56 protein-coding genes (2 of these 56 running past the window's edge) are annotated in these 56,037 nt (G+C 61.0%); 14 read left to right on the plus strand and 42 right to left on the minus strand.

From position 1 onward, the window contains the following. Positions 1–374, plus strand: partial view of a type II secretion system protein gene (locus ACOMDU_RS07425; RefSeq protein ID WP_421129760.1) — the 3' portion only. The gene continues 118 nt to the left of window position 1, outside the view; only the last 374 of its 492 coding nucleotides appear in the window; its start codon lies off the left edge, out of view; the stop codon is at positions 372–374. Between the two features lie 30 nt (positions 375–404). On the opposite strand, the gene ACOMDU_RS07430 is transcribed toward ACOMDU_RS07425, so the two are convergent. The 9 genes from ACOMDU_RS07430 to ACOMDU_RS07470 all read right to left on the minus strand — a co-directional run bounded on the left by ACOMDU_RS07430 (position 405) and on the right by ACOMDU_RS07470 (position 11,830). Beyond that, positions 405–2,135, minus strand: a complete 1,731-nt coding sequence (locus ACOMDU_RS07430) for a glutamine--tRNA ligase/YqeY domain fusion protein (protein WP_421129872.1) — start codon at positions 2,133–2,135, stop codon at positions 405–407. 109 nt (positions 2,136–2,244) lie between these two features. Beyond that, positions 2,245–2,820: a ribonuclease M5 gene (locus tag ACOMDU_RS07435; RefSeq protein WP_421129761.1), complete on the minus strand. Its 576-nt coding sequence runs from the start codon at positions 2,818–2,820 to the stop codon at positions 2,245–2,247. Next, on the minus strand, positions 2,817–3,863 hold the full coding sequence (holA, locus tag ACOMDU_RS07440) for a DNA polymerase III subunit delta (protein ID WP_421129762.1): 1,047 nt from the start codon (positions 3,861–3,863) through the stop codon (positions 2,817–2,819). Before holA ends, ACOMDU_RS07435 begins: the two co-directional genes overlap by 4 nt. A gap of 1 nt (position 3,864) precedes the next feature. After that, a complete protein-coding gene (locus ACOMDU_RS07445; RefSeq protein ID WP_421129763.1) occupies positions 3,865–6,138 on the minus strand; it encodes a DNA internalization-related competence protein ComEC/Rec2 in 2,274 nt (757 codons plus the stop codon). 99 nt (positions 6,139–6,237) lie between these two features. Next, positions 6,238–6,636 (minus strand): thioesterase family protein, encoded by a 399-nt coding sequence (locus ACOMDU_RS07450; protein WP_421129764.1) that lies wholly within the window; start codon positions 6,634–6,636, stop codon positions 6,238–6,240. 76 nt (positions 6,637–6,712) lie between these two features. Further along, positions 6,713–8,701, minus strand: coding sequence for an extracellular solute-binding protein (locus ACOMDU_RS07455; protein WP_421129765.1), 1,989 nt, complete (start codon positions 8,699–8,701; stop codon positions 6,713–6,715). Then, positions 8,698–9,552, minus strand: coding sequence for an ABC transporter permease (locus ACOMDU_RS07460; protein ID WP_022136352.1), 855 nt, complete (start codon positions 9,550–9,552; stop codon positions 8,698–8,700). Before ACOMDU_RS07460 ends, ACOMDU_RS07455 begins: the two co-directional genes overlap by 4 nt. After that, complete coding sequence (gene potA / locus ACOMDU_RS07465; protein ID WP_022136351.1) at positions 9,542–10,684, minus strand: spermidine/putrescine ABC transporter ATP-binding protein; 1,143 nt, start codon at positions 10,682–10,684, stop codon at positions 9,542–9,544. Before potA ends, ACOMDU_RS07460 begins: the two co-directional genes overlap by 11 nt. Positions 10,685–10,873: 189 nt before the next feature. After that, on the minus strand, positions 10,874–11,830 hold the full coding sequence (locus tag ACOMDU_RS07470) for an RluA family pseudouridine synthase (RefSeq protein WP_421129766.1): 957 nt from the start codon (positions 11,828–11,830) through the stop codon (positions 10,874–10,876). A gap of 133 nt (positions 11,831–11,963) precedes the next feature. Between ACOMDU_RS07470 and ACOMDU_RS07475 the strand changes: the two genes are divergently transcribed. From ACOMDU_RS07475 to ACOMDU_RS07500, 6 genes are all read left to right on the plus strand, one after another. After that, positions 11,964–12,464: a YceD family protein gene (locus tag ACOMDU_RS07475; protein ID WP_421129767.1), complete on the plus strand. Its 501-nt coding sequence runs from the start codon at positions 11,964–11,966 to the stop codon at positions 12,462–12,464. A gap of 53 nt (positions 12,465–12,517) precedes the next feature. Next, a complete protein-coding gene (gene rpmF, locus ACOMDU_RS07480; RefSeq protein WP_022136348.1) occupies positions 12,518–12,712 on the plus strand; it encodes a 50S ribosomal protein L32 in 195 nt (64 codons plus the stop codon). A 232-nt stretch (positions 12,713–12,944) separates the two neighbouring features. Further along, positions 12,945–14,249 carry a DUF512 domain-containing protein gene (locus tag ACOMDU_RS07485; RefSeq protein WP_421129768.1) on the plus strand — a complete coding sequence of 435 codons (1,305 nt, stop codon included), beginning with the start codon at positions 12,945–12,947 and terminating at the stop codon, positions 14,247–14,249. A gap of 3 nt (positions 14,250–14,252) precedes the next feature. After that, positions 14,253–15,581 (plus strand): ribosome biogenesis GTPase Der, encoded by a 1,329-nt coding sequence (gene der, locus ACOMDU_RS07490; RefSeq protein WP_421129769.1) that lies wholly within the window; start codon positions 14,253–14,255, stop codon positions 15,579–15,581. Then, entirely contained in the window at positions 15,578–16,234 is a 657-nt protein-coding gene (locus ACOMDU_RS07495) for a glycerol-3-phosphate acyltransferase (protein ID WP_421129770.1), read from the plus strand. Before der ends, ACOMDU_RS07495 begins: the two co-directional genes overlap by 4 nt. 22 nt (positions 16,235–16,256) lie before the next feature. Next, entirely contained in the window at positions 16,257–17,171 is a 915-nt protein-coding gene (locus ACOMDU_RS07500; RefSeq protein WP_421129771.1) for a DMT family transporter, read from the plus strand. A gap of 54 nt (positions 17,172–17,225) precedes the next feature. Here ACOMDU_RS07500 and ACOMDU_RS07505 read toward each other — a convergent pair whose 3' ends face one another. The 8 genes from ACOMDU_RS07505 to pyrH are packed head-to-tail and all read right to left on the minus strand — an operon-like array spanning position 17,226 to position 27,338. Next, on the minus strand, positions 17,226–21,164 hold the full coding sequence (locus tag ACOMDU_RS07505) for a PolC-type DNA polymerase III (protein WP_421129772.1): 3,939 nt from the start codon (positions 21,162–21,164) through the stop codon (positions 17,226–17,228). A 24-nt stretch (positions 21,165–21,188) separates the two neighbouring features. Further along, positions 21,189–22,226: a flavodoxin-dependent (E)-4-hydroxy-3-methylbut-2-enyl-diphosphate synthase gene (gene ispG, locus ACOMDU_RS07510; protein WP_421129773.1), complete on the minus strand. Its 1,038-nt coding sequence runs from the start codon at positions 22,224–22,226 to the stop codon at positions 21,189–21,191. A gap of 13 nt (positions 22,227–22,239) precedes the next feature. Next, complete coding sequence (locus tag ACOMDU_RS07515) at positions 22,240–23,304, minus strand: M50 family metallopeptidase (RefSeq protein ID WP_421129774.1); 1,065 nt, start codon at positions 23,302–23,304, stop codon at positions 22,240–22,242. A gap of 24 nt (positions 23,305–23,328) precedes the next feature. After that, complete coding sequence (locus ACOMDU_RS07520) at positions 23,329–24,465, minus strand: 1-deoxy-D-xylulose-5-phosphate reductoisomerase (RefSeq protein ID WP_421129775.1); 1,137 nt, start codon at positions 24,463–24,465, stop codon at positions 23,329–23,331. A 10-nt stretch (positions 24,466–24,475) separates the two neighbouring features. Next, the gene (locus ACOMDU_RS07525) at positions 24,476–25,315 is read right to left on the minus strand and encodes a phosphatidate cytidylyltransferase (RefSeq protein ID WP_421129776.1); all 840 of its coding nucleotides are present in this window, start codon (positions 25,313–25,315) and stop codon (positions 24,476–24,478) included. 10 nt (positions 25,316–25,325) lie between these two features. Continuing rightward, a complete protein-coding gene (uppS, locus tag ACOMDU_RS07530) occupies positions 25,326–26,057 on the minus strand; it encodes a polyprenyl diphosphate synthase (protein ID WP_421129777.1) in 732 nt (243 codons plus the stop codon). Then, positions 26,057–26,614 carry a ribosome recycling factor gene (gene frr / locus ACOMDU_RS07535; RefSeq protein ID WP_022136337.1) on the minus strand — a complete coding sequence of 186 codons (558 nt, stop codon included), beginning with the start codon at positions 26,612–26,614 and terminating at the stop codon, positions 26,057–26,059. The genes uppS and frr overlap by 1 nt, the downstream gene beginning before the upstream one ends. A 4-nt stretch (positions 26,615–26,618) precedes the next feature. Beyond that, a complete protein-coding gene (gene pyrH, locus ACOMDU_RS07540) occupies positions 26,619–27,338 on the minus strand; it encodes a UMP kinase (protein WP_421129778.1) in 720 nt (239 codons plus the stop codon). Positions 27,339–27,542: 204 nt separating this feature from the next. Here pyrH and ACOMDU_RS07545 point away from each other — a divergent pair, with 204 nt between their 5' ends. Beyond that, positions 27,543–28,445 carry an MBL fold metallo-hydrolase gene (locus tag ACOMDU_RS07545; protein WP_421129779.1) on the plus strand — a complete coding sequence of 301 codons (903 nt, stop codon included), beginning with the start codon at positions 27,543–27,545 and terminating at the stop codon, positions 28,443–28,445. 54 nt (positions 28,446–28,499) lie between these two features. On the opposite strand, the gene ACOMDU_RS07550 is transcribed toward ACOMDU_RS07545, so the two are convergent. Both ACOMDU_RS07550 and ACOMDU_RS07555 read right to left on the minus strand, forming a co-directional pair. After that, the gene (locus ACOMDU_RS07550) at positions 28,500–31,103 is read right to left on the minus strand and encodes a M56 family metallopeptidase (RefSeq protein ID WP_421129780.1); all 2,604 of its coding nucleotides are present in this window, start codon (positions 31,101–31,103) and stop codon (positions 28,500–28,502) included. A gap of 50 nt (positions 31,104–31,153) precedes the next feature. Beyond that, on the minus strand, positions 31,154–31,531 hold the full coding sequence (locus ACOMDU_RS07555) for a BlaI/MecI/CopY family transcriptional regulator (RefSeq protein WP_421129781.1): 378 nt from the start codon (positions 31,529–31,531) through the stop codon (positions 31,154–31,156). Between the two features lie 206 nt (positions 31,532–31,737). Here ACOMDU_RS07555 and ACOMDU_RS07560 point away from each other — a divergent pair, with 206 nt between their 5' ends. Next, complete coding sequence (locus tag ACOMDU_RS07560; RefSeq protein ID WP_421129782.1) at positions 31,738–32,373, plus strand: RluA family pseudouridine synthase; 636 nt, start codon at positions 31,738–31,740, stop codon at positions 32,371–32,373. 39 nt (positions 32,374–32,412) lie between these two features. Here the strand turns inward: ACOMDU_RS07560 and ACOMDU_RS07565 are convergent, their stop codons facing one another. Further along, positions 32,413–33,702, minus strand: a complete 1,290-nt coding sequence (locus ACOMDU_RS07565) for a hypothetical protein (RefSeq protein WP_421129783.1) — start codon at positions 33,700–33,702, stop codon at positions 32,413–32,415. A gap of 247 nt (positions 33,703–33,949) precedes the next feature. Here ACOMDU_RS07565 and spoIIP point away from each other — a divergent pair, with 247 nt between their 5' ends. After that, on the plus strand, positions 33,950–35,053 hold the full coding sequence (gene spoIIP / locus ACOMDU_RS07570) for a stage II sporulation protein P (protein WP_421129784.1): 1,104 nt from the start codon (positions 33,950–33,952) through the stop codon (positions 35,051–35,053). Between the two features lie 74 nt (positions 35,054–35,127). Beyond that, positions 35,128–35,508 carry a prepilin-type N-terminal cleavage/methylation domain-containing protein gene (locus tag ACOMDU_RS07575; protein ID WP_421129785.1) on the plus strand — a complete coding sequence of 127 codons (381 nt, stop codon included), beginning with the start codon at positions 35,128–35,130 and terminating at the stop codon, positions 35,506–35,508. A 42-nt stretch (positions 35,509–35,550) separates the two neighbouring features. On the opposite strand, the gene ACOMDU_RS07580 is transcribed toward ACOMDU_RS07575, so the two are convergent. The 3 genes from ACOMDU_RS07580 to ACOMDU_RS07590 are packed head-to-tail and all read right to left on the minus strand — an operon-like array spanning position 35,551 to position 37,565. After that, positions 35,551–35,841 (minus strand): cysteine-rich small domain-containing protein, encoded by a 291-nt coding sequence (locus tag ACOMDU_RS07580; protein WP_421129786.1) that lies wholly within the window; start codon positions 35,839–35,841, stop codon positions 35,551–35,553. A gap of 1 nt (position 35,842) precedes the next feature. Further along, the gene (locus ACOMDU_RS07585; RefSeq protein ID WP_421129787.1) at positions 35,843–36,286 is read right to left on the minus strand and encodes an aconitase X swivel domain-containing protein; all 444 of its coding nucleotides are present in this window, start codon (positions 36,284–36,286) and stop codon (positions 35,843–35,845) included. Between the two features lies 1 nt (position 36,287). After that, positions 36,288–37,565, minus strand: a complete 1,278-nt coding sequence (locus ACOMDU_RS07590) for an aconitase X (RefSeq protein ID WP_421129788.1) — start codon at positions 37,563–37,565, stop codon at positions 36,288–36,290. Positions 37,566–37,689: 124 nt separating this feature from the next. Here ACOMDU_RS07590 and ACOMDU_RS07595 point away from each other — a divergent pair, with 124 nt between their 5' ends. Then, positions 37,690–38,535: a magnesium transporter CorA family protein gene (locus ACOMDU_RS07595; protein ID WP_421129789.1), complete on the plus strand. Its 846-nt coding sequence runs from the start codon at positions 37,690–37,692 to the stop codon at positions 38,533–38,535. A 138-nt stretch (positions 38,536–38,673) separates the two neighbouring features. Here ACOMDU_RS07595 and ACOMDU_RS07600 read toward each other — a convergent pair whose 3' ends face one another. The 8 genes from ACOMDU_RS07600 to ACOMDU_RS07635 all read right to left on the minus strand — a co-directional run bounded on the left by ACOMDU_RS07600 (position 38,674) and on the right by ACOMDU_RS07635 (position 43,671). Next, entirely contained in the window at positions 38,674–39,099 is a 426-nt protein-coding gene (locus tag ACOMDU_RS07600) for a flavodoxin (protein WP_421129790.1), read from the minus strand. Between the two features lie 21 nt (positions 39,100–39,120). Next, positions 39,121–39,672 carry a DUF3793 family protein gene (locus ACOMDU_RS07605; protein WP_421129791.1) on the minus strand — a complete coding sequence of 184 codons (552 nt, stop codon included), beginning with the start codon at positions 39,670–39,672 and terminating at the stop codon, positions 39,121–39,123. Between the two features lie 12 nt (positions 39,673–39,684). Further along, the gene (locus ACOMDU_RS07610) at positions 39,685–39,966 is read right to left on the minus strand and encodes a DUF2325 domain-containing protein (protein ID WP_022135079.1); all 282 of its coding nucleotides are present in this window, start codon (positions 39,964–39,966) and stop codon (positions 39,685–39,687) included. A gap of 159 nt (positions 39,967–40,125) precedes the next feature. Beyond that, the gene (locus ACOMDU_RS07615) at positions 40,126–40,383 is read right to left on the minus strand and encodes a heavy-metal-associated domain-containing protein (RefSeq protein ID WP_421129792.1); all 258 of its coding nucleotides are present in this window, start codon (positions 40,381–40,383) and stop codon (positions 40,126–40,128) included. Positions 40,384–40,442: 59 nt separating this feature from the next. Continuing rightward, positions 40,443–40,625, minus strand: coding sequence for a FeoB-associated Cys-rich membrane protein (locus ACOMDU_RS07620; RefSeq protein WP_022135081.1), 183 nt, complete (start codon positions 40,623–40,625; stop codon positions 40,443–40,445). Positions 40,626–40,673: 48 nt separating this feature from the next. Beyond that, positions 40,674–43,076: a ferrous iron transport protein B gene (feoB, locus tag ACOMDU_RS07625; RefSeq protein ID WP_421129793.1), complete on the minus strand. Its 2,403-nt coding sequence runs from the start codon at positions 43,074–43,076 to the stop codon at positions 40,674–40,676. Positions 43,077–43,172: 96 nt separating this feature from the next. Then, positions 43,173–43,394: a FeoA family protein gene (locus ACOMDU_RS07630; RefSeq protein ID WP_022136399.1), complete on the minus strand. Its 222-nt coding sequence runs from the start codon at positions 43,392–43,394 to the stop codon at positions 43,173–43,175. A gap of 64 nt (positions 43,395–43,458) precedes the next feature. After that, the gene (locus ACOMDU_RS07635; protein WP_022136398.1) at positions 43,459–43,671 is read right to left on the minus strand and encodes a FeoA family protein; all 213 of its coding nucleotides are present in this window, start codon (positions 43,669–43,671) and stop codon (positions 43,459–43,461) included. Between the two features lie 243 nt (positions 43,672–43,914). Here ACOMDU_RS07635 and ACOMDU_RS07640 point away from each other — a divergent pair, with 243 nt between their 5' ends. Beyond that, positions 43,915–44,283: a metal-dependent transcriptional regulator gene (locus tag ACOMDU_RS07640; RefSeq protein WP_421129794.1), complete on the plus strand. Its 369-nt coding sequence runs from the start codon at positions 43,915–43,917 to the stop codon at positions 44,281–44,283. Between the two features lie 66 nt (positions 44,284–44,349). On the opposite strand, the gene ACOMDU_RS07645 is transcribed toward ACOMDU_RS07640, so the two are convergent. From ACOMDU_RS07645 to ACOMDU_RS07675, 7 genes are all read right to left on the minus strand, one after another. After that, the gene (locus tag ACOMDU_RS07645; protein WP_421129795.1) at positions 44,350–46,011 is read right to left on the minus strand and encodes a sensor histidine kinase; all 1,662 of its coding nucleotides are present in this window, start codon (positions 46,009–46,011) and stop codon (positions 44,350–44,352) included. Next, entirely contained in the window at positions 46,008–46,682 is a 675-nt protein-coding gene (locus ACOMDU_RS07650; protein ID WP_421129796.1) for a response regulator transcription factor, read from the minus strand. The genes ACOMDU_RS07645 and ACOMDU_RS07650 overlap by 4 nt, the downstream gene beginning before the upstream one ends. 20 nt (positions 46,683–46,702) lie before the next feature. Further along, entirely contained in the window at positions 46,703–47,353 is a 651-nt protein-coding gene (gene phoU / locus ACOMDU_RS07655) for a phosphate signaling complex protein PhoU (protein WP_421129797.1), read from the minus strand. Then, a complete protein-coding gene (gene pstB / locus ACOMDU_RS07660) occupies positions 47,353–48,108 on the minus strand; it encodes a phosphate ABC transporter ATP-binding protein PstB (RefSeq protein ID WP_022136393.1) in 756 nt (251 codons plus the stop codon). Before pstB ends, phoU begins: the two co-directional genes overlap by 1 nt. Beyond that, a complete protein-coding gene (gene pstA / locus ACOMDU_RS07665) occupies positions 48,105–48,971 on the minus strand; it encodes a phosphate ABC transporter permease PstA (protein WP_421129798.1) in 867 nt (288 codons plus the stop codon). The genes pstB and pstA overlap by 4 nt, the downstream gene beginning before the upstream one ends. Positions 48,972–48,973: 2 nt before the next feature. Continuing rightward, entirely contained in the window at positions 48,974–49,843 is an 870-nt protein-coding gene (gene pstC / locus ACOMDU_RS07670; RefSeq protein ID WP_421129799.1) for a phosphate ABC transporter permease subunit PstC, read from the minus strand. Between the two features lie 73 nt (positions 49,844–49,916). Next, complete coding sequence (locus ACOMDU_RS07675) at positions 49,917–50,771, minus strand: phosphate ABC transporter substrate-binding protein (protein WP_421129800.1); 855 nt, start codon at positions 50,769–50,771, stop codon at positions 49,917–49,919. A 212-nt stretch (positions 50,772–50,983) separates the two neighbouring features. On the opposite strand from ACOMDU_RS07675, the gene ACOMDU_RS07680 reads away from it, so the two are divergent. Beyond that, positions 50,984–52,612, plus strand: coding sequence for a bifunctional metallophosphatase/5'-nucleotidase (locus tag ACOMDU_RS07680; RefSeq protein WP_421129801.1), 1,629 nt, complete (start codon positions 50,984–50,986; stop codon positions 52,610–52,612). Between the two features lie 98 nt (positions 52,613–52,710). Here the strand turns inward: ACOMDU_RS07680 and tsf are convergent, their stop codons facing one another. The 4 genes from tsf to rplT all read right to left on the minus strand — a co-directional run. Further along, positions 52,711–53,637 carry a translation elongation factor Ts gene (gene tsf, locus ACOMDU_RS07685; RefSeq protein ID WP_421129802.1) on the minus strand — a complete coding sequence of 309 codons (927 nt, stop codon included), beginning with the start codon at positions 53,635–53,637 and terminating at the stop codon, positions 52,711–52,713. Between the two features lie 85 nt (positions 53,638–53,722). Beyond that, positions 53,723–54,454 (minus strand): 30S ribosomal protein S2, encoded by a 732-nt coding sequence (rpsB, locus tag ACOMDU_RS07690; protein WP_421129803.1) that lies wholly within the window; start codon positions 54,452–54,454, stop codon positions 53,723–53,725. Between the two features lie 167 nt (positions 54,455–54,621). Continuing rightward, positions 54,622–55,833 (minus strand): FprA family A-type flavoprotein, encoded by a 1,212-nt coding sequence (locus ACOMDU_RS07695; protein WP_421129804.1) that lies wholly within the window; start codon positions 55,831–55,833, stop codon positions 54,622–54,624. A 122-nt stretch (positions 55,834–55,955) separates the two neighbouring features. After that, positions 55,956–56,037: the 3' portion of a 50S ribosomal protein L20 gene (rplT, locus tag ACOMDU_RS07700; RefSeq protein ID WP_421129805.1), read on the minus strand. It continues 269 nt past the right edge of the window; the window shows 82 of its 351 coding nt (coding positions 270–351); the start codon falls outside the window, past its right edge — the gene reads right to left on this strand; it ends in the stop codon at positions 55,956–55,958.

The following is a 56,037-nucleotide window of genomic DNA, read 5'->3' on the forward strand; positions in this document are numbered from 1 at the left end:
ACAACAGCTCCATGCAGCTGTCCGAGGCCCAGGAGCTGTGCTCCACCCTTACCAGCGTTATCAGCGACAAGCTGCGCTTCTGCGGCACCGTGACCCCCGGCGCGGACGGCAGTCTGGACCACATCTTCATTCAGGACCTGGGCAGCGTGGAGGGCGAGGGCGCCGCCTTTCAGGTGGATGCCGACGGCCAGCTCACCCTGGGCAGCACCAGACTGCTCAGCAGCGCCGCCTATCCCCGGGGGCTCCGGGTCCGCGATGTCAGTCTGCGCTACGACAGTGCTTCGGGCATCTTTACCGTGACCCTTCAGGTGGGCACTGTCGACAGCACCCTGGCCGAGACAGACTTCGAGGTCCGGCGCTTAAATCACACATGAAAAAAAGCACCCCCTGCGGGGTGCTTTTTCTCACTTCTTAAAGCTGTCCTTCAGCGACACACTGCGGTTGAACACCATGTGCGCCGCGGAGCTGTCACGGTTGTCCAGGCAGAAATAGCCCACACGCATGAACTGGAACGTAGGCGCGTTGACGCCGGTGCGGTCGGCCTGCTTGTCGAACGCCTCCGCCACCTTCCGCATCTCCGGCTCCACCTTGCAGCCGGTGAGCACCGTAAGGCTCTCCGGGTTCAGGCAGTCCAGGAAGTCCTTGTCCGGGCCGTCGGGCTGCTCGTCGGAAAACAGGTTGTCGTACAGCCGGACCTCCGCGTCCATGCAGTTCTCCGCGTCCACCCAGTGGAGCGTGGCACCCTTGACCTTGCGGCCGTCGGCGGGATCACCGCCGCTGGACTCCGGATCATAGGTGCACAGCACCTCGGTGACGTTGCCGTCCGCGTCCTTCACACAGCCGGTACACTGCACCAGATACGCGCCCTTCAGGCGGCACTCCGGACCGTTGGGGGTCAGTCGCTTGTACTTGGGCACCGGGACCTCCATAAAGTCCTCCGCCTCGACCCACAGATGGCGCGAGAAGGTGATCTCATGGGTGCCCTGCGCCGGGTCGGTGGGGTTGTTCTCCACCGTGAATACCTCGCTCTTGCCCTCGGGGTAGTTGGTCACCGTCAGCTTCACCGGGTGCAGCACCGCCATGGTGCGCTCCGCGTGGGCGTTCAGGTCCTCCCGCAGGCAGTGCTCCAGGAAGCCGTACTCAATGGTGTTGGGGGACTTGGCCACGCCGATGCGCTCGCAGAAGCTGCGGATGGCGGCGGCGGTATAGCCCCGGCGGCGCAGGCCACACAGGGTGGGCATACGGGGGTCGTCCCAGCCGGAGACATAGTTCTCCTCCACCAGCTTGCGCAGCTTCCGCTTGGACATCACCGTATGGTCGATGCCCAGCCGGGCAAACTCGATCTGCCGGGGATGGGCGGGCAGCTCACAGTGCTCGATGACCCAGTTGTACAGGGGCCGGTGCGCCTCGAACTCCAGCGAGCACAGGCTGTGGGTGATGCCCTCCAGCGCGTCCTGAATGGGGTGCGCGAAGTCATACATGGGATAAATGCACCACTTGTTTCCCTGCCGGTGGTGGCTCATGTGGTTGATACGGTAGATGACCGGATCGCGCATATTGAAGTTGCCGCTGGCCAGGTCGATCTTGGCCCGCAGCGTCATGGCGCCGTTGGGGAACTCCCCGGCCCGCATACGGGCGAACAGGTCCAGGCTCTCCTCGATGGGCCGATCCCGGTAGGGCGATACGGCGGGGATGCCGATGTCGCCGCGGTTGGCCTTGAACTCCTCCGGTGTCAGCTGGCACACATAGGCCAGCCCCTTTTTGATCAGCAGCACCGCCTGGCGGTAATCCTCCTCAAAGTAGTCGCTGCCGTAGAAGAACCGATCGCCCCAGTCGAAGCCCAGCCAGTGGATGTCCTGCTTGATGGCCTCCACGAATTCCTCGTCCTCCTTGGTGGGGTTCGTGTCGTCCATACGCAGGTTGCACAGGCCATTATACCGCTCGGCGGTGCCGAAGTCGATGGTCAGCGCCTTGCAGTGTCCAATATGCAGATAGCCGTTGGGCTCCGGCGGGAAACGGGTGTGGACGGTCATTCCCTGGAACTGACCACCCTCTGCGATGTCCTCGTCGATGAAATTGATAATGAAGTTTTTGCCGGACTCCTCCGTTTCGGGGGTCTTGATTTCCTCGGCCATGATCTTTCTCACACTCCTTGTATGTCGTAATATTGTGCAAAAGCAATTTTTAATTATAACCGCCCATGAGGGGAATTGCAAGAGGTTTGCCCTCCCTCCTGCAAAAAACTCACAGGGCGTCAAATTCCTCCCGGGTCAGCAGGATATCCAACGCCTCCAGAAGCCCGTTGGCGGTCAGCCGTGCGGGCAGACCCAGCTCCCTTTGCAGCGTTGCCCGCCTTTCGGCGGAGCCGGGGCCGATCAGTCCCTTGTCCAGAAGATCCGCCTTCGTAATACCGGCGGAGCGGCGGGGTGCGTCCTCCCCCTCGAAGGTGGCACCGGCGCGGCGAAGAGCGTCCGTCAGCACCTGCGGCGTCATACCTTCCACGCCCAGCTTGCCCTCCTTCCCCGGCTTTCTCTTGCGCTTCTCCTTGCCGTACACGTCGGGGACATACGCCTGCTTTACTCTGTCCGGGGGCAGCAGCCCCTTCAGGTGGCTGCGGAGCACGAAGCCCGCGCCGTCCGGGTCGGTCAGCAGGATCACGCCCCGCGCCTCCGCCAGACGGCGGAGATACGCCGCCTTCTCCCGGTCGTTGAACAGGGCGAAGCCGCCCACCTCCACCACGGCGGCGTCCACCGCCTGCAGGAGCGTATTTCTGTCGTACCGCCCCTCTACTACGATGACTTCCCTGACCCTCGGCTTCACTTCACACCTGCCAGTTCCATGAGAAATAGCTTCAGTTCGCCCTCATTGTCCATGTTTCGTTCGCTTTTCATGCGATGATCCAGCGTCTGGCAGCGCTTCACCGCCTCACGGCACCAACTGCGCCGCACGCCTCTGGCTGACTGCATCAGCTTTTTGGCCGGGTAATCGGACTTCATGCGCCACAAATCCTTCAGCCACAGCACGTCCTTGTCACCGTCGATCGCCAGCCGGGCTGTGTACAGCTGCCGCAGCGTCTTTCCCAATGCCGCCAGAATGCGGATAGGTTCCTCCTGCATCCGCAGCAGCTCTGCAAGGCATTCCGCCGCCTTGTCATAGTCACGAGCCGCCACTGCGTCCGTCATGTCGAACACCCGCGCGTCCAGCACAGGGTCCGCCACAGCGGCGATATCCGCCGCTGTGATTTTCGCTCCCCTGGCATAGGCGGCGATTTTGGCGATTTCCGGCACCAGACCGGTCATCAGGCTGCCGCAGGTGAACAGCAGATGGTCTACCGTGACCGCATCGATTTCCTTCCCGGCAGCGGCAAAACGGCGGCGCACCCACTTTTGCAGCTTCTGCTGGCCCTGCTGGGCAAACTCGATCACCTGGGCGCGCTCCGCCAGGGCGGCGGTGAGCTTCTTCAGCTTGGCGTCGGTCTTATAGGGTATCTGCCGGTACAAAAACACCAGCGTGCAGTACACCGGGAAGTCCCCCAGCAACGCCACCAGCGCACCCCGCTGGGCCTCGTCCAGCCTGAACAGGTCCATATCCTCCACCGTGACCAGGGTGCGCTCCGCCATCATAGGCATGGCCTCCGCCGCCTCGACGACCTCCTGCATAGTCAGGCCCTTGCCTGCAAGCCTGTGATAGTTGAACTCCTCAAAGCCCGCCGGCACAAGCCGTGCTTGCAGCTCCGCCACCGCCTGCTGCATCAGGTACGTCTCCTCGCCGTGGAATATATAGACATTCCTCACGGCGCCGCTTTGCAGCGCGTCGTGGAATTCCTCATAACCGGGGGTCTTTTCTTTTTTCTCCTTTGCCATGCTATCCTCCGTTCACGGTGATGCGGATGGTTCCCTGCTGGTCTGTGCGCCAGATATCCGCCCCAACTGCCAGCAGCCGCTGGAGCGTCTCCTCCGACGGGTGGCCATAGTTGTTGTCGCCCACACTGATGACCGCCGCCTCCGGCGTCACCGACTTCAAAAAGCGTATATTTGAGCTATATCGGGAGCCATGGTGACTGACCACCAGCACCTCTATATCCGGCAAGGCATAGGTTTCCACCAGCTTTTTCTCGGTGCTGCCGGACATATCGCCGGTAATGAGCAGATCAAAGTCTCCGGCACTGGCCAGCGCTGTCAGGCCCAGCTCGTTCAGATCGCCGCCGGACTGCACCGGCGGATAGATGGTCAAAACGGTATCGCCCAGCGTATCGGCCGTCTCCTTCGTCACATAGGTCACCTGCGCGCCCTTCTCCTCCGCCAGCGACACCAGACGCTCCCGAACGCCATACTCATCCTCGATGTCCGGCAGGTAGACCGTCTGCACCGGGATGCGGCGCAGCACCTCGTACAAACCGTTGGTGTGATCGGCGTGGTAGTGGGTCACCACCACAGCGCTCAGTTCCCGGACGCCCATGCTGTGCAGCGTGTCGGCAGCTAGACCGCCGGGGTCTTTATAGCTGTTGCTGCTGCCGCAGTCCACCAGTGCCGTCTCACCGCCGGAGGTCAGAATGACGCTCTCGCCCTGTCCCACATCCAGCGTCAGGGCGGTCAGTACGCCGTACTGATAGTCCTGACGGTTGACCCAGATGGCCGCCGTCAGCGTCAGCACCGACAATGCCGATGCCAGCAGGTATTTCCGCTTGCCGTCCGGCGTGGCGGCACAGCCGATAAAGGCCGCGTACAAAAACAGCAGCCAGTAGATGAGATAGGGATTGGTGAAATACACCGCGTGATAGCGCCAGGACATCATGCCGTTGGCGATCCACAGGATGTACCGCACCAGCGCCCAGGATATCCAACCCAGCAGGCTGGCCAGCGGCAGCCACACAAAGCCCAGCAGCACCGTCACAAAGGCAGCCATGAAGCTCCATCCCGCCGCAGGCACCGCCAATAAGCTGGACAGCGGTGCTACCAGCACGAAAATGCGGAAATACCAGGCTGTCAGCGGGGCAGTGAACACCACGGCGCTGAGGGTGGCGGACAGGTTCGCCGCGACGAAGCACAACGCGGTCCGCAGCGGCCGACATTTTCCCTTATACCACCCGGTCAGCAGCTTGTACAGCCGGGGTGACAGCAGCACCATACCCAGCGTAGCGGAAAAGCTCAGCTGCAAGCTGACGCTGGCCGCGGCAAAGGGATTGCACAGCAGGATCACCAGCAGTGCGGCAGCCAAGCTGGTCAGAGGGTCACTGCCCCGCCGGAACAGCGGCGCGATCAGCAGGAATATCTGCATGATGCAGGCACGGACCACCGAGGGGCTCATGCCCACCATCACCATGTAAAACAGCAGCAGCGGAATGGTCACGGCGCACAGCAGTCTCTGCCGCCGGGAGATCAGCAACGCCATCAGCGTCACCAGAAAAGCGCAGTGCAGGCCGGACACCGCGAACAGATGCGCCAGGCCCGTCTCCTGCATGGCCAGATAGTCTCCGTCGTCCATAGCGGACTTGTCCCCGGTAAGCTCCGCTGTCAGAAATCCGCTGACACGCGGGTCATCCCAGATAGCGGCCACCTTCTCGCGGAAAGCTTTGCCCGCCCGCTGGGGCAGCCAGCGCAGGGCATCCCTATCACCCGCCGACAGACGCACATCCTCACGGCCATACAGCAGCGCATACACGCCCCGGGCGTTAAAATGGGTCACATCATCGCTGTCGAAATGGGCGGCAGACTGCCACTGGGCCGTGCCCGTGACCGTGTCACCCGGTCGGGCCGCCAGCAGCTCCGCTTCGCCATACAGCACGGCCCTGGCCCGATGATAGCCCTCCAGCTCCACCGTGACCCTGGCGCCGCGCTCCGTGGCCTGCGGCCAATCGCAAACGGTTGCGGTAAAGTCCGACGCCGCACCACAGCGGTCCTCTATCGGCTGGCGCACCAGGTGGTCATACCCGGCAAAATAGGCCAGCGATACCGCCAGCGGCAGCAGGATCAGCAGCCCCCGGCGAAAATATTTTTGTTTGCGTGCAGCAAACAGCCACGCAAGCGCCAGCAGCAAAACGCCCCCGGCGGCATACAGCTGCCAGCCGTTCCAGGGCAACAGTGCCGCCAGGAAGACACCGGCAGAGAAGGAAAACCCGATCGTGGCCAAAACGCGCATCGTTCTCTCCCCTCCCCCGGTCATAGTATCGTTTTATTATACCAAATATAGCTGCCCGTGACAAGAAAAAAGCCGCCCCTACGGGCGGCTTTTTGTGGTTTATACGCGTGCCAGCTTGTCATTGCACTTCTGCAAAAACCGTGCGTTGTCGATGACAGCGCGGGTATGGGTGCCCTCGCCGATCAGGCCATCGGCGTCGTGGGCCGTGACCTTGAAGGTGATCATCTTGCCGTTGGCGGAGATACCCGTCACCTCGGCAGTGGCGGTGACCTTCATGCCCACAGGAGTAGGCGCCAGGTGACTGGAACTGATCTCCACGCCCACGGTGCCCTTGCCCTCCGGCAGCTCCGGCTGCACGCACTGCATAGCGGCGTACTCCATCAGTCCCATCATAAAGGGGGTGCCGAACACCTCCAGCCCGCCGGAACCGATAGCCTTGGCGGTCATATCCGGGGTGACGGTCTTTTCAGCGGTATAGGTCATACCTACTTCGATCATAGCAATTCCTCCAATTAAGCGCTTTTCTTTAAATACATTTCTTGCCTATACGCGGGGCGGAAAAAAACCGCGAATGTCAGACGCCCAACTGTGTCCACAACTTATCGTAGAACTTCAGCGTCTCCTGTGGCAGGTTGACATAGATCTCACAGCGCTCGCGCTCCTCATCGGGAATGGCCATGATGTTGTAGATCTCCTCGTCCAGCGGCTCACCATACGTCTCCTCGTAGTAAGCGGGATACTCCGCCAGCGCTTCGGCATTGGGAGAGGCATACCAGATGTAGTCCATATTGGCCAGGTTACTGTCGGTAGAGGCGATAAAGTTGATCCACTCATAGGCCTCGGCCTTGTGCTGGCTGGACTTGAGCACACACATGGCGTCCACGAACCAGTTGCTGCCCTCCTCGGGAATGACGAAGGCCAGGTCCTCGTTATTCTCCAGCATGGTCAGATAGTCGCCGGCGTAGTACATGGTGATGGCCGCATTGCCGCCCTCCATCTTGCCGAAGACCTCGTCCATGACGAAGGCCTGATACACACCCTTGTCTTTGGCATTCTTCACCAGCTCAAAGGCCTCGGTCAGCTGTCCCTCATCGGTGGTGTTGATGTCGTAGCCCAGATAGCACAGGGCGGCCATCAGCGCGTCGCGGGAGTTGTTGATCATCAGCACCTGTCCGGCGTACTTCTCGTCGAACATAGCGCCCCAGCTGGTGATGGGCTCGTCCACCATAGTCGTGTTGTAGATGATACCCACGCTGCCCCAGGTGTAGGGTACGGTGTACTTATTCTCCGGGTCGAAGCTCAGATGGGTAAACTGGGGGTCCATCAGTTGGAAATTGGGGATGGCGGCGTAGTCCAGCTCCGCCAGCATATCCTCCTGGATCAGCCGGGCGATCATATAGTCGGAGGGTACAATCACATCGAAGTCCGCGCCGCCCATCTTGATAAGGGAGTACAACGCCTCATTGCTCTCGGCGGTCTGGTAGTTCACACGGATGCCGGTCTTCTCCTCGAATTCGGTGATCAGGGACTCATCGATATACTCGCCCCAGGAGCACACATTGACCACGCGCTCGCTGCGGGCCGCGGCACCGGTGACGATCAGTACCGCCAACAGCACACAGGCCATAGCGCCCGCGGCCAGCTTCTTGCCCAGGCCGGGATGCTTTTTCGGCGCCGGCGCAGGAGCGGCGGCCTCCGCATGGCGGCGGCTGTGGCTCTGCTGGTGGTTTTCCCGCAGGTTGATGATGGCCAGCAGGATGATGACCGTGACGAACAGCAGCGTGGATACGGCGTTGATCTCCGGGCTGACGCGCTTTTTGGTCATGCCGTAGATGGTCATGGCTAACGTGGAGGAGGACGTACCCGCCGTGAAGTAGCTGATGATGAAATCATCGATGGACATAGTGAAAGCCGTCAGCGCACCGGAGACGATACCGGGCTTGATCTCCGGAATGATGACCTTCCAGAAGGCCTGCATCCAGGTGCAGCCCAAGTCCTGGGCCGCATCGACCAAATTGCGGTCCATCTGCCGCAGCTTGGGCCCTACGGACAAAATGACGTAGGGGATGTTGAAGCAGATGTGGGCGATCAACAGTGTGCCAAAGCCCAGGGTCAGTCGCTCAGGCAGCACCACCAGTGACTGCCAGCCGTTGACCCACACGGCAAAGCTATGCCATCCGTTGAAGAATACCACGAACAGCAGACACAGGCTGACGCCGGTGACGATGTCCGCGTTCATCATGGGAATGTTGTTCACGGCCATCAGCCCGGTGCGCGCCCGGCGTCGCATACCGTAAAAGCCGATAGCGGCAAAGGTGCCCGCCACGGTGGCGATGACGGTAGCCAGCAAGGATACCAGCAGCGTGGTATACACGCTGTGCATAATGAGCCGGTCGTTCAGCAGCTCGGCGTACCAGTGGAGGGAAAAGCCCTTCCACACACTGGAGCTGTTGCCGGCGTTGAAGGAAAAGACGATCAGGATGATGATGGGTGCGTACAGGAACAGGCCCACCAGGATCATCAACAGGCGATCGCCGACGGAGTTGCCCTTTCTCTGTCTCATAGCATCACCGCCTGTTCCTCGCCCTCGCCAAAGCGGTTCATCACCAGCATACAGACAACGACGATCAGCATCATCACCAGGGAAATAGCCGCGCCCAGCTGCGGGTTATACGCCCCGCCCAGGAACTGCCGTTCGATCAGGTCGCCCAGCAACAGCTCCGTGCCGCCGCCCAGCATACGGCTGATGGCGAACGTAGACACAGAGGGCACGAACACCATGGTGATGCCGGACAGCACGCCCGGCAGGCTCAGGGGCAGGATGACCTTGCGGAACACCGTGACGGTGTTGGCCCCCAGGTCGCGGGCTGCCTCCAGCAGGGAGTAATCCAGCTTGCAAATCACAGAGTAGATAGGCAGGATCATAAAGGGTAGGTAGTTATAGACCATACCCAGCACCACAGCGCCCTGGGTGTCGATCATGGTAAAATACTCCAGGCTGCTGCCTGTCAGATGGTTGTACAGGGCAATGATACCCAGTTTCTGGAACAGCTGGTTCAGCAGGCCGTTGTTCTCCAGGATGGTCATCCAGGAGTAGGTCCGCAGCAGGAAGTTCATCCACATGGGCAGCATGATCAGTACCATGGCCGTGCGGCGGAAGCGCTCGCCCTCCCGGCTGAGAAGGTACGCCACAGGATAGCCCAACAGCAGGCAGATAGCCGTGGCAATCAGCGCCAGCTTGAAGGAACGGCCGAACACGGCAGCGTAACCGCCCATCTGGACAAAGTTGTCCAGCGTGAAGCCGCCCTCGCTGCCGGCAAAGGCATACACCACCATAATGACAATGGGGGCTACTACAAAAATAGCCATCCACACCACATAGGGCACGGCGAAACGGGAGAGCTTACTCTTCATCCTCGCTCTCCTCCTCTTCCGGCTCAGCACCGGCGTCCGCCAGTTCCTCGTATTCCTCGGAGTAAGAGGAATAGTCGCCGAACATACCGGAATACTCGCTCTTCTTCATAATGTGGAAACCCTCGGGATCGATCTTCACGCCGATACGGGCACCCACCGGAGAGTGATCGGTGGTCTGGATCAACCACTTGAAGCCGCGGAAATCCACGATGATATCATATTGCATCCCCTTGAACGTCACGTTGGTGACAGTGCCTACCAACTGGCCCTGCTCCACCGGCACGATGTCGATATCCTCCGGGCGAATGACCACGTCCACCGGTTCATTTTCGGCGAAGCCGCCGTCCACGCAGGGGAATTCCTTGCCGTACATTTTCACGACCCTGTCGCGGACCATCGTGCCGTTGAGGATATTGCTCTCGCCGATGAAGTCCGCCACAAAGGCATTCTTCGGTTCGTTGTAGATATCCTCCGGTGTGCCGATCTGCTGGATGCGGCCCTTGTCCATGACCACCACGGTGTCGGACATGGTCAGGGCTTCCTCCTGATCGTGGGTGACATATATAAACGTGATGCCCATCTGCTGCTGGATACGTTTCAGTTCGTTCTGCATATCCTTACGCAGACGCAGATCCAGCGCGCCCAGCGGCTCGTCCAGCAGCAGCACCTTCGGCCGGTTCACCAGGGCGCGGGCGATCGCCACACGCTGCTGCTGACCACCGGAGAGTTGGTCGACACGCCGGCGGTCAAAGCCCTTCAGGCTGACGACCTCCAGCATTTCACCGACACGCTGTCGTATCTCGTCCTCCGGCACTTTTGCGATACGCAGGCCAAAGGCGATGTTTTCAAACACGTCCAGATGCGGAAACAGCGCATATTTCTGGAACACCGTGTTGATCTGCCGCTTATGGGGCGGGACATCGTTGATCCTCTCGCCGTCGAAGGTCACGTCGCCGCTTGTGGGCGTGGTGAAACCTCCGATGATCCGCAGTGTGGTAGTCTTGCCGCACCCACTGGGGCCAAGCAGCGTGAGGAATTCGGAATCGTTGATGTAAAGATTGATGTGATCGAGAACCAGCTCGTCGTCAAACGCCATGCAGAGATCCCGCAGGCGAATCAACTCTTTGGACATTTATCCTCCTCCATTCATCAGTAAAATAGCCCCCCTTCGACGCGGCGGCAGCGCGTCTGTTCACGCGCTCGTTTCTGTCGAAAGATGGCGAGTACACTATATATAAAAGCGCTGGGAAAGTCAATGGATTTTTCCGTTTTTCCCCGAAAAAAATACAGCGGATGGCAAAAGCCATCCGCTGCACGGCACTCAGCCGAAATATTTGTCCCGGAAGGGCACATTTTCCACTGTAAAGCTCTGCCCGCGCAGATAGTTCAGGTGCCCCGCGTCCGTGGGCAGGTCAAAGGTCAGCTTGTAGGCATACAGGGCCTGCCGCGTCTCGCCGTAGCGGCGGTTTACGTCCCCACGGCCGTATTTGCCGTCCCCCAGCAGCGGGCAGCCCAGGTCCGCCATCGTGGCGCGGATCTGGTGGGTCCGGCCCGTCTCCAGCCCGATCTCCACCAAGCTCAGCTCTCCCCGCGTCTCCAGCACCTTGTAATCGGTAATGGCGGTCTTTCCGCCGGGGATCGGCTTATGGTACACGGACACCTGCTTTTTCTTCTCATCTTTCAGCAAAAAGCACTCCACCCGGCCTTCCGGCTTTTTCGGCCGGCCCGCGGTAATGCAGAGGTAGCGCTTGTCCATTTCCCGGTCCCGTATCTTCTCGTTGATGACCCTCAGCGTCTCGGCGTCCTTGGCCGCGATGACGATGCCGCCGGTATTGCGGTCGATGCGGTTGCACAGTGCCGGCGTAAAGGCATTTTCCCACTTGGGGTTCCACTCCCGTTTCTGGTACAGATATGCCTGGATGTGGTTGATGAGGGTATTCACCTTTTCCGTCTCGTCGGCGTGGACCACCATTCCCTGCGGCTTGTCCGCCAGCAGCAGGTGCTCATCCTCGTACACCACCGTCAGGTGCGGCTTGAACAGCGTCAGAAACAGATTTTCCTCTGAGGGCTTGTCGAAAAACTCGTCGTTGATGTATAATTGCAGCACATCGCCCGCACTGAGCCGCTGGTCCCGCTGGGCACGTCCGCCGTTTACCTTCACCCGCTTGATGCGGATGTACTTCTGCGCCAGAGCAGGCGGCAGCAGGGGCAGCGCCTTGGACAGAAATCTATCCAGCCGCTGTCCGGCGTCATTTTTTCCGATGGTCAGTTCCCGCATAACGGCGTCCTCCCCTGTGTTTCTCTGCTTATTGTACCGTGTTTTTGAAAAAAGTCAAAATATTTGTAAGAAAATGTTTGACAAGGCATTTTGTGTCGGCTATAATACTACACGTGCCATTGTGAGGTGTACTATGCGTTTGAACGTCAACAAGCTGCTGCATACCCCCGATGCCCGGCAGGACATCCGTTTTGAAATGGATCTGTCCGACTTGGAATTCGGTGGTTCTTGTCCCGTTTCCCGTCCGGTTGTTGTGGACTGCCGGCTGGAGAATAAGGCTGGGCTGCTGCTGTGCGGAATGACGTTGACCACCACGCTGCATTGTATCTGTGACCGGTGCGGTGAAGCGTACGACGCGGACAAGACGACACGCTACGGCTGCGTATTGGCAGAGGCGCGTGAGTCTGACGAAAGCGACGACATCATCCTGCTGGATAACGACGAGGTGGATGTGGAGGAGTTGGCGCGCGACGCCTTTATCCTCGATATGGACACGAAGTTTCTCTGCTCAGAGGACTGCAAGGGGCTGTGCCCCGGCTGTGGTGTGAACCTGAACCGGGAGAGCTGCCGATGCAAAAAGGCAGTGGATCCCCGTCTGGCGAAGCTGGCGCAGTTGCTGCAGAAGGATGAGTGAATTACTTTTTATTACATTGCTGCTCAGGCAATTAAGACCAAGGAGGTGTCAACATGGCAGTCCCTAAGGGAAAAGTATCCAAGCAAAGACGCAATAAGAGACGTTCTTCCGTATGGAAGCTGGCAGCTCCCACGCTGGTGGCGTGCGCCAAGTGCGGCGCGCTGCATCTCCCCCACAGAATGTGCCCGGAGTGCGGCAGCTACAACGGCCGCGAGGTCAAGGTCGTCAAGTCTGTGGCCGCGAAATAAGTTCTGTTGTGCCTTTGCAAGAGGGAAGCGCCGCTTCCCTCTTGTTTTTTACTGCTCCCACACTTTTCGTCATGGGAAGTATCAAAATCCATCGTTTTACTTTATGCTCGTGGGCGGCTATACTATATTGTGCTTGCGTCTCACGTCAAAAAACGGTATAATGAGTTGATTATTATGTGGTATTATGTCCTATTGTGGATAAGGCCGCATTTTGCATGAGTGAGGACGTATTATGAGTACCATCATCACCGCCATCGACCGGCACAGCCCCGCGGAGCGCGCCGGCGTTCAGGTGGGCGAACAGCTTCTATCCATCAACGGCCACCCCATCGTGGATGTGCTGGACTATCGTTTTTACGGCTATGATCCCCTGTCGCACCTTGAGCTGAAAACGGCGGCAGGCAACGTGCGGCACGTCACCTGCCGCAAGGCCGAAGGCCAGGACCTGGGGCTGAACTTCGACACATATCTGATGGACGAAATGCGCTCCTGTGCCAATCACTGCTTGTTCTGCTTTGTAGACCAGATGCCGCCGGGTATGCGCTCCACGCTGTACTTCAAGGATGACGACGCACGGCTGAGCTTTCTGCTGGGCAACTACATCACCCTCACCAACCTGACGGAGCGGGAGGCACAGCGGATCATTGACCTGCACATCAGCCCCATCAACGTCTCCGTCCACGCCACCGACCCACAGCTGCACTGCACCATGCTTGGCAACAAGAACGCCGCCCGGTCGCTGGACTATATCCAGGCCTTCTGCAAGGCCGGTATCGTCATGAACGGGCAGATCGTGGTTTGCCCCGGCTGGAACGACGGTGACCAACTGCGCCGCACCCTGCGGGACTTGACCGAGTGGCAGTTCTCCAGCTGCTCTCTTGTGCCGGTGGGTATCACCAAGTACCGCCAGGGTCTGGCCAAGCTAAGGCCCGTGGACAGGGACTGTGCCCGGGACATCATTGCCATCGCCGAGGAATTCGGGCTGGAAAATCTGCGCCGCTTCGGCACCCGTAGGTTCTTCTGTGCTGACGAACTGTTCCTGCGGGCCGGACTGGATCTGCCCCAAGAGGACTACTACGAGGGCTATCGGCAGCTGGAAAACGGCGTGGGTATGCTGCGCTCACTGGAGCAGGACTTTCTCAGCGCCATACGGCTGGAGGACCACGACGAGGCCCCTGCACCCTTTACCGTCGCCACCGGCACTGCCGCCGCCCCTTTTATGCGCTATCTGCTGGAGCAAGCCAGCGCTTGGTTCCCGGCGCTGCGGGGACAAGTGATCGCCGTGGAGAACGACTTTTTCGGCCACACCATCGACGTAGCCGGTCTGCTGACAGGTCAGGACCTGTCGGCGCAGCTGCAAAAGGTCCCGGATCTGGGCCGGGTGCTGCTGCCGCTGCACATGCTGCGGCACGGCGAAAACGTATTTTTGGACGACTACACCGTGGATCGTCTCAGCGCTGAGCTGGGCTGCCCGGTGCAGATCGTGGGGATAGACGGCGGCGACCTCTTGGACGCCATGCTGGATAGGGAGGAATAAACTATGGCACTGCCTTTGATCGCTATCGTGGGGCGGCCCAATGTAGGCAAATCCATGCTGTTCAATAAGATCATCGGCCGGCGGCTGTCCATCGTAGAGGACACCCCCGGCGTCACCCGCGACCGCATCTACGGTGAGAGCGAGTGGGTGGGACGCAGGTTCCGCCTGGTGGACACCGGCGGCATCGAGCCCAATACAGACAGCCAAATTCTGTCCTTCATGCGGGAGCAGGCCCAGATCGCCATCGACAACGCCGACGTCATTATCTTCGTCACGGATATCAAGACCGGCCTGACTGCCTCCGACCAGGAGGTGGCCAGTATGCTTCAGCGCAGCCGTAAGCCCATCGTGCTGGCGGTGAACAAGATGGACTCTGTGGGCGCGGTCGACCCGGATTTCTATGAGTTCTACAACCTGGGTCTGGGCGACCCCGTGGCTGTCTCCGCCGTTCACGGCCACGGCACCGGCGATCTGCTGGACGAATGCATCAAGTATTTTCCGCCGGAAACGGATGAGGAGGACGACTCCGACGTGGTACAGGTGGCCATTATCGGAAAGCCCAATGTAGGTAAATCCAGCTTGACGAACCGTATTCTGGGCGAGGAACGCGTTATCGTCAGCAATGTAGCCGGCACCACCCGCGACGCCATCGACAGCTACTTCGAGAACCAGTATGGCAAATATAATTTCATCGACACCGCCGGTATGCGGAAAAAGTCCAAGGTAGATGACAACATCGAAAAATACAGCGTTCTGCGGGCCACCATGGCTATTGAGCGCAGCGACGTCTGCCTCATTCTCATCGATGCTCAGGAGGGTGTCACCGAGCAGGACACCAAGGTCGCCGGTCTGGCGCATGACGCGGGCAAGGCATGCATTATCGTGGTGAACAAATGGGACCTGATCGAAAAGGACGACAAGACCATGGACCGTATGCGTGAGGACATCCGCCGGGACCTGAGCTATATGCCCTATGCCCCCATTCTGTTCATCTCCGCCCTGACCGGCCAGCGGGTGGGCCGTCTCTTTGAGCTGATCAACTACGTCAACGATCAGGCGGCCATGCGGATCACCACCGGCACGCTGAACAGTGTGCTGGCAGACGCGCAGACCCGCGTTCAGCCACCCACGGACAAGGGGCGCCGCCTGAAGATCTACTACATGACGCAGGTGGGCGTCAAGCCGCCCCACTTCGTCATCTTCTGCAACGACAAAAAGCTCTTCCACTTCTCCTACCAGCGGTATCTGGAAAACCAGCTCCGCAGCGTGTTCGGCCTGGAGGGCACCCCCATCGTGCTGACTATCCGCCAGAAGGGAGAGGACGACGGTTGAACCATCTCATCGGCGCTATACTGCTGGCCTCACTGGTCATATTGCTGCTGGGTTATTTCTTAGGCTGTCTCAACGGCTCGGTAATGGTCAGCCACTTCATCATCAAGGACGATGTGCGGCAGCACGGCAGCGGCAATGCGGGCCTGACCAACTTCTACCGCACCTACGGTGCCAAATACGCACTGGGTGTCATCCTCTTCGACATGGGTAAAACAGTGATTGCCTGCCTGATTGGCGGTGCAGCCTTCGACTATCTGGCCGGCGACTGGAGGCTGGGCGTCCTGCTGGGTGGCCTTGGCTGTGAGTTGGGTCATATGTTCCCGGTGTTCTTCGGCTTCAAAGGCGGCAAGGGCATCCTGTCCGGCGGCACGCTGGTGTGGCTGCTGGACTGGCGTGTCGGTCTGATCGCGTGGGGTCTGTTCGCCGCCCTGTGGTTGCTGACGAGATATGTCTCTCTCGGCTCCGTCTGCGCCGCTGCCTCCATGCCCGTCACCACATTTTTCTTCTGCGGCCGCAGCCTCCTCTACACGGCGCTGGCCGTGCTGATCGCCGCGCTGGTGATCTGGTGCCACCGGGAGAATATCACGCGCCTGCTGCATCATCAGGAACGCAAATTCCAATGGCACGCCGGCGCACCGAAAGAGAAAGAGTAAACAGAGAAAGGACATCACTGACATGAAACACAATCAGATGCGGCAGGTGGTTTTCCCCATTCTGGCCGCCTTCATCTGGGGTACCGCCTTCGTTGCGCAGGATATGTGCGCCGACTCCATCGGCGCGTTCGCCTTCAACGCCAGCCGCTACTTTATCGCGGTGCTGGCGCTGCTGGTGGTCATCGTCATCAGCGACAAGCTGAAAAAGGACAAGCCCGTCCTCTCCCCCGCCGAGAAAAAGGCCGCCAACCGGCAGCTGTGGCTGGGCGGCCTGTGCTGCGGTGCGGCGCTGGCCATGGCTTCCAACTTCCAGCAAGCGGGTATGGTGGCCGGCACTGACTCCGGCAAGGCCGGCTTCATCACCGCCCTATATGTGGTGCTGGTGCCCGTGTTCGGTCTGTTCTTCAAGCGGAAGGTCAGCCTTCCCGTATGGATCGCCGTGGCCTTGTCTGTACTGGCGCTGTATCTGCTATGCATCAAGGGCAGCTTCTCCCTTTCCCCCGGCGATCTGCTAATCTTGATCTGCGCCGTGTGCTTCGCGGTACATATTCTGGTCATCGACCATTTCACCGCCTACTGTGACGGCGTAAAGCTCAGCTGTCTGCAATTCCTGTTTGCCGGCGTTATCTCCACCGTGTGTATGTTCCTCTTTGAGGAGGTGGACTTCGCCGCCATCTGGAGCTGCATCCTTCCTCTGCTGTACGTGGGCATCTTCTCCTGCGGCGTGGGCTACACCCTGCAAATTCTGGCGCAGAAGGGTTCCAACCCCACGGTGGTCACCATCCTGCTGAGTCTGGAGAGTGTGTTCGCCGTCATCGCCGGTGCCATCATTCTCAAGCAGCAGATGTCCGTCCGCGAGTATATCGGCTGCGCCGTGATGTTCGCCGCCGTTCTTCTGGCCCAGATCGACTTCCCCGTGAAACAGAAAGCCGAATAAAGTGCAAAAAAGAAGCACCCGCTCGGGTGCTTCTTTTTTGCGCTTTTGGCTGTCTCAGAACAGCGTCACCTGACTGGTATCCGCCATACCGGCAAAGGCACCCAGCGCCTTCAGCTGCTCGATATGGGTCTTACTAAGCTTGTTGCAGATGGTGGCGAACTCCTCTACAGAGATGAAGGTTTTTCCCTTTCGCTTCTCCACCGTGTCCAGCGCCGCCGTCTCACCCAGACCGCGCACCGTTACAAAGGGAGGCAGCAGGCCGTTTTCCGTGATCTTGAAGTGTGTGGCATCGGAGTCGTAAATACTAATGGTGTCAAAATGGAAGCCCCGCAGATAGAACTCGTAGCACACCTCCAGCGTCACCAGCAGGTTCTGTTCCACGTCGGTGGCGTCCTTATTGTTCTCGATCTCCCTGATTTTCTGCTTCACCGCATCCATGCCGGCGCAGCAGTACTCCGCGTCGAAGGCCTTGGCCCGGATGGAGAAGAACGTAGCGTAGAATGCTAGAGGTTGGTGGACTTTGAACCACGCGATGCGGAATGCCATCATCACATAGGCCACAGCGTGGGCCTTAGGGAACAGATAGCCGATCTTGGCCAGAGAGCCGATATACCAATCCGGCACCTGATGCTCCCGCATAGCCTCCTCCCAGCCGTCCTCGAAGCCCTTTTTCTTTACTTTGCCCTTACGCACCGCCTCCATGATCTTAAAGCTCATCTTCGGCTCCAGCCCCATGGAGATTAGGTACAACATGATATCATCGCGGCAGCCCACCGTCTCCAAAACGCTGGCCGTGCCGCCCACGATCAAGTCCCGGGCATTGCCCAGCCACACGTCGGTACCGTGGGAGAAGCCGGACAACCGTACCAGGGTATTGAAATCCTGGGGCATGGTATCCATCAGCATACCGCGGGTGAACCGGGTGTTGAACTCCGGGATAGCCACGGCGCCGGTGGGACCCAGTATCTCGTCATTTTCAAAGCCCAGCACCTTGGACGAGGTGAAAATACTCATGGTATCCGGGTCATCCAAGGGGATGGCCCGCGCGTTCACGCCGGTCAGGTCCTCCAGCATTTTGATCATGGTGGGGTCATCGTGTCCCAGCATATCCAGCTTCAGGAGGTTGTCCTCCATGCAGTGATACTCGAAATGAGTGGTCACAGTGTCGCTGTTGGCATCGTCTGCCGGGTGCTGCACCGCGGTAAAATCCTCCACATCCATATCATCCGGCACCACCACCAGCCCACCGGGGTGCTGCCCCGTAGTACGCCGCACGCCCACGCAGCCCAGCGTCAGGCGATCCAGCTCCGCGTTGGAGGCCGTCTCGCCCCGTTCCTCCAGGTATTTCTTCACCATGCCGAAGGCGGTCTTTTCCGCCAGGGTACCGATGGTCCCCGCCCGGAACACCTGGGTCTTGCCGAACATCTCGATGGCGTGCTGGTGTGCCCGGGCCTGGTACTCACCGGAGAAATTCAGGTCGATATCCGGCACCTTACCGCCGCCGTAGCCCAAAAACGTCTCAAAGGGGATGTCAAATCCGTCCTTAGCGTACTTTGCCCCGCACATCGGGCAATTCTTATCGGGCATATCCGCGCCGCAGCCGTAGCTGCCATCGGTGATGAACTCAGTATGGCGGCATTTGGGGCAGCGATAATGGGGCGGCAGGGAGTTCACCTCCGTAATGCCGGACATATACGCCACCAGTGAGGACCCCACACTGCCCCGGCTGCCCACCAGATAACCGTTTTCCAGGCTGCGCTGCACCAGCTTCTGGGCGGACATATACACCACGTCGTACTTGCCCAGAATGCTTTTCAGTTCCACGTTCAGCCGGTCCACGATCAGCTGAGGCGGCTCGTCGCCATACAGCTCGTGACACTTGTCCCACACTCTGTCATGAAGTTCCTGCTCCGAATTCTCCAGCCGCGGCGGGAACAACCGTCCCGGCGGCAGCAGCTCGATCTCCTCGATACGGTCGGCGACGCCGCGCGGGTCATCGATGACCACCCGATGCGCTTCCTCTTCACCCAGATAGGCAAACTCCGCCAGCATCTCCTCCGTGGTCTTGAAGTAAATGGGCAGGGGTGCGTCGGCGTCGGCAAACTTCTTGCTGGCCAGCAGGATATGGCGGTATACCTCGTCCTCCGGCTCCTGGAAGTGCACATCACCGGTGGCGCACACTGGCTTGCCCAGCTCCCGGCCCAACCGGACGATAGTACGGTTGAACTCCCGCAGCTCCTCCTCTGACTGCACCGCGCCGTTGCGAAGCATGAACATATTATTGCAGATGGGCTGTATCTCCAGGTAATCGTAGAACGATGCGATGCGCTTCAGCTCCGCCCAGTCCTTGCGGTCCGCCACCGCCCGGAACAGCTCGCCTGCCTCACAGGCTGAGCCGATAATGAGGCCCTCCCGATGGGCGATCAGCTCCGTCTTGGGGATAATGGGCACACGCTTGAAATACTTGAGGTTTGAAGCTGAGATCAGCTGATACAGATGCTTCAGACCCAGCTTGTTCTTCGCCAGGATGATAATATGCTTGGGGTGCCGGCTGCCGCCGCCCCGGGGCCGCAGCTTCTCCATCTGCCCGTTGATCTCCTGCAGACGGGAAATTCCCATCTCCCGCCGCATTCTCTCAAAAAAGGGTATCAGCATATACCCCACCATCCCCGCGTCGTCCGACGCCCGGTGGTGGTTGAAGGCGGGCAGATCCAAATGCTCCGCTACGATGTCCAGCTTATGTTTGTGCAGCTCCGGCAGCAGGTTCTGCGCCAGGATCAGGCTGTCGATGTACGTGGGGTCGAATTCCAGCCCCGCCCTGCGGCATCCGGCCCGGATAAACCCAATGTCGAACTCCGCATTGTGGGCCGCCAGCGGTCGCCCGTCCACGAATTTCAAAAACGCCGCCAGTGCTTCCTCCGGCGGCGGCGCGTCCGCCAGCATGGCATCCGTAATGCCCGTCAGGCCGATGATCTCCGGCGTCAGCCGACGGCCGGGGTTCACGAAGGTCTGAAACGTATCCGTGATCTTCCCGTTTTTCAGCACCACTGCGCCGATCTCCGTGATGGCCTCCCGCTGTACCTTCAACCCGGTGGTTTCGATGTCGAAGCACACGATCTCGTCGTCAAAGTCCTGATCCTGCGCACCGTGTACGGCAATGCGGTCGTCCAGGTTATTGACATAGTACCCCTCCACGCCGTACAGGATCTTGATCTTCCCCTTGCCCGCGTCCCGCGCCTTTGGGAATGCCTGCACCGTGCCGTGGTCGGTAATGGCAATAGCCGGGTGGCCCCATGCTGCCGCCTGCTTTACCACCTTGCCCACATCCGTCAGAGCATCCATGCTGCTCATCTGCGTATGCAGGTGCAGCTCCACCCGCTTCTCCGGTGCATTGTCCTGCCGGGCCGTATGGCTGATCTTCATAATATTCACCGGCCGCAGCAGGATATCCTTCCCGTCGTAGGTCAGTTCCACCTTGCCCTGCAGGCGCAGCCACATCCCGTCGTTGATCGCGCCGCCCAGCACCTTGGCCTCTTTTTCATCCATGGCCTTCCGCACGGCCACGGAGCCGCGCTCATCGGTGATGTTGAAGTTCAGCGTCCACATGCCCTTGCGCCGTGTCTCATAGCACTCTGCCTTGAATACCCGGCCCTCCACAATGGCGCTGCCCTGCTTGATATTCAGTTCGCCGATAGGCGTCAGCTTTCCGGTGATCGTCTTGCCCCAGATCACCCCGTTGTCGCCCTTTTGCTCGCCGGTGCCGCAGAAATGCAGCAGCACCTGCCGCAGATCATACTGCTGCGCCAGCATCTGCTGCAGGGCGTCCTGCGCCGTCTGGGGCAGTGTCTCACTGCTCTCTATCTGCACCTCCAGCGTCCGGCCCGCCATATCCAGCGCGCCGCTGATGATGCAGGCATCGTGCAGCAGCAGGCGCAGCTGCCGCGGCGCCTGAAAGCTCTCAAACAGCGTAAAAAACGGTACTCTCTCCGCCATGTTTCTCCCCTATCGTATCTCTTGTTACAGCTTGTCGATCTCCTCGAACAGCGCGTCCACCAGCTGGTCCTCCGGCACTTTTCGCAGAACCTTTCCCTTAGCGAACAGCAATCCCTCGCCCTTGCCTCCGGCGATGCCCACATCCGCAGCAGTGGCCTCACCCGGTCCATTGACCACGCACCCCATCACCGCCACGGTGATGGGCTTGTCACAGTTCTTCAGCCGCCGTTCCACCTCCCGGGCGATGGGCAGCATATCATACTTCGTCCGCCCGCAGGTGGGGCAGGCGATCAGGTCCGGCCCCGTCTGCCGCAGACCGCAGGCCTGCAAAATACGCTTGGCGGCCACTACCTCTTCCACCGGGTCGGCAGTCAGGCTCACCCGCAGCGTATCGCCGATACCCCGACACAGCAGTCCGCCGATGCCGATGGCCGACTTCAGCACCCCCATCTCCGGTGTGCCGGCCTCGGTGACGCCCAGATGTAGCGGATAGTCCACCTTTTCGTGCAGCAGCTCGTAGGCCGCCATATTTACCGGCACCCGGGAGCACTTCACGGAGATGCAGATATCCCCGAAGCCGCACTCCTCCAACAGGCGCACATGGCCCAGTGCACTCTCGGCCAACGCCTCGGCGGTCACACCGCCGTATTTTTGCACCAGGTCCTTCTCCAGCGACCCGCCGTTGACGCCCACACGGATCGGAATGCCCCGCTCCCGGCAGGCGTCGGCCACGGCCCGCACGCGGTCCTTCGACCCGATGTTGCCGGGGTTGATGCGTATTTTATCCACACCGCCGTCCACACACAGCAACGCCAGCCGGTAATCAAAGTGGATATCCGCCACCAGCGGGATGTGTATAGCCGCCTTGATGCTCGGAATGGCCCGTGCGGCCTCCTCCGTGGGCACCGCCACACGCACGATCTCGCAGCCCGCCTGCTCCAGGCGCTGTATCTGCCGCACCGTGGCGTTCACGTCCTCCGTGGGCGTATTGCACATGGACTGTATGCTTACGGCCGCGCCGCCGCCCACCGGTACCGCGCCCACCTGTATGCGTCTTGTCACCGTCCCCGCCTCCTCAGTGGATCAGCTTTCCCACGTCGCTGAACACCAGCACCACCATCAGCGCCAGCAGCAGAATAAGTCCCGCGAAGTGGATATAGTTCTCATATTTTGCCGGTATCTGCTTCCGGAACAGCAGCATGGCTGCCGCGTTGATGATCAGGAAGAATATCCGCCCGCCGTCTAATGCCGGCAGGGGCAGCAGGTTCATCACCGCCAGATTCACTGCGATCAGCGCCGCGATGTAGGCGATGTTCTCCACCGCCGCCTGGGTCGTCTCCGCCTGCTCACCTACCTGTACCATGGTGGACACGATCCCCACCGGGCCACTCAGGTCCCGCAGGCCCGCCTGCCCGGTAAAGAGCATTTGCAGACTCAGCCGCACCAGACGCACGAAATCCACAGCATTGTTCCAGGTGTAGGCCAGTTTGTCGCCGAAGGTGGCCGCCGCCGCACCGAAGTATATTCCGTAGCCGCTGTACGCATTTCCGCTTTGATCGGTATACGTCTGTCTCGTCATGGCAAAGTCGTCCAGGCGCACCTTCTCCCCGCCGCGGTCCACCACCAGGTCGAATGTGCCGGTCTTATTCAGGCCAAGCAGCAGGCTCACGTCGCTGTAAATGTACACGCGCTCCCCATCGATGGACACCAGCCGGTCCCCGGTCTGCAAGCCGTCGGCGCTCTCCAACGGACAACCCTCGGCAAAGCCGGAGATCACCGGCTGATAGAACCCCTGCGCCGGCGCATACAGGCAGAAGATGATAATAAGCCCCGCCAGAAAATTCATGGCCGCGCCGGCGGCAAAAATGATCAGCTTTTTCCAAAAGTCCTGGCGGTTCAGCGCCGCCGGATCGTCAGAGTCCTCCTCTTCCCCCTCCATGGCACAGAAACCGCCCACCGGAAAAGCCCGCAGAGAATACTGGGTATCCCCCCGCTGCTTTTTCCACAGCACCGGTCCCATGCCGATGGCGAACTCGTTGACCCGCACGCCGCAGGCCTTGGCCGCCAGAAAATGCCCCAGCTCATGGACGGCGATCAAAATACCGAACACCAGCAGGGCCGCTATGATATATACGATCATGTATGCAAGCTCCTTTTCCGGATGTCACAGGGCAGCGCGCCGCGCCGCCTTGTCTGCTTCCAGTATATCCGCAAGGCTTGGCTGATATTGCACCGGCACCCGCTCCAACGCGCGCTCCACCCGCCGGGAGATATCGTTAAAGCCGATCTCACCCCGCAGAAACATTCCCACGGCCGCCTCGTTGGCGCCGTTGAGTATGGCGCAGGCGGTGCCGCCCACCGCTGCGGCATACCGTGCCAGACGCAGACAGGGGAACGCCCTCTCGTCCGGCTCGGCAAAGGTCAGCGCGCCGCACGTCAGCAGGTCCAGCGGCTTATCCGGGCTCTCGGCCCGGTAGGGATACGTCAGCGCGTAGCGGATGGGCAGCTTCATATCCGGCGTGCCCAGCTGCGCCAGCAGCGCCCCGTCCCGGAACTCCACCAGCGAATGCACGATGCTCTGGCGGTGTATCACCGCCTGCACCTGCTCCACCGGCAGGCGATAGAGCCGCATGGCCTCGATGATCTCCAATCCCTTGTTCATCAGTGTGGCGGAGTCCACCGTGATCTTCGGTCCCATGTGCCAGTTGGGATGGCGCAGGGCATCCGCCGCCGTCATGTGCTCCAGCTCGTCGAAGGTCCTTCCGTAGAACGGCCCGCCGGAGCAGGTCAGCAGGATACGCCGCACCTCACCCCGGTCCCGGCAGCCCTGCAAGCACTGAAACACCGCACTGTGCTCACTGTCCACCGGCACGATCTCCGCGCCGTATTTCTCCGCCGCGTCCATCACCAGCTCACCGGCGCACACCAGCGTTTCCTTATTGGCCAGCGCGATGCGCTTGCCTTTTTGGATTGCCGCCAGTGTGGGACGCAGCCCCACGCTGCCCATCACGGCAGTCACCACCGTGTCCGCCTCGGTCATAGCGGCGGCAGCCAACAGGCCCTCCTCCCCTGCCATGACCTCAATGCCGGTCCCCCGCAGCCGTTTTTTCAGCGCCAGCGCCGCATTTTCGTCATACAGCACCGCAAGGCGCGGCATATACTGCCGCGCCTGCTGCTCCAACAGGTCTACCTGTGTATTGGCGGTCAGCGCCGCCACGCGGAGGCCCAGCTCCCCGGCCACCTCCAGCGTCTGCCGCCCGATGGAGCCGGTAGCCCCCAACAGGGCGATGGTTTTCGTCATAGGTCCTTCCTCAATACAGCGTCACAGCGTTGATAAGCATCCACGTCACCGGTGCAGCGAAGATCACACTGTCGAACCGGTCCAGCACGCCGCCGTGGCCCGGCAGCAGCCGTCCGTAGTCCTTGATGCCGCACTGCCGCTTCACGCAGGAGAAGCTCAGGTCGCCCAGCTGCCCCAGCACCGCGCCCACGAAGCCCAACAGCACACACCAGCCGATGTGCAGCTGCACCTCCGTACATAGGAAGAAGAATATCCGGAACAGGATCATTCCCACCATGCCGCCCACCAGGCCGCTGACCGCACCCTCCCGTGTCTTCTTCGGGCTGACTCTGGGCGCCAGCTTTGTTTTCCCGAACAGCATACCGCCGAACAGCGCCAGAGAGTCGCTCATAAACGCCGACACCAGCGGGATCAGCACCAGTCCGGCGCCGTATTCCAGCATCCGCAGCCGCACCAGGCAGCCCAGCGCCAGCGGGATCACCAATCCGGACACCGCCATAGCGCTGATATCCGGAAAATCCAGCTCGTCGTCTTTGCCGAAGGCCTGCACCGCCGCGATGAACATCACCACGATCAGCGCCGCCAGCAGCCATACCATGATCGTATGTATGGCGGTACCCGTGAAGTCACCGCCGCTGAAATACACCGTGAACACGGTGAACACCGCCAGCGTGGCCGCCAGCCCCCACCAGTGCGCCGCTTTCTCCGGCGCGGCGGCCGCCATGAACTCATGGCAGCCGATGACGCACAGCGCCGCCACCAGCACCGCTGTGGCCCAATCCGGTGCGAAGCACAGCACGCCGATCAATGCCGGCACGCCGATGATCGCCACCAGTATTCTCTGTTTCATGGTCGTCACCTCACTTTACGCCGCCGAACCGGCGATCCCGCCGCTGATAGTCGATGATCGCTCTGTCCATATCCTGCCGGGTAAAATCCGGCCACAGCGTGTCGCAGAAATAGAATTCGCTGTAGGCACACTGCCACAGCATGAAATTGCTCAGCCGTATCTCGCCGCTGGGGCGGATGATCAGCTCCGGGTCGGGGATACCGGCAGAGTACATATTGGCGGAGAGGTTCTCCTCCGTCCAGTCCACCCCCTGCTCCGCGCACAGCCGCGCCGCCCGCAGTATCTCCGCCCTGCCGCCGTAATTCAGACACACATTGGCCTGGAACCCCGCATAGCGGCCGGAGATGTCGTCCGTCTCATGTGCCAGCGCCTGCAGCTCCGGGGACAGTGCGCTGAGATCGCCGAAGAACCGCAGGCGGATGTGCTCCTTTTCCATGGTGTCGATAGCTTCCCGCAGATACTGCTCCAGCAGGCCCATGATGGTATTCACCTCATCGGCGGGCCGCTTCCAGTTCTCTGTGGAAAAGGCGTATACCGTCAGGTATTCCACGCCCAGTTTCTTGCAGTAGGTGGCGATGTCGCGGAACACCTCCGCCCCCGCCTTGTGCCCCGCCGTGCGGGGCAGGCCGCGTTTTTTCGCCCAGCGGCCGTTGCCGTCCATAATAACAGCGATATGGCGGGGAAGGCGGCTCCTGTCCACCTCCCCCGCCGTATGGGGCGTTTTCTTCGTAAACAGTCCCATTAAACAGACATCAATTCCTTTTCCTTGTTGTCCAGGATCTTGTCGATCTCCTTGCAGCTGTCGTCGGTCAGCTTCTGCAGGTCCTTCTCGGCGATCTTCAGCTCGTCCTCGGTGATCTCGGATGCCTTCTGCTGCTTCTTGAAGTTATCCATCGCATCCCGGCGGATATTCCGCACAGCCACCTTGCCGTTCTCGGCGTACTTGTGGATCTGCTTGACCAGCTCCTTGCGGCGCTCCTCGGTCAGCTGGGGGAAAGCCAGACGAATGCACTTACCGTCGTTCTGGGGGTTGATGCCCAAGTCGGACTCCTGAATGGCCTTTTCAATACCCTTCAGAATGCTGGCATCCCAAGGGGTAATGACCAGCGTCCGCGGGTCAGGAGAGCCGATAGAGCCGATCTGCTGGATGGGCGTGGGGGTACCGTAATAGTCCACACTGATGCGGTTGAGCACGGAAGCGTTGGCGCGGCCGGCACGCACGGTGTCGAAGTCGCTCATCACGGATTCAATGCTCTTCTTCATTTTTTCCTCGTAAACCTTGTACTCGTCCTTCAACATGGGGTCAGTCCTCCTTCACGATCGTTCCGATTTTTTCGCCGCGCAGGGCGCGGATGATATTCTCCGGGTCTTTCAGGGCAAACACCAGCACCGGGATATGGTTATCCATGGACAGGCTGGTGGCGGTAGAGTCCATCACAGCCAGGTGCCGCTTGAGCACCTCGTCGTAGGTGATGCTGTCAAACTTCACCGCATCGGCATTCTTGGCCGGGTCGCTGTCGTACACGCCGTCGATATTCTTGGCCAGCAGGATGACGTCCGCGTCGATCTCCGCCGCCCGCAGCACCGCCGCGGTATCCGTGGAGAAGAACGGGCAGCCGATGCCGCAGCCAAAAATGACCACTCTCCCCTTTTCCAGGTGCCGAATGGCCCTGGCGCGGATATACGGCTCCGCCACGGCCCGGATCTCCAGCGCCGTCTGCACACGCACGTCCACACCCTTCTGCTCCAGCACGTCCGCCATGGCCATGCAGTTCATGGCCGTGGCCAGCATACCCATGTGATCGGCCCGGGTGCGCTCGATGTGTCCCTCGCCGTCCTTCACGCCGCGCCAGAAATTGCCGCCGCCGATGACGATACCCACCTGCACGCCCATGTCCACACACTGCTTGATAACGTCCGCCACCCGGCCCATGACCTGAAAGTCCAGACCGAAGTGCTTATCGCCGGCCAGCGCTTCGCCGCTGATCTTCAGCAGCACCCGCTTGAATACTGGTTGCTCCATCGCCGTTCCTCCCTAATTTTCTATCAGGTATTTTACCTTATTTCTCCCGTTTTGCATAGGGGGAAAATCGAAAATTTTTCTGAATTCTTTTTTGCAGATCCCGCGTGCCCTGCGCCTGCGGCGCAGGATGCAAAAACGAAAAGCTTTGTTTTTTTCCACCGGCGGTGTATAATAGGGAAAACACTTTTCCGGAGGCTGATTTTCATGGAACTTCTGCACGTGCTGGGCAATACATATGCGGCCGTCGCCGCCACCGCTCTACTGCCCGTTTATAAGCTCAATGACCGGGATGTGGTGCTCATCGACACCGGCTACGCCAAGCTGGACAGAGCCGGCCTGACCGCGCTCATCGACGGCAGCGGCTGGCGTCTGCGCGCCATTCTCTGCTCTCACGCCCACTTCGACCACACCGGCAACGTCCGGTATTTGCAGGAGCGATACGGCGCAAAAGCCGCCATCTCCCTGATCGAAGCCGGTATCTCTGTGAACCCGGACAGCTACCGCGCCAACTACGTGGCCCTGACCTACGGCAAAAGCCGTGAGCTGTTTCTGGAGGAGTGCTTCACCGCAGATCGGGTCATCTTCCCCCAGGAGGACCACATCGATGTAGACGGCGCCCGGTTCGGCGTACTGTCTCTCCCCGGCCATTCGGCAGGCCAGCTGGGCTTTGTCACGCCGGACGGCGCGGCCTATCTGGGCGACTGCCTCATCGATCAGGCCCTGATCGACGGCGCCAAGCTGCCCACCAGTATGTTCGTCGCCAGGGATCTGGAGAGCAAGGAGTCCCTCCGCGCCACGGACTACCCCGCCTATATCATCGCCCACAAGCAGGTCGTCACCGACCGCGCGGAGCTGTCTGCCCTCATCGACAGCAACATCGCCTTCATCCACCGCAAGGAGCGGGAGCTTCTGGACGACCTCACCGACGGCATGACGTTCTCCGACTGGATATACGCCTTCTGCCAGCGGGAGAACATCCGCACCCGGCAGGAGCTGAAATTCAGCATCGTGGAGCGGAACTTCACCAACTTCACCGACTGGCTCACCGACACCGGCAAGGTACGCGTAGAGCGCGACTTCTGCGCCAAGAGGTATTACCACGGCTGAGATACCGTGTACGCATGGAAAAGCCACCCCATCGGGGTGGCTTTTCTGCTGTATTTATCCCTCAAAGGGCACGCCGAATATCTGCCAGAACTGCCGGTTCTCGCTGTCGGACACTATGGCGGAGTTCCACGAGCCGAACGTAAAGCTGGCGCAGCTGTCCGTCCCCTTCAGCACCGACACTGTCCGCCCGTCGTCGAACGTCACCGTCAGCTTGGCGGTGAACCAGCAGGCGGCTCCGCCGCCGTAGTCTCTGGTGTTGGTGAGCATCTTCTGCAGGGCGGGCAGGTCGGCCTTGGCGGCGGTGTACGTCTCGCCGCCGTAGAACTCCAGCTTGGCGGAAGTCATATTGCCCCGGAAATCCTCCGGCGTCACGAAGGTATAGCCGCACTGCTCCGTCAGTATTTTCAGCACCGTGGGCGGCACGGGGTAATCGGCAGTGCCCCAATAGCGGACATCGTCCTCGCCGCTGCGGTGCAGGGTGGCGCAGACCTGATGCCACTCCGGCTGCACCAGTCCCTTCTCCGACTGGATGGCCTGCACCTGCTCCTCCGTCAGCGGCACGACCTGCTTGGCGGAACCTCCCGTCTCCCACGTGATCTGATAGACCTCCAGCTCCGCCGTTTCCGCCGCGCTCCGGTACTGGAACCGTACAGCGTACTGTCCATCCATGCCCAGGCCCACGAACTGCTCCGTCAGCTCTACCACATCTCCGTTGTGGAGCGCCACGTTCTCCTCATTGTACCGTCCGTAGAGGGTGAAGCCCTCACCCTTTATCACGGACAGCTGCGCGCCGCTGCCCACCTCATACACCGGGATGTCCTCGCTGTAATTCTCGTCGTACTTCACCGTGCGGTACACCACGGAATAGACCTCCGTCACGGCAATGCTCAGCTGATCCTTCTCGTAGCTGACGGTCACCGGCAGCCCGCCGGTCAGTTGGGACGTTATGTACCGGGAAATATCCCGCAGCAGCGCCTCCGCCGCGTCGCCGTTCCCACGGGGGTCGGCCTGCCCGGACAGAGTCCAGATATACCTCCGCACCTGCTGCGGCAGCTGGCTATACCGCTGCGCCAGCACGTCCATGGCGCCCTCGGCATACGCCCCGTCCGCGTTCAGATAGTAGGCGCACAGATAGCTCAGGGGAACGGTCTCCCAGTCCGGCAGCTGCGCCGCGTCATACACAATACCGTAATCCTCCGCCTTTGCACTGACCACGCCGTCCTCGCCCAGTATGGGCCACGGGGTGATCTTCGTGAAGTCCGGCAGGGCGTCGCCGGGATAGTAGACGATGGAGCCGTCCTCCAAACGCGCCTGTAAAACATCCATCAGCGCTTGCAGACCCGCCGCGCTCTCCCGCACGGCGTTGTAGTCCGCCGCCACATAGTCCCCGGCGTACACCGTGCCGGACACAGGGGTCTCCCCTTCCGCACCGATGTCCTCCCACCGCAGCCACTCCGCGTTGTCGATGAGTGCCAGCGCGATATAGCCCCGCTGCGCCATCTGCCGGTTCCACTCCGCGCTGCGCTGCGGCAGCGCGCCTGTAAAGGCGTAGCGCACCACCACGCCGTAGGGCTCGCTGGCCGTTTCGACCTCAAAGGAGTAGGTATACGCCTGACCATCGCCGGCAGCGCCGGCCGCCCGGAAGCCCAGCGCGTCCAGTATGCCGCTGACGGCGGCATTGTCGCCGATATACTCCGTCCGCAGGGCGTACAGCGTCTCCGCGTCCGGCACTCCGGCGTCGTTTTCGGCGGGCTTCGTCAGCAGGCACACGCCGATGATGGCCGCCGCAACGACCAGCAGGATGACAGCCCAGAGGGCGGGCTTCTTATAGTTGAGCACGTTCTTCACCCTTTCTTTCACAGCTACTTCGCCAAAGGCCAGCGGGCACACCGCCGCCATTTTCGGCTGGGCGGCACAGGCCACCAGCGCCCGGGAATAGGCGGCCCGCTGGGCGGGCGTGGCGTTTTTCAACACCATTTCATCACAGGCGCGCTCCATGTCGCGGCCCAGCAGGACATACGCCGCCCAGAGGACCGGGTTGAACCAGTTGACCGCCAGCAGCAGAAATGCCAACGGTTTCCACACATGGTCCCAGCGGCGGATATGGCACCTTTCGTGGGCGAGCACCTGAGGAAAGTCCTGCTCCGACACGGTTTCCGGCACATAAATGCGGGGCGCGAGCACGCCCAGCACGAAAGGCGTAGACCAGTCGGTGCAGCGATAGACATTGTCCTGTATGCGGGGGGCGGCGCGGAGCCGCCAGCGCATACGCAGCAGGCTGAGGGCCATGTACAGCGCCATGCAGCCCACGCCCGTCAGCCAGATGGCGGGCAGCTGATCCAGCAGCGCAAAGCCTTGTGCCGCAGCGGGTCCTGCCATTTCCAGGCGCTGCTCCGGCGGGGCGGAAACATAGACCTTTTCCTGCTGGCGAAGCTCCTGATAGGCCTGGATGGGCGGGCTTTCGGGCTGCTGGAGACTGACGGGGCTCTCTACTGTCAATCGGGCTGGAAGCAGCAGCCGCAGGGCTACCAGCAGCCACAGCATACACACGGCCCGGCGGGGCGCACGGCGCAGCAGCGGCCGCACCGCCATCACCGCCAGCGCGATGAGGCCCGCCTGCCAGGAAATTTCCAATACGGAGGTAAACAGGCTATTCATTTTCTTCTCCTTTATGGCACAGGGCATAACACTGTATGCCGCAGCGCGGTTCAGTTACGTCCGGAATTCTTCTGCTCGAAGCGGTCGATCATGGCGTGGAGCACATCGGCATCCTCTTTGGAAAGTTTTGAATTTCCCATGAAAGCCGTCAGAAATGCTGGCAAACTGCCGTGGAAGTTGTGGGCTATAAAGGCGCGGCTCTCCGCGCGCTGCACGTCCTCCCGCCGCACCAGCGCGGTGACGACGGCGTTCTCCGTGTGCACCACGCCGCGCTCGGCGAGACGCTTGATCACAGTGTAGGTGGTGGATTTTTTCCAGCCCAGCTCCTCGGCACAGAGGCGGACCAGCTCGCTGCTCTTTATAGGCTCATGGGACCAGAGTATCTCGCAGAAGCGCAGTTCGCTGTCAAAAATTTTCGGTGTTTCCACAGGGTTTTCCTCCTTGGTCGAATGTAGTAGACCCGTTTTTAGTCTAACGCGTTAGACCCGTCCTGTCAAGTATTTTTTTCTTGCTTTTTGTGTTACTTTTACTTTACTTTTCTTGTACGCTTATGATACCTTAGTGCAGAGGATGTTGCAGGGCCATGCAAGCTATGTGTCAGGCACAGCAAAAACAGGTACGGAAGGGGCGCATCATGGATATCGTGTATGAGGATAAGCGGATCGTGGTGGCGGTAAAGCCCGCGGGCGTGATCTCCACTGACGTGCGGAACGGTATGCCGGAGCTGCTGCGGCAGACGCTGCACACCGCGTGCATACGGACGGTACACCGGCTGGACGCGCCGGTAGCAGGGCTGATGGTGTTCGCACGGAGCGCCTACGCCGCCGGGGAACTGTCACGGCAGATACGGGAGGGGGAATTCGAGAAAACGTATCTGGCGGTGGTGCGGGGAATGCCGAAGGCGGACGAGGGAGAGCTGACGGACCTGCTGGGCCGGGACAAGGCGCGGCGGATGACCTATGTGGCCGAGGGGCCGGGAAAGGATGTGCGGGAGGCGCGGCTGCGGTACCGGGTGCTGGACCGGCGGGCGGGATGCGCGCTGGTGCGGGTCCGACTGCTGACGGGGCGAACGCACCAGATCCGGGTGCAGTTCGCGTCACGAGGGATGCCGCTGGTGGGCGACCGGCGGTACGGGGACGCGGCGGACGCAGACACCCCCATCGCGCTGTGGTCGGCAGGCGTGGCGTTCCGGCACCCGGAGACGGGAAAGGCCATGGCGTTTGAGCTGGCGCCGCCGCAGGAGCCGCCGTGGAGCTGGTTTCAGGCATAAAAAAATGAGCACCCCTCCGGGTGCTCATTTTTTATGTGCTCAGAATTTCTTTCTGCCGGTGTAGGCCAGGCCGGTGAGGGACAGGAGGGACAGGGCGGCGTAGAGGGCTACGCCGGGGTCGGCGGTCTTGGGAGAACCCTTGGCATCGTCGGCCTTAGTATCGGTGGTAGGGTAGTAGTAATAGCCGCCGGAGGAGGCCGGGGTCCGCACGGCATACAGCGTCAGCGGCTCTTTTATTTCGGTGTTAAAATCCCACGCTTCGGAAACGCCCTCTTTCGTCCAGTACATAAATTCCCGGCCATTTACTGTGGTGGGAGTTTCCGGCTCCTCAACTGCATTAGGCTGTAAAACAAGCTTTAGGGTCCTTGTATTGGCGACCTCGTCAATGAAATTGACGGTGTTGTAGTCCACACAAATGCCGCTGGTGCCTATTTCCACTTTGATATGTCCGTCAAGCACATTCGCACCTTGCACGACAGTATCCACTTTTCCCAATTTGTCCTCTGTCATCCCCGAATTCCACCAGAATTTTATACGCACATTTCCCTCAATGGTACCGCCGGTAACGGACAGTCTGGCACTTGTCTGGAGCGTTTCCTCTATGAAAATGTCCTCCTTGGTATTTCTCGTGTTATTCCCTCCGATATACGCCGCTTCAGACATCTTCATCCACCCGGTGGACATATATACGCCCTGTTCATAGCATCCCGTAATACGGCCGCCGGTCATTTTGAAGGTCCCCACATTATTACGTACGCCGACAGTTTCTCCGGTGATCGTGCCGCCGGACATTTCAAAGATCGCCCCATCGATAAAGACACTGCCGCGACTGCTGTTTCCGGTAAGCGTGCCGCCCTCCAGCTTCAGCGTTGTACCATTCTCCAGGAATACGGCTCCCCCAACATTGTAAATTCCCGTCATGTTCATTCCCTCTCCGCCGGTGATGACACCGCCGGCAGGCAAACGCCCATAGGATCCTGTATGCGGATTTTGGGGACGGCTGTCCGTGATGGTCAGGGTCGCACGGTCACTCACCTTGAGCACACTGACGTCGCCGGTCATCTTGAGCACATGGCCGTTCAGGTCGAGGGTCACATCTCTCGTTACTACCAATGTCTCGCTGATCTCGATATCCTCTGTCAGCTGGACAGTTCCGCCGTTGGATATGGCAGATTTCAGCCTGGTTGCGGCGTTGTCAGGCGGCGATGCCGCACCGGCGGTGGACACCAGGGGATTTGTTACATCCCCCGATGTAACAAAAGCTGCCCATATGGGCAGCGCGCATACCAATACCAGGGTCATCAGGATGGGGAGCAGTCGTCTCTTCATGGCGGTTCCTCCTTCTATGGCTCACATATTTCTCTCCCGGGCCTGTGTGCCGCAAATTTTCTTGTTGGGAAAGTTTTGCGGCGCGCAGGCTCTGTTGTACGACCATCTTACCAGAAAGTGTCGCGAAAGGCAACGGGAATATCCAGATATTGGCATAACAAATCGGTGTGGGAGGTATTAGAGGAAGTTATGGTGGGTATTTTTTGGCTTGTCCGGACATAGGCTTGTCTGAAAGGCGGTGGGGCTTGTGAAATGGCGGCGGGGCGCGGCGGCGGTGTGCGGGGCGTTCGTGCTGTGGCTGGCGGCGGTGTGCGCGGGGAGTCAGGACCTGCGGGCGGCGGCACAGGCGGTACGGGACAGCTCACTGGCGCAGCGGCTGGTGCAGTGGGAGCTGGGGGAGTTGTGGGCGGCGGACTCGCTGCCGCTGCCGGTGCTGACGGTGCTGCGGCAGTCGCCGATGCTGCTGGCGGCGGAGACGCAGGTGACGCAGGCAGAAACGCCCCGGAACGCGGAGGAGACGCCCTCCCCCGCCCCGGCGGAAACACCGGAGGGCCCAACAACGGGGCAGACGGAGAACACCGGCGGGCAGGGGGAATCGAGGCCGCTGTCGGTGGTGGCGGCGGATGAGAACGGGTATACCCGGGTGGGGGACGTGTTCATCAAGAACAGTTCGCGGCAGACGGTGGAGGGCATCGTGTTTGACGGGACGTTTGCGGCGGCGCTGGGCGAGGACGCGCCGCAGGTGCTGATCGTCCACACCCACGGCAGCGAGGCGTACACCATGCCGCCGGGGGAGGAATACGAGGACACGGGGAGCTTTCGGACGGCGGATGCCAGCGTGAGCGTGATACGGGTGGGCGACGAGCTGGCGAGGGTGCTGTCGGGCTACGGGATATCGGTGCTGCACGACCGGGCGCTGTATGACGACCCGGAGTACAACGGGGCGTACTACCGGGCGGAGGACGCCATCGAGGCGTATATGGAGAAGTACCCCAGCATCGGGTTCATTCTGGATGTGCACCGGGACGCGCTGGAGGACAAGGCCGGGCACCAGTACAAGGTGGTAACGCGGGAGGACCCGGACTGCGCGCAGGTGAGCCTGGTGATGGGCAGCAGCTGGGAGGGCTGGCAGGAGAACCTGAAATTCGCCGTGGCGGTGCAGCAGCACCTGACGGAGCGCTATCCCACGCTGATGCGGCCGCTGACGCTGCGGAATTCGGACTACAATGAGTACTTCACACCCGGTAGCCTGCTGGTGGAGATCGGCGCGGCGGGGAACTCGCTGGAGGAGGCGCTGAAGGCCGTGCGGGTGTTCGGAGAGGGCTTTGCGGAGGTAGTGACGGGAAAATAGGGTTGCAATCCGGGCGTCGGTAGGGTATAATATGGAAACCTTATCAAAAAAAACGATTCCGGAGGGTATAGACTATGAAACGGAACCGCGGCTTTACATTGATGGAAATGCTGATCGTGGTGGCGATCATCGCTGTGCTGGCGGCTATTGCCATCCCTGTGTTCAACGGCAGTCTGCACAAGGCCAAGGTGGCCGCCGACATGGCCAACGTGCGGGCGTATTACGCGGAGCTGCAGATCGACTACCTGACCACGGGGGAGTTTCGGGAGGATGTTGGGACCCAAGTAGGTGATATGCGGACCGAGATCAATTTCCTGGACGGTACGACGGTCAACTTGCAGGACGGACACCTAACGGTGATACTGGACCGCGATTGGTATGGTACGAAAGAACCTATAGGATACCAGCTGTACTATATGTGCAACAAGGGCGACCACACACTGCTGCTGAAATAATGATGAAAAAAGAGACCGCGGGGCGGTCTCTTTTTTGCGTTCTCAGCGGTTTTTCTTGGCCAGCTCCATGAGTTCCGGGTACTTGGACTTGATGTAGCTGTAGCTGCCCCGACCGTGGGGCAGCAGGCAGTCGGAGCAGTCCTTGACGCCGTTTTCCAGGTACCTGAAGTTGCCGCCGCACTTGCTGCCCAGGGTGTACAGCGGGCAGTAGCAGAACAGGCAGTTGAAGTCCTCCGGGTGGCCGGTCTTGTGGCAGGGGAAGAACTCGCAGGCGGTGTGCTGGGTGAAGGAGTAGGCGCACTCCTCGGGCTTTTTGGTGTAGATATCGTCCATGTCAGTCCTCCACGGTGACCAGGCCGTCGTCACCCACGGTGACGGTCATGCCGGTCTGCACATATTGCAGGAACTCATCGCCCAGGGAGTCCACCACGGGCATTTTGCTGTCGGTCCAGACATCGCCCAGAATGGCGCCGGAGGCGGCCAGGGAGTCGATGGGCAGGGAGAAGAGCATACAGGCGGGCTGCTTGCCGTGGGAGCACACCGTGAAGAGCACCATGCCGCCGGTGGTGGAGCCGATGGTCTGGGGCAGGCAGAGGGCCTTGCCGATCATGGGCTTTTTGTAGATGTCGGGGTTATTCTGGTCGCCGCACTTGACCTGCTTGTCGCCGAACATCATGGCCATCTGGTAGCTGGCCAGGGTGTTGAAGCCGCCATGGCTGACCAGCGCTTCGGCGGTGCAGGTGCCGGGGACCACCACGCGGCCCTTGAACTGCTGCATATCAGCGTCCCTCCTTTCCGGTGAGGATGTCCAGTATCTCCGCGTCGGTATAGTACCGGGCGCTGGTGTAGGTGCGGAGCTTATTGGAGTTGGTGATGACCGCCTTCTTCTTGCAGAGGGGGTTGTTCATGTACATCAGCGGGCAGATGTAGCTGAGGATCACGCCCATGCTTTGCAGCTTGTAGCCCTCCACGGTGTCCTTGAAGGCGTCCAGCACCGCCGGGGCGGCGGTGAACACGGTGGGAACGGCCACCTGCAGGCGGTTCTGCGCCCGCAGGGCATCGGTGAGCTTCTCCGTCCAGTCCTTCAGCTGCTCCAGCGTCAGGTGAGGGCAGCCCACGAAGCACAGCTGCGGCGCGGCGGCAGGGTCCTTCCAGATGACGGGATAGCTGCGCTTCACGCGCTCCAGCTCGGCGTCATCGATGACGTAGGTCCGATAGCCCTCCCGCAGCAGGGCCTCGCCCTGCTGTTTTGCCTCGGGGGTCAGGTGCTCCACATGGTACAGGCCCACGGCGCCGTTGGAGGCGGTGGCCGCGCCGAAGTCCTTGAGGTAGGCGCGGTTCTCGTCGTTCAGCTCCGTGCCCAGCCACTCGTCCAGTCCCCGGACGTAGGGCACGTCCTCCATGACCTTCATGCCGATGGCGGAGCCGAGAAGCTGGGCCTCGGGCCGGCGGGTGCATTTGACCTCCACCAGCCAATGGGCCTTGCGGCCCTCGTCGGTGAGCAGGCCGAACTCCGGCACGAAGCCGGCGATGCTGCCCATGAGCTCCAGCATACCGCTGTTGCGGTTGCAGCGGGCGCCCAGGACGGAGTTGGCGTAGACCACGGCGGAGGACTCCGCCCAGCTGAGGATATCTCCCTGTTTGGGGGTGTTGCCCACCTGATCCAGATAGCAGGTACAGGTATAGGCGTTATCGGCGGTGATGCCCAGCTTTTTCAGCTGCTGCTCATACCGGTCCTGCTGGGTGTACATGATCTTGCGGAAGACGATGTCCTCCAACAGACTGGTGGGGACGTGCTTATCCAGGGGCAGGGGGTCAGCAGTGAATTTCTGACCGCTGGTAAGGCCGGACTCGATAAGACGGTCGTACAGATCGTAGACCGGCTTCATCACCGCCAGGCCGAAGGAGATGACGGTGTGGCCGTACTGTCCGGTGACCGGCACCATCCGCTGTGCGCCGAAGGTATCGCCGTACATGACCAGCGTCTTGACCACCTTGGCCATGGTCTCGCCCTGGGCGCCGTCCAGCAGGGCCTGCTGCTGGGGTGTCAACTGCATAAAACCACTTCCTTTGTTTCAGAATGGTGCTGCGCTGGCTCTATTGTACCAGTCCGCCGCGGGAAAGTCAACTTGACGAAGGGGACGCGGTGGGGTATACTGCGGGAGAAAGGACGGTGGCGATATGCGGAGTGTGCTGCTGTGGAAGGATATGGAGCAGGTGGCGGAACGGATGGACGCCGCCGTATTTCAATATGTGGGTGAATTGCAGACGGAGAGCTTTGAGGCCTTTGCCGACTTCGACCTGCTGGCCTTTGACTGGTACGATGTGCGGAAGGCGGGAAAAAGCGGCAAGGTGCTGGTATACATTGACCGGGAGGACCTGTTTTTCTTCTGCCGGAACGAGGCGGCACAGCAGTATGTGCAGGGTGCGGTGGACACGCTGACCGCAGGCGGACCGCTGAATGACCAGCAGCTGCTGTACCGGTTTTTTGCGGGGCTGTTCAAGGGCGACATGGCGTATCTGGAAAAGCTGGAGGCCCAGATCAACGGCGGCGAGAGCGCCATACTGGAGGGCAAGGCCAAGGACGACGCGCCCCGGCGCATCGCCGCGTGGCGGCGGGAGCTGCTGCACCTGAAGCGGTACTATGAGCAGCTGGACGCCATCTTCGATGAGATGTGCGACAACGATAACGGGCTGATCGAGGCGGACATTCTGGCGCGGCTGGAGGTGCTGGGGCGGCGGACGGGCCGGTATCTGCAAAAGGTATGCGCGCTGCAGGAGCTGGTGGCCCAGCTGCGGGAGGCCTATCAGAGCCAGCTGGCCATCCAGCAGAACGACCTGATGCGGGTATTCACCATTGTGACGGTGCTGTTCCTGCCGCTGACGCTGATCACCGGCTGGTTCGGCATGAACTTCGTAAATATGCCGGAGCTGCAGTCGGAGTGGGGCTATCCCGTGATCATCGCCGCCAGCATACTGCTGGTGGCAGGACTGCTGTGGTTCTTCAGGCACAAGAAATGGCTGTAAAAAAAGCACCCCTCAGGCCGCCTGGCCTGAGGGGTGCTTTTCATCTGTATACCACCGCTGCGGCGGAGAGGGCGGCCAGCAGCGGCAGCAGCGTCTGCCCGCGCTGCCGCAGACGGCGGCGCAGGAGGTGCAAAGCGTTCAAGCTGCCAGGGTCTTGCCCATGGCGCGCAGGGCATCCAGGGCGGTGTCATCCGGGGCCTCGCAGCAGATCACGCTGTCGCAGACCAGGTTCACGCCGGCATCGGCGCAGTCCTTTTCCCAGGAGCGCATCCACTCGCCGTCGCCCCAGCCGTAGGAGCCGAACAGGGCCACGGCCTTACCGCCCAGGCAGTTCTTGCAGGCGTCGAACATGGGCTGGAACTCCATCTCCTCCAGCACCTCGCTGCCCATGGCCGGGCAGCCGAAGGCAATGGCGGCATAGCCGTTCAGCTCGGCGGTGTTCACCTGGTCCACCGTCAGCAGCTTGGCATCCGCGCCGGCGGCGGTCATGCCCTCCAGCACGGCATTGGCCATGGCCTCGGTGTTGCCGGTGCCGCTCCAATAGATCACAGCAGTCTTTTTCATTGTCGTTTCTCCTTTCGATCGTTACCCCGCCACAGCCAGCTGATCGATCGTCGCGCCGGCCTGCCAGAGCTTGCAGTATGTGTCCGTGCAGCGCTTGAACCGGGTGAAGAGCCGCCGGGCCCGGGCCTCGTCGCTGTACACCTTCCACAGCCCCGCGCACTTGTAGCTGCGGGCACGGTTATCCACGAAGCCCTTGACGTCCTCAGGAGGGTAGCTGAGGAAGAGGCCGATCTCGTGGGGGAAGTCCGCACCCTGACGGAAGCGGCGGATCAGCGTGGCCACACAGCGGCCGCAGCTGCCGCCGTCATAGCCGGCCTCCGCCAGCAGGCGGCGGGCCAGATCGTCGCTGAGATCGCGGCGGAGAGTGGCGGGGCGGTAGAGGTACAGCAGGGCGCTGCCCTCGGTAAAGCGGAGGGGCAGCAGGCACAGGCCCTTGGGCGAGAGGCGGCGGTTCAGCTGCCGCACCTCGTCCAGCAGCGCATCCCGGTCCGTGCAGGGACAGGGAAAGAGACTGCCGGTCTTGATACCGGCCAGGGTGGGGGCGCACTGGCGCACGACCATCTCTTCGGACATAGGGGTTCCTCCTTAACCGGCGTGTTTTTCCAGAATGCTCCGCAGGGCGGACAGAGAGCTGGTATGGCAGCGCTCGATACGGGTCGGCGTGCCCTTCAGCTCGCTGAGGGCGCTCTGCACCAGCTTGTGGGACATGGTGGAGGTGAAGAAGATCATCAGGTCCGGACTGCCCAGCTTGTTTTTCAGGCCGCCGGAGGGTTTGGTGAACACCTTGGCGGAGCATTTGTAGGACTGACACAGGTCCTTGTAACGACGCTCCATGCACTCGTTGCCGCCTAAGATCACGACGCTCATATCGCACTTCCTTTCTGTTCCGTGCCGCCGAATATTGCTCGACGGTATTTTTGCTCGTTTCTTCCGGATGATACGCGGTTAGCTTCTTCTAACTTTGGTTAGAGTGATTTAACTATCGGTTTTCAAAAAAGCGCCGGGGGAGGGCGCTTCTTTGACGGGTCACTTTCTGTGGAAGGAAAAGAGACCCTTTTTCTCGTAGGGATGGGCGTCCATCGCTGTGACCGTGTAGCCGGTGGCGGCGATGGCGTCACGCAGCGCCTGCTGGTCCAGGGGCTGCTCCGAGAGGATCACCGTCTCGCCCTTGGTGTGGGAGGACGTGACCTTCTGGACGGAGAACTTGTTTCGGACGGTGTCGTTGATGTGGCTTTCGCACATACCGCAGGCCATGCCGTCCACCTTCAGGATGGTTTCTGTCATGGTGACATCTCCTTTTAGACGCGGGGGGAGGCACTGACGATGCCTCCCCCCTGCTCTATTCAGTGCTTGCAGCTCTGGCTGTGGCACTGGCCGTGCATGGCGCAGTGGGCGCAGCCGGCACCGCAGGAGGACTTTCCCGCCTTCTTCTGGCGCAGCAGGTAGCGGATGATGAGGATCACAACGACAAGTAAGGCGGCACTGATGAGGATGGTGCCCAGGTTTGCTGACAGCCATTGCAGCATGGAAGTTCACTCCTTTCTATGGGGTAAGAGGGTAATTACGGGGACAGTTTACTTAACGGACAGCTTGGTGGCTTCCTTGTAGGGCTTGCACAGCATATAGATGATGCCGGCCAGCAGGAGCACCGCCACGATGACGCCCAGGATGTTGGCGTTGCCGGTGAACAGAGCGCCGAACTGGTTGATCATCAGCGCGATCACATAGGCGAACACGCACTGATAGCCGATGGCGAACCAGGTCCACTTGCGGCTGTTCATCTCGCGCTTGATGGCGCCAATGGCAGCGAAGCAGGGGGCGCACAGCAGGTTGAACACCAGGAAGCTGTAAGCGGTGATACCGGTGAAAGCCGCGGCCATAGCGTCGTAGACGCTGCCGTCGCCGCCGCCGTACAGGACGCCCAGGGTGCCCACGATGTTCTCCTTGGCCACCAGGCCGGTGATGGAGGCGACGACCGCCTGCCAGTTGCCCCAGCCAAGGGGTGCGAAGATCCAGTCGATGGCGCCGCCGATGGCCGCCAGGATGGAGCAGTCGATCTGCTCATCGGACAGCATCTGGAAGGTGCCGTCCACCCAGCCGAAGTAGCTGGTGAACCACACGAAGATGGTGGACAGCAGGATGATGGTGCCGGCCTTCTTGATGAAGGACCAGCCGCGCTCCCACATGGAGCGGAGGACGTTGCCCAGCGTGGGCCAGTGGTAGGCGGGCAGCTCCATGACGAAGGGAGCGGGGTCACCGGCGAACATCTTGGTCTTCTTCAGCATGATGCCGGAGATGACGATGGCGGCCATACCGATGAAGTAAGCGGAGGTGGACACCCATGCGCTGCCGCCGAAAATGGCGCCGGCGATCATGGCGATGAAGGGCACCTTGGCGCCGCAGGGGATGAACGTGGTGGTCATGATGGTCATGCGGCGGTCGCGCTCGTTCTCGATGGTACGGGAGGCCATAACGCCGGGGATACCGCAGCCGGTACCGATCAGCATGGGGATGAAGGACTTACCGGACAGGCCGAACTTGCGGAAGATACGATCCAGAACGAAGGCGATACGGGCCATGTAGCCGCAGGCCTCCAGGAACGCCAGCAGCAGGAACAGCACCAGCATCTGGGGCACGAAGCCCAGCACCGCGCCGACACCGGCGACGATACCGTCAAGGATCAGGCCGGACAGCCAGTCGGCAGCACCGGCGGACTCCAACGCGTTGCCCACCAGCACAGGAACACCGGGCACCCACACGCCGTAGTCGGCGGGGTCAGGCTCGTCGCCGATCTCGTCCAGCGTGGCCTTGGCTTTCTCATAGTCGGCCAGCGTCGCCGTCTCGGTGGTAACGGCCAGCGTCTCCTCGTCCTCCACGTCGTAGGTGAAGGTGCCGTCGGCGGCCAAGGCGCCGTTCTCCTCGATGTAGGCCTCGTAGCCGTCCACGATCAGGGACGCGTTTCCATACGCCTCGGACACCTCGTTGTACTCACCGGAGCCGATGCCGAACAGGTGCCAGCCGTCGCCGAACAGGCCGTCGTTTGCCCAGTCGGTAGCGGCGGAGCCAACGGTGACCATGGAGATGTAGTACACAAGGAACATCACCGCGGCGAAGATGGGCAGACCCAGCCAGCGGTTGGTCACGATGCGGTCGATCTTATCGGAAGCGGACAGCTGACCGGCGTTCTTTTTCTTGTAGCAGGCCTTGATGATCTCGGCGATGTACACATAGCGCTCGTTGGTGATGATGCTCTCGGCGTCGTCGTCCAGCTCCTTCTCGGCGGCCTTGATGTCCTCCTCGATGTGGGCCATGACGGTCGGGTCGATCTTCAGCTGATCCAGCACCTTGTCATCGCGCTCGAAGATCTTGATGGCGTACCAGCGCTGCTGCTCCTCGGGCAGGTTATGTACGGCGGCCTCCTCGATGTGGGCGATGGCGTGCTCCACGGGGCCGGAGAAGGTGTGCATGGGAACGGTCTTGGTGGACTTGGCGGCCTGCACAGCGGCCTCGGCGGCCTCCATAATGCCCTCGCCCTTCAGGGCGGAGATCTCCACGATCTTGCAGCCCAGCTCGCGGCTCAGCTCCTCCACGTTGATCTTATCGCCGTTCTTGCGGACCACGTCCATCATGTTGATGGCGATGACAACGGGGATGCCCAGCTCGGTCAGCTGGGTGGTCAGGTACAGGTTACGCTCCAGGTTCGTACCGTCGATGATGTTCAGGATGGCGTCGGGGCGCTCGGTGATCAGGTAGTTACGGGCGACCACTTCCTCCAGGGTGTAGGGGGACAGGGAGTAGATGCCGGGCAGGTCCATGATGGCCACGTCATCGTGCTTCTTCAGCTTGCCCTCTTTCTTCTCCACCGTAACGCCGGGCCAGTTGCCCACGAACTGGTTGGAGCCGGTCAGCGCGTTGAACAGGGTGGTCTTGCCAGAGTTGGGGTTACCTGCCAACGCGATCTTTATCTGTTTTTCCATAGTGTCTCTCCTTCCGGTTAATCTTGTTGAACCTATATACAGATGAATTTAAATAACGAACGTATTTCCGGCACCGGAACACGGCGCCGCAGGTCATCACTCGACCTCGATCATTTCGGTGTCGGCCTTACGCAGGCTCAGCTCGTAGCCGCGGACAGTGACCTCCATGGGATCGCCCAGAGGGGCAACCTTGCGGACATAGACCTCCACGCCCTTGGTGATGCCCATGTCCATGATACGGCGCTTGACGGGGCCCTCGCCGTGGAGCTTGACGACCTTGACGGTCTCGCCGATCTTGACTTCACGCAATGTTTTCATGCTTCTGCTCTCCTTCTATGTGATATTTTTGTTTCTCAAATGCAATAACCGCTTGGCGCGGCTATCAGACCATGATCTTGCGGGCCATTTCCTCGCTGATGGCCACGCGGGACTCCTTGACCTTCACGATGACGTTGCCGCCCATGGCGGACACCAGCGTGACGGTGCTGCCCGGGGTGAAGCCCAGGTCCTCCAAGTGCTTTTTGACCTCCGGGCTGCCGCCCACCTTGTGGATGAGCTGCTCCGTTCCGGCGTCTGCCAGCATCAAAGGCATCATGTGTATCCCTCCGTTTCACGGTTAGCTTGCGCTAACCCTGTGTCTGAAAAAAGCAGTTCTGAAAGGACTTTCCCGGCCCATGGCGGACCGCGACGGTTAGCCCTCCTTAACCTATGGCACAGTTTAATACCTCAAACCCTCTTTGTCAATAGGGAGAACGAAATTTTTTTACCGCACTTGTAAGTTTGTGAAAATTGTGGTATGCTGTTAAAAGTGTATTGGGGAAAGTTGGTGACACTTTTTATGCAGATACTGCGCGCTTCCGAGGACTATTTAGAGACGATGCTGATGATGCAGCAGCAGCACGGCTACATCCGTTCCATCGACGTAGCCGAGCATCTGGGCGTGACAAAACCCAGCGTGACCTACGCCACCAAACGGCTGCGGGAAAACGGCTATATCACGATGGACAAGGACGGACTCATCACCCTGACGGCCAGCGGTATGGCCATCGCCGAGCGTATGCTGGACCGGCACCACACGCTGACGAAATTCCTGATGGCGTTGGGCATCGACGCCGCTACGGCGGAGACAGATGCCTGCAAGATCGAACACGATATCAGTCAGAAGACCTTTGACGCCATCTGTGCCCACGCAAAGGCGCATTTATGACAAAAAAGGCCACCCTATCGGGTGGTCTTTTTGTATGCCCGCCCGCAGAGGCGGGCATTTTCGCGTTTACGCTTCCAACGGCAGGCGGAGGGTAAAGGTGGTGCCCTCCCCCTCACGGCTGTCCAGCGTGACGGTGCCGTGGTGATAAGCCACGGCGTGCTTGACGATGGACAAGCCCAATCCGGTACCGCCGGAGGCCTTGGAGTGGCTCTTGTCCACGCGGTAGAAGCGCTCGAAGACGCGGCCCTGGTGCTCCGGCGGGATACCGATGCCGGTATCGGCCACCGTGACCACGGCGTCGGGGCCGTCACGGCCCACGGCGACGGCGACGCTGCCGCCGTCCTTATTGTACTTGATGGCGTTGTCGCAGAGGTTGAAGACCGTCTCGGTCAGCAGACGGCGGACGCCAGGGACCGTAACGGCATCGCCGGTGACGGTCATGGTGATCTGGCGCTGCTGTGCGGCGCTCTCCAGCGACTTGACCGTGTCGGTGCAGAGGGAGAGCAGCTCCACCGGCTCGGTGGGCAGGCTGCCGCCCTCGTCCAGCTCAGACAGGCGGAGGATGTCGTTGATCAGCGTCACCAGGCGCTGGGCCTCGCCGCGGATATGGCCCACGAAGCGGGGCACATCGTCAGGCCGGACCATGCCGTTCTCCAGCAGCTCGGCGCTGCCGATGATGCCCTGAAGCGGGGTCTTCAGCTCATGGGAGACGTTGGCGGTGAACTCGCGGCGGTTGCGCTCGGCGTAGGCCTGCTCGGTGACGTCGAAGGTCAGCAGCACCGCGCCCACCACCTCGCCGTCGGCCTGGATACGGGTCATGTCGAACTGGTACTCGCGGCCGTCGCGCTCCATACGGGTCTCGCCGTGGCCGGTGTCCATGGCATCGTGGAGGGCGTGGCTGACGGCGCTGCCGCGCTCCACGGTCAGCAGAGGCTGGCCCACGCAGGCCGCGTCGGTGTGGAACACGGCGCAGGCGGCGGGGTTCATGCTGAGGATGGTGCCGCCGTTGTCCACCAGCACCAGGCCCTCGGTCATGCTGGCGGTGATCTGTTCAAACTCCTCGGACCGGCGGCGCAGAGAACGCAGCTGATCGTCGATCTGACGCCGCTGGTGCTCCAGTCGGCGCAGCAGGGGCGAAAGCTCCTCGTAGGCGTCGTTTTCCAGGGGGTGCTCCAGGTCCAGGGTGTTCAGGGGGCGGGTGATGCGGCGGGACACGCGGCCGGCCAGAATGCCGGAGAGGATCAGGGCCACAGCGATGACCGCCAGGATAGCGGGGAACATACTCAGAAGCAGCACGCCCATGGTGACGCGGCTGGCGGACAGGCGCAGGACCGTGCCGTCCGGCAGCCGGCGGGCGTAGTAGAGGGTCTTTTCCAGCAGAGTGGCGCTGTAACGGCTGGACTCACCGGCGCCGTTGGCCAGGGCCTGACGGATCTCCTCGCGCTGGGCGTGGTTCTCCATAGCCGCAGCGTCAGCCTTCGTATCATAGAGCACCGTGCCGTCGGCGCGGAGCCAGGTGATGCGGTAATTGTCGGAGTGCAGCTTGGACAGATAGGCCTCGCCGTCGCCGGACTCCATGGCCGCAGCGGCGATGGACAGCTCATCCCGGAGCTGCTGCTCCTGGACATGGCCGAAATAGGTGTACAGTGCGCCCATGATAATGACCAGACTGGCCAGCAGCACCGCAAGCCCCACCGCCACGGTGGAGCGAAATATCTTTTTTGTCATATGGTCTCCTCCCAACGGTAGCCCACGCCGCGGACCGTGGTGATGTGTGCGCCGGCCTTGCCCAGCTTCTGGCGCAGGGTACGGATGTGCATATCCACGGTACGGCTCTCGCCGCAGTAATCCACGCCCCAGACCAGCTCCATCAGCCGGTCGCGGGTGTAGGCCGTGCCGGGGTGGCTGAGGAACAGGCGCAGCAGCTCGTATTCCTTGTAGGTCAGGTCGACGCGTTCGCCGCCGGACAGGACGGTGTGGGCACGGGTATCCAGCGACACCTCGCCGCTGCGGAGGATGGAGCTGTCTCCCTCCGGCTGGCAGCGGCGCAGCACCGCCTTGACCCGGGAGACCAGCTCGATGACGCTGAAGGGCTTGGTCAGATAGTCGTCCGCGCCGCCGTCCAGCGCCCGGACGCGGTCATACTCCGCGCCCTTGGCGGTGGCCATAATGACCGGGATGCGGCGCAGGGACGTGGAGGCGCGCATACGGCCCAGCAGCTCCGTGCCGTCGATGCCGGGGAGCATCACGTCCAGCACCACCAGGTCGGGCTTTTCGCTTTGCAGGGCCTGCCAGAAGGCGGCGCCGTCGGTAAAGCCCTCGGCCTCCAGCCCGGCGGATCGCAGGGCGTACAGCTCGATATCGCGGATGCTGGCGTCATCCTCTACACACCAGATCATGTGGGGTCCCTCCTTTTGGCTCAAGTGGCCTCGGTCTTGTGCACGCCGGTGACAGAAAACATCACCCACTCGGCGATGTTGGTGGCGTGGTCGCCGATACGTTCATAATACTTGGCGATCATCAGTAAGTCAAGTGTGGCTTCACCGTCATCCACGTCCTTGGCGATACGGTCGATGAGGTGGGCCTTGATCCGGTCAAAATAGCCGTCCACCTCATCGTCGGCGGCGATGACCTGCTGGGCCAGGTCCACATCCTGCCGGACATAGGCGTCCACGCTCTCGCTGACCATGCGGATGGTGGCCCGGGCCATATCCCGCAGGGTGTCGCCGGCGCTGAGAGGCCGGCCGGCGCGGCAGAGCAGGATCTCGGCTATATCGTCGGCCTGGTCGCCGATACGCTCCATGTCCGTGATCATCTTCAGGGCAGCGGAGATCTGCCGCAGGTCGCCAGCCACCGGCTGCTGCTGGAGCAGGAGCCGCAGGCAGAGGTTCTCGATGTCGCGCTCCTTGCGGTCGATCTCGTGGTCCAGGGGCGCGACCTTCTCCGCCAGGGCGGTATCGCGGTTGGTGAGGGCCTGAGAGGACAGAGCGATGACCTGCTCGCACAGGGCACCCATCTCGATGAGCTCGCGGTGGAGCTGGGCCAGCTGTTTATCGAATTGACTACGCATTATCCAAACCTCCCGGTGATGTAATCCTCGGTGCGCTTTTCGCTGGGCGTGGAGAACATGGTCTCCGTGTCGCCGTACTCCACCAGCTCGCCCAGCAGGAAGAAGGCGGTGCGGTCCGAGATACGCAGTGCCTGCTGCATATTGTGGGTGACGATGACGATGGTGTAATGCTGCTTCAGCTCCACCGCCAGCTCCTCGATACGGGAGGTGGAGATGGGGTCCAGGGCCGAAGTGGGCTCATCCATCAGCAGCACGGTGGGCTCCACCGCCAGGGCACGGGCGATGCACAGACGCTGCTGCTGGCCGCCGGAGAGGCCCAGGGCATTCTTTTTCAGGCGGTCCTTCACCTCGTCCCAGATGGCGGCACGCCGCAGGGACTGCTCCACCAGCTCGTCCAGCTTGGCTTTGTTGCGGATGCCGTGGGTACGGGGGCCGTAGGCCACGTTGTCGTAGATGCTCATGGGGAAGGGATTTGGCTTTTGGAACACCATGCCCACCTCACGGCGCAGCTGGCTGACGTCCACGCCGGGGGCATAAATATCCTGTCCCTTGTAGAGCACCTGGCCCTCCACCTTTACGCCGGGGATCAGGTCGTTCATACGGTCCAGCGTTTTAAGAAATGTGGACTTGCCGCAGCCGGAGGGGCCGATGAGGGCGGTGATGCTGTTCTCCGGCACGGACATGGTGACGTGGTGCAGCGCCTGGGTGGGTCCGTACCACAGGTTCAGATCGTTTACGGTGATGATATCGCTCATAGGCTCCTCCGTTTCTTGAAGTAACGCCCGGTCAGCATAGCCGCCAGGTTGATGAGCAGGGCCAGCGCCATGAGGATGGCGGCGATGGCGAAGGCCACATCGAACTCGCCCTGCTCCTTGGCATAGACATACAGGGCCACGGACAGTGTGGCGCCGGAGCCCTCCAGCGTGGCGCGCAGGCTGTTGTACAGCGTGTGGGCAAAGCCCGCGGTGTACAGCAGGGCTGCCGTCTCGCCCAGGATACGGCCCACGGCCAGAATGCAGCCGGTGAGCACGCCGTCCACACAGCTGGGCAGCACCACCGTGCGGATGGTGCGCCACTTGCCGGCGCCCAGACCGAAGGCGCCCTCGCGGTAGGACTGGGGCACGGTCTTCAGGCTCTCCTGCGTAGTACGCATGATGGTGGGCAGGTTCATGATGACCAGGGTCATGGCGCCGGCGAGAAGAGATTTCTTCATGCCCAGGAACTGACAGAAGAACATCTGGCCTACCAGGCCGTAGATAATGGAGGGGATGCCGGACAGCGTCTCGGCGGCGTACTCGATAACGGCCACTACCCTCTTGTTGGCGGCATACTCCGTCAGGTACACGGCGGCGCAAACGCCCAGGGGCAGCACCACCAGCAGCGTGGTCAGCACCGTGCAGACGGTGGTGATGATATCCGGCAGGATACCGATGGAGCCGTCCAGATAGCTGGGCTTGGTGCTCAGCAGCTGCCAGCTCAGGTTGGGCACGCCCTTGACGAGCACATAGACGATGAGAAACACCGCCAGCGCGCAGGTAACGGCGGTGCAGAGGACCATCAGGCCCCGCATGGTCCCGCCCCAGATACGGCGGCGGGCAGAGAATTGATGTTTGTCCATGGTCACTTCTCCTTACTTCGCTTGAGGAAGAAATTGAGCGCGGCGTTGATGAGCATGATGAACAGGAACAGCACCAGCGCGATGGAAAACAGCGCCTGACGCTGCAGACCTGCCGCCGCGTAGCCCATCTCGCTGGCCACGGCGGTGGTCAGGAACCGCACGCTCTGGAACAGGGAGGGCATATTGGGCACGTTGCCGGAGACCATCATCACGGCCATGGCCTCGCCGATGGCGCGGCCTACGCCCAGCACCACCGCGGCAGCGATGCCGCTGCGGGCAGCGGGGACGGAAACGCGGAACCATGTTTCCGTCTCCGTGGCACCCAGTGCCAAAGAGGTGTCCTCGTACTCACGGGGCACCGCCTCCAGGGCCGTCATGGCCACGTTGATAATGGAGGGCAGGATCATAATGGCCAGCACGATGATGGCCGCCAGCAGGCCGGAGCCGTCGGGAATATGGAAGACCTGACGGATGCCCGGCACCAGCACCAGCATACCCACCAGACCGTAGACCACGGAGGGGATGCCCGCCAGCAGGCTCACCGCGGCGGAGACGGCGGTCTTCAGCTTCGGCGGGGCCATTTTGGCCAGGAACACGGCGGTCATATAGCCCACGGGCACGCCCAGCAGGATCGCGCCCGCAGTACCGTAAATACTGGTAAGGATAAAGGGCAGGATGCCGAACCGGGGCTCCGCCGCGTTGGAATTCCACACGGGGCCAAAGAGGAACTTCACAAGGCCGATCTCACGGATAGCGGGGATGCCGGAGACAACGAGGTAGACGGAGATCAGCAGCACGCAGCCCACCGTCACCAGACCCATCAGCAGAAAGAAGCCATGGATGGCGTTCTCCATAAATCGTTTTGCTTTCATATATGCACCTCAGCAGATACGGGGCAAGGCGGCACCCCGCGCGGGGATGTCGCCTGTGTCCGTGCCTTACCTGTTAACCTGCGACTGCCACAGCGCCGGCCTTGGCGATGATGGAAGCTGCGTCGGAGGAAGTGGCGTAGTCAAAGAACGCCTGGGCCGCGGGAGAGAGGGCCTTGCCGTCCACAGTCACCAGCACGAAGGGACGCTGGACCTTATAGCTGCCGTCCTTGACGGTGGCTTCGCCGGGGGTGACGCCATCCACGTTCAGGGCCTTGACGGTGTCCTTGATGGAGGCCAGAGAGGCGTAGCCGATGGCATCGGGGTTCTGGCTGACGGCGGTGATCACATCACCGGTGGAGGTCAGCTCCTGACGATACTGGCACTTGTCCTTGGTGCCGGTGATGGACTCGAAGCCATCGCGAGTGCCGCTGGCGGCCTCGCGGCCGATGAGGACCACCTCGGCGTCATTGCCGCCCACGTCCTTCCAGTTGGTGATCTCGCCGGTGTAGAGCTTGGCGATCTGCTCAACGGACAGGTCGCTGACGGGGTTGTCGGGGTGAACGATGATGGCGATGCCGTCATAGGCCAGCACAGTCTCCTTCAGGCCGGCGGACTTCTCCTCATCCTTCAGCGCACGGGAGGACAGGCCGATGTCGCAGGTGCCCTCCTGCACGGCGGTGATGCCGGAGCCGGAGCCGGTGGGGTTGTAGTTAACGGTGACGCCGCCGTTCTGCGCCATGAAGGACTCGCTCAGGGCGCCGATGACCTTCTCCATGGAGGTGGAGCCGTCGGTGGAGACGGTGCCGGTCAGCTCGGCGGCGGTCTTGTCCTCGGTCTTGTCGGTGTCGTCGGTCTTGGTCTCGCTGCCGCAGGCCACCAGGCTCAGGGCCAGCAGGGCTGTCAGGACCAGTGCAATGATCTTCTTCATATGAATTACCTCGTTTCTTTCGTCGTTTTGGATAACTCCCTTGTACGGTTTTTATTGTAAGTGCCCAATGTAAAGGGAAAAATCCCGCTGGTGTAAAATCCATGTAAAATAAAAACCGGGAAAAGCTTGCGTTCAGCCGTGGAATACGGTACAATGGCCATACAGCAGGCGCAGAAAATGTGCAAAAACGCTGAAAGGAAGGAATAAGGAGTATGAAGAAAAAGCTGCTGTCTTTGCTGCTAGCCCTGGCCATGGTGTTCACCCTGGTGGCCTGCGGCGAAAAAAAGCCCGCTCCCGGTAAGGACGCCACCGCCACGGAGCCGGTGGTGATCCTTCACACCAACGACGTACACGGCGCTGTTTCCAACTACGCCAAGGTAGCGGCGCTGGCCAGCCAGTATGAGTCTGAGGGCGCGTATGTGCTGATCCTGGACGCCGGCGACTTCAGTCAGGGCGACACCGCTGTGAGTGTGTCTGAGGGTGCAACGGCTGTGGAGCTGATGAACATGGTGGGCTACGACGCTGTGGCGCTGGGCAACCACGAGTTCGACTACGGCTTCGAGGCGCTGAAGAAGAACATGGAGAACGCCCAGTTCCCCGTGCTGGCCGCCAACGTGAAGTACAACGGCGAGCTGGCCTTTGACGATGCGGCCGTGTTCACCACCCCCGGCGGCACCAAGATCGGCGTGTTCGGTCTGGACACCCCGGAGACCGCCACAAAGGCCCACCCCGGCAAGATCCAGGGCGTGACCTTCGCCGGCGGTGAGGAAATGTACCAGATCGCGCAGGATATGGCGAATATGCTGCGTGAGGACGAGGGCTGCAACTACGTCATCTGCCTGGGCCACCTGGGCATCGACGATGAGACCGCTGCCACCGGCAACCGCTCTATCGACCTGCTGAACAAGGTCACCGGCATCGACGTGTTCATCGACGGTCACTCTCACTCCACTGAGGAGGAGATCGTTGAGAAGACCAACACGGACCGCAAGGTAGGCGACACTATCCTGACCTCTACCGGCACGAAGCTGGAGAACATCGGCGTTGTGGCCATCAAGGACAGCACCATCACCACCACGTGCGTGCCCACCGAGGGCATTGAGGTGGCCGCCGACGACGCCATCGCCGCCCGCGCCGCCGCCATCATCGCCGAGATCGAGGCCGACTACGGCACGGTGTTCGCCAAGACCGAGGTGACGCTGAACGGCGAGAAGGACCCCGGCAACCGCACGCAGGAGACCAATCTGGGCGACCTGATCACCGACGCGCTGGTGTGGGGCGCCGAGCAGCAGGGCGAGACTGTTGACGCGGCCATCACCAACGGCGGCGGCATCCGCGCCACCATCGAGGCCGGCGACATCACCAAGAAGGACGTCAACACCGTGCTGCCCTTCGGCAACACCCTGAGCATCATCAAGATCACCGGTACGGAGCTGCTGGAGGTGCTGGAGGCCTCCACCTTCTGCACGCCGGAGGCCATCGGCGGCTTCCCCCAGGTATCCGGCATCGAGTTCACCGTGGACACCACCAAGGGCTATGACCAGGGCGACGAGTATCCCGGCACCACCTACTTCGCCCCCAAGACCATCAACCGCGTGACCATCAAGACCGTGGGCGGCAAGGACTTTGACCCGGCGACCACGTACACCATCGCCACCAACGACTTTATGGCCAGCGGCGGCGACACCTACTACCGCTTTGTCAACGCCACCGCCAACTACGACCTGGGCATCCCCATGGACGAGGTGGTCATGGACTACATCACCACCGTGCTGAACGGCACCGTTGCCGCCGACAAGTACGGCGAGCCCGCGGGGCGCATCCACGTGCTCGTTTCCTGACATATCCGCACATAAAAAGGACCGCCTCACGGCGGTCCTTTTTATATGCGAAAAAACACCCCTCGGCGTGAGCCGAAGGGTGTTTTGTGCATCTGCAATTACTTTCCCATGTTCATCTGAGCAGCGACCTCGGCGGCGAAGTCCTCCTGCTTCTTCTCGATGCCCTCGCCGGTCTGGAAGCGAACGGCGTCCACGAACTTGACGCTGCCGCCCAGCTTCTTGGCGGCGTCGGCCACGTACTTCTCCACGCTGCCCTGGAAGATGTCGCCGCGGACGAACTCCATCTGCAGCAGGCAGTTCTCCTCGTAGAACTTGTTCATCTTGCCCATGACGATCTTCTCCTTGACGGCCTCGGGCTTGGAAGCCATCTTGGGATCGGTGTCCATCAGGGCCAGCGCGATCTTCTTCTCCTCGGCCAGCACCTCATCGGTGACCTGGGACTTGTCCCAGAAGCGGGGGTTCAGGGCCGCGATCTGCATGGCGACGTTCTTGCCGATCTCGGTGGCGTCGATGCCGCCGTCCACAGCCAGGTTCACCAGCACGCCGATCTTGCCGCCGGCATGGACGTAGCCCACGCTGGTGTTCTCGGAGAAGCGGACGAAGCGGCGGATCTGCAGGTTCTCACCGATGGACATGACCTTCTCGGGCATGGTCTCGGAAACGGTCAGGTCGGAGCCGACATACTTGCAGTTCATCAGGGCGTCCACATCGGCGGGGTCCTGCTCGGCGATGACCTTGGCGATGTCCTTGACAAAGGCCACGAACAGGTCGCTCTTGGCGCAGAAGTCGGTCTCGCAGTTGACCTCGACCACGACGCCCACGCCGTTCTCGGTCAGGGCATAGGACATACCCTCGGCGGCGATGCGGCCGGCCTTCTTGGCAGCCTTGGCCAGGCCCTTCTCGCGCAGCCACTCGACAGCCTTGTCCATATCGCCGTCGCACTCGACAAGCGCCTTCTTGCAGTCCATCATACCCACGCTGGTCATCTCGCGCAGGGTCTTCACATCAGCAGCAGTAAAAGCCATTTGTATTTCCTCCTGTAAAAGTTGAATTAAAAGGGGCAGGGACACTTCCCTGCCCCGTGCGTTACGCGGTATCTATCGAGTTGGCTTACTCGGCGTCCTTGGCCTCGGCGGCCTCCTCCACCTGCTCGCCCTGACGGCCCTCGATCATGGCGTTGGCCATAACGGAGGCGATCAGCTTGATGGCGCGGATGGCGTCGTCGTTGCCGGGGATGGGGTAATCGATCTCATCGGGATCGCAGTTGGTATCGGCGATAGCCACAACAGGAATGCCCAGACGATGGGCCTCGGCAATAGCGTTGCGCTCCTTGCGGGTGTCCACGATGAACAGGGCGCCGGGCAGCTTCTTCATTTCCTTCACGCCGCCCAGGTACTTCTCCAGCTTCTCGATCTCGCCCAGGTGCTTGATGACTTCCTTCTTGGGCAGCATATCAAAGGTGCCGTCAGCCTGCATGGTCTTCAGCTGGTTCAGACGGTCGATACGGGTACGCATGGTCTTGAAGTTGGTCATCATGCCGCCCAGCCAGCGGGCGTTGACATAGTACTGGCCGCAGCGGGCAGCCTCGTCCTTGATGGCCTCCTGGGCCTGCTTCTTGGTACCCACGAACAGCAGGGTCTGGCCGTTCTCGGACAGCTGACGCACGAAGGCATAGGCCTCCTCCAGCTTCTTCACGGTCTTCTGCAGGTCGATGATATAGATGCCGTTGCGCTCCGTGTAGATATAGGGAGCCATCTTGGGGTTCCAGCGGCGGGTCTGGTGACCGAAGTGGACGCCTGCCTCCAGCAGGGACTTCATGGATACGACGTTCTGATTTGCCATGTTGGTTTGTTTCTCCTTTTGATTTTAGTTTGTACCTCCAGCCTCTTCCGCCCTCCGGCCAACCTTGCGGCACCGACCGAAAGTCTGAAGCTGTGCGGATTTACCGCAATATAATACCACGCGGCACGGCATAATGCAAGAAGTTTTTGCCCGTTTTCCGCAGTTTTTTACTGCTTTTCCCCGGAAATATCCGCAATCAGGGCGGCGGCCAGGCCCTCGATGGCCGCCATCTGGGGCGCGTGGGCGGCGGAACGGACGGTCACGCTCTCCCCCACCTGCCGCCAGCCCTTCAGGGGCTCCAGCAGGGCGGCCATCTGCCGGGCGGTGACCGGCGCCCAGGTGCCGTTTTCCAGCAGGGCAAAGCCGCGGTTCTGCAGGCCGTGGGAGGCGATGTCCCGCAGAACCTCGTCCATGGTGATAAACACGCCGCCGTTATAGGTAGGTGCGGCAAACACCAGGTGACTGTACTTGAAGGCGTCGGACACCACATAGGAGCTGGGCGTTACGGACACATCGTACATTTTCACCTTTACCCCCTGCTCCACCAGACGGCAGGCCAGGATATTGGCGGCGTTCTCCGTGTTGCCGTACACGGAGGCGTAGGCGATCATCACGCCGCGGACCTCCGGCTCCCAACGGCTCCACAGGTCGTATTTGCCCAGGATATAGCCCAGATCCTGCCGCCAGACATGGCCGTGGAGCGGCAGCAGCATACGAATATCCAGTCCGGCGGCCTTTTGCAGCACCGCCTGGACCTGTGCGCCGTACTTGCCCACGATGTTGGTATAATACCGCCGTGCCTCGTCCAGCACCTCCCGGTCGAAGTCCACCTCATCGGCGAACAGGGTACCGTTCAGCGCGCCGAAGCTGCCGAAGGCATCGGCGGACAGCAGCAGTTTGTCCGTCCCGTCATAGGTCATCAGCACCTCCGGCCAGTGGACCATGGGCGCGGCGATAAAGCGCAGGGTATGGCAGCCGGTGCATAAGGTATCGCCCTCCTTCACCACGGTGACGCGGCCGGCCAGCTCCGCGTCGAAGAACTGAGCGATCATGTTCTTGGCGGCGGCACTGCACAGGATGGCCATGTCCGGGTACTGACGGGCCAGGTCGGCCATCTCGGCAGCGTGGTCCGGCTCCATGTGGTGGACCACCAGATAGTCCGGTGCTCTGCCGTTCAGGACGTGGGCCACATTTTCACGGAAGGTGGTACGCACGGCGCTGTCCACCGTGTCGAACAGGACAGTCTTGTCGTCCATCAGGAGATAGCTGTTGAAGCTGACGCCGTCGGGCACGCCGAACACGCCCTCGAACAGGGCCAGACGGCGGCAATCCGCGCCCACCCAGGTGTAGTCGTCGTTGACTTTTCTGATGCAATACATGGTCATTCATCCTTTCCATGATCTTTTCAGGGGTATTATAGCAGTATTGTCAAGCTTTTTCCAGCACCGAAATGCGAAAAACAGCGCCCTGCCTTCGGCAGAGCGCTGTATGTGCACAAGATTTACGCCTTCTTGGCGATCTCGCACAGGGCGGTAAACGCCACGGGATCGCTGATGGCCATCTCGGACAGCATCTTGCGGTTG

It is taken from the genome of Vescimonas sanitatis (assembly GCF_049060325.1).
Lineage (GTDB): Bacteria > Bacillota > Clostridia > Oscillospirales > Oscillospiraceae > Vescimonas > Vescimonas sanitatis.

Coding starts and splice junctions, on each gene's coding strand:
- ACOMDU_RS07430 (WP_421129872.1), bottom strand. CDS start 2,135: ATGGCCGAGGAAATCAAGACCCCCGAAACGGAGGAGTCCGGCAAAAAC.
- holA (WP_421129762.1), bottom strand. CDS start 3,863: ATGGCAAAGGAGAAAAAAGAAAAGACCCCCGGTTATGAGGAATTCCAC.
- ACOMDU_RS07445 (WP_421129763.1), bottom strand. CDS start 6,138: ATGCGCGTTTTGGCCACGATCGGGTTTTCCTTCTCTGCCGGTGTCTTC.
- ACOMDU_RS07450 (WP_421129764.1), bottom strand. CDS start 6,636: ATGATCGAAGTAGGTATGACCTATACCGCTGAAAAGACCGTCACCCCG.
- ACOMDU_RS07455 (WP_421129765.1), bottom strand. CDS start 8,701: ATGAGACAGAGAAAGGGCAACTCCGTCGGCGATCGCCTGTTGATGATC.
- ACOMDU_RS07460 (WP_022136352.1), bottom strand. CDS start 9,552: ATGAAGAGTAAGCTCTCCCGTTTCGCCGTGCCCTATGTGGTGTGGATG.
- potA (WP_022136351.1), bottom strand. CDS start 10,684: ATGTCCAAAGAGTTGATTCGCCTGCGGGATCTCTGCATGGCGTTTGAC.
- ACOMDU_RS07470 (WP_421129766.1), bottom strand. CDS start 11,830: ATGCGGGAACTGACCATCGGAAAAAATGACGCCGGACAGCGGCTGGAT.
- ACOMDU_RS07475 (WP_421129767.1), top strand. CDS start 11,964: ATGCGTTTGAACGTCAACAAGCTGCTGCATACCCCCGATGCCCGGCAG.
- rpmF (WP_022136348.1), top strand. CDS start 12,518: ATGGCAGTCCCTAAGGGAAAAGTATCCAAGCAAAGACGCAATAAGAGA.
- ACOMDU_RS07485 (WP_421129768.1), top strand. CDS start 12,945: ATGAGTACCATCATCACCGCCATCGACCGGCACAGCCCCGCGGAGCGC.
- der (WP_421129769.1), top strand. CDS start 14,253: ATGGCACTGCCTTTGATCGCTATCGTGGGGCGGCCCAATGTAGGCAAA.
- ACOMDU_RS07500 (WP_421129771.1), top strand. CDS start 16,257: ATGAAACACAATCAGATGCGGCAGGTGGTTTTCCCCATTCTGGCCGCC.
- ACOMDU_RS07505 (WP_421129772.1), bottom strand. CDS start 21,164: ATGGCGGAGAGAGTACCGTTTTTTACGCTGTTTGAGAGCTTTCAGGCG.
- ACOMDU_RS07515 (WP_421129774.1), bottom strand. CDS start 23,304: ATGATCGTATATATCATAGCGGCCCTGCTGGTGTTCGGTATTTTGATC.
- ACOMDU_RS07520 (WP_421129775.1), bottom strand. CDS start 24,465: ATGACGAAAACCATCGCCCTGTTGGGGGCTACCGGCTCCATCGGGCGG.
- ACOMDU_RS07525 (WP_421129776.1), bottom strand. CDS start 25,315: ATGAAACAGAGAATACTGGTGGCGATCATCGGCGTGCCGGCATTGATC.
- uppS (WP_421129777.1), bottom strand. CDS start 26,057: ATGGGACTGTTTACGAAGAAAACGCCCCATACGGCGGGGGAGGTGGAC.
- frr (WP_022136337.1), bottom strand. CDS start 26,614: ATGTTGAAGGACGAGTACAAGGTTTACGAGGAAAAAATGAAGAAGAGC.
- pyrH (WP_421129778.1), bottom strand. CDS start 27,338: ATGGAGCAACCAGTATTCAAGCGGGTGCTGCTGAAGATCAGCGGCGAA.
- ACOMDU_RS07545 (WP_421129779.1), top strand. CDS start 27,543: ATGGAACTTCTGCACGTGCTGGGCAATACATATGCGGCCGTCGCCGCC.
- ACOMDU_RS07550 (WP_421129780.1), bottom strand. CDS start 31,103: ATGAATAGCCTGTTTACCTCCGTATTGGAAATTTCCTGGCAGGCGGGC.
- ACOMDU_RS07560 (WP_421129782.1), top strand. CDS start 31,738: ATGGATATCGTGTATGAGGATAAGCGGATCGTGGTGGCGGTAAAGCCC.
- ACOMDU_RS07565 (WP_421129783.1), bottom strand. CDS start 33,702: ATGAAGAGACGACTGCTCCCCATCCTGATGACCCTGGTATTGGTATGC.
- ACOMDU_RS07575 (WP_421129785.1), top strand. CDS start 35,128: ATGAAACGGAACCGCGGCTTTACATTGATGGAAATGCTGATCGTGGTG.
- ACOMDU_RS07580 (WP_421129786.1), bottom strand. CDS start 35,841: ATGGACGATATCTACACCAAAAAGCCCGAGGAGTGCGCCTACTCCTTC.
- ACOMDU_RS07585 (WP_421129787.1), bottom strand. CDS start 36,286: ATGCAGCAGTTCAAGGGCCGCGTGGTGGTCCCCGGCACCTGCACCGCC.
- ACOMDU_RS07590 (WP_421129788.1), bottom strand. CDS start 37,565: ATGCAGTTGACACCCCAGCAGCAGGCCCTGCTGGACGGCGCCCAGGGC.
- ACOMDU_RS07595 (WP_421129789.1), top strand. CDS start 37,690: ATGCGGAGTGTGCTGCTGTGGAAGGATATGGAGCAGGTGGCGGAACGG.
- ACOMDU_RS07600 (WP_421129790.1), bottom strand. CDS start 39,099: ATGAAAAAGACTGCTGTGATCTATTGGAGCGGCACCGGCAACACCGAG.
- ACOMDU_RS07605 (WP_421129791.1), bottom strand. CDS start 39,672: ATGTCCGAAGAGATGGTCGTGCGCCAGTGCGCCCCCACCCTGGCCGGT.
- ACOMDU_RS07610 (WP_022135079.1), bottom strand. CDS start 39,966: ATGAGCGTCGTGATCTTAGGCGGCAACGAGTGCATGGAGCGTCGTTAC.
- ACOMDU_RS07615 (WP_421129792.1), bottom strand. CDS start 40,383: ATGACAGAAACCATCCTGAAGGTGGACGGCATGGCCTGCGGTATGTGC.
- ACOMDU_RS07620 (WP_022135081.1), bottom strand. CDS start 40,625: ATGCTGCAATGGCTGTCAGCAAACCTGGGCACCATCCTCATCAGTGCC.
- feoB (WP_421129793.1), bottom strand. CDS start 43,076: ATGGAAAAACAGATAAAGATCGCGTTGGCAGGTAACCCCAACTCTGGC.
- ACOMDU_RS07630 (WP_022136399.1), bottom strand. CDS start 43,394: ATGAAAACATTGCGTGAAGTCAAGATCGGCGAGACCGTCAAGGTCGTC.
- ACOMDU_RS07635 (WP_022136398.1), bottom strand. CDS start 43,671: ATGATGCCTTTGATGCTGGCAGACGCCGGAACGGAGCAGCTCATCCAC.
- ACOMDU_RS07640 (WP_421129794.1), top strand. CDS start 43,915: ATGCAGATACTGCGCGCTTCCGAGGACTATTTAGAGACGATGCTGATG.
- ACOMDU_RS07645 (WP_421129795.1), bottom strand. CDS start 46,011: ATGACAAAAAAGATATTTCGCTCCACCGTGGCGGTGGGGCTTGCGGTG.
- ACOMDU_RS07650 (WP_421129796.1), bottom strand. CDS start 46,682: ATGATCTGGTGTGTAGAGGATGACGCCAGCATCCGCGATATCGAGCTG.
- phoU (WP_421129797.1), bottom strand. CDS start 47,353: ATGCGTAGTCAATTCGATAAACAGCTGGCCCAGCTCCACCGCGAGCTC.
- pstB (WP_022136393.1), bottom strand. CDS start 48,108: ATGAGCGATATCATCACCGTAAACGATCTGAACCTGTGGTACGGACCC.
- pstA (WP_421129798.1), bottom strand. CDS start 48,971: ATGGACAAACATCAATTCTCTGCCCGCCGCCGTATCTGGGGCGGGACC.
- pstC (WP_421129799.1), bottom strand. CDS start 49,843: ATGAAAGCAAAACGATTTATGGAGAACGCCATCCATGGCTTCTTTCTG.
- ACOMDU_RS07675 (WP_421129800.1), bottom strand. CDS start 50,771: ATGAAGAAGATCATTGCACTGGTCCTGACAGCCCTGCTGGCCCTGAGC.
- ACOMDU_RS07680 (WP_421129801.1), top strand. CDS start 50,984: ATGAAGAAAAAGCTGCTGTCTTTGCTGCTAGCCCTGGCCATGGTGTTC.
- tsf (WP_421129802.1), bottom strand. CDS start 53,637: ATGGCTTTTACTGCTGCTGATGTGAAGACCCTGCGCGAGATGACCAGC.
- rpsB (WP_421129803.1), bottom strand. CDS start 54,454: ATGGCAAATCAGAACGTCGTATCCATGAAGTCCCTGCTGGAGGCAGGC.
- ACOMDU_RS07695 (WP_421129804.1), bottom strand. CDS start 55,833: ATGTATTGCATCAGAAAAGTCAACGACGACTACACCTGGGTGGGCGCG.